Annotated in this window: 34 protein-coding genes and 5 tRNA genes (1 of these 39 running past the window's edge); 14 read left to right on the forward strand and 25 right to left on the reverse strand. The window is 38.8% G+C overall.

The features are described from left to right. Window positions 1-157 precede the first annotated feature (157 nt). The 10 genes from DKM50_10370 to DKM50_10415 all read right to left on the reverse strand — a co-directional run bounded on the left by DKM50_10370 (window position 158) and on the right by DKM50_10415 (window position 5,982). Window positions 158-1,264, reverse strand: a complete 1,107-nt coding sequence (locus DKM50_10370; GenBank protein ID PZM78724.1) for a glycerol-3-phosphate ABC transporter ATP-binding protein — start codon at window positions 1,262-1,264, stop codon at window positions 158-160. Between the two features lie 27 nt (window positions 1,265-1,291). Then, a complete protein-coding gene (locus DKM50_10375) occupies window positions 1,292-1,759 on the reverse strand; it encodes a 6,7-dimethyl-8-ribityllumazine synthase (protein ID PZM78725.1) in 468 nt (155 codons plus the stop codon). A 122-nt stretch (window positions 1,760-1,881) separates the two neighbouring features. Next, window positions 1,882-3,090 carry a bifunctional 3,4-dihydroxy-2-butanone-4-phosphate synthase/GTP cyclohydrolase II gene (locus DKM50_10380; protein PZM78726.1) on the reverse strand — a complete coding sequence of 403 codons (1,209 nt, stop codon included), beginning with the start codon at window positions 3,088-3,090 and terminating at the stop codon, window positions 1,882-1,884. Further along, window positions 3,090-3,725: a riboflavin synthase gene (locus DKM50_10385; protein ID PZM78727.1), complete on the reverse strand. Its 636-nt coding sequence runs from the start codon at window positions 3,723-3,725 to the stop codon at window positions 3,090-3,092. Before DKM50_10385 ends, DKM50_10380 begins: the two co-directional genes overlap by 1 nt. A gap of 65 nt (window positions 3,726-3,790) precedes the next feature. Next, entirely contained in the window at window positions 3,791-4,201 is a 411-nt protein-coding gene (gene nusB / locus DKM50_10390) for a transcription antitermination factor NusB (GenBank protein PZM78728.1), read from the reverse strand. 6 nt (window positions 4,202-4,207) lie between these two features. Beyond that, window positions 4,208-5,569 carry an acetyl-CoA carboxylase biotin carboxylase subunit gene (gene accC, locus DKM50_10395; GenBank protein ID PZM78729.1) on the reverse strand — a complete coding sequence of 454 codons (1,362 nt, stop codon included), beginning with the start codon at window positions 5,567-5,569 and terminating at the stop codon, window positions 4,208-4,210. 22 nt (window positions 5,570-5,591) lie between these two features. Next, window positions 5,592-5,668 (reverse strand) — tRNA-Arg (locus DKM50_10400). Between the two features lie 6 nt (window positions 5,669-5,674). Then, window positions 5,675-5,750, reverse strand: a tRNA-His gene (locus DKM50_10405). Between the two features lie 9 nt (window positions 5,751-5,759). Further along, window positions 5,760-5,836 (reverse strand) — tRNA-Arg (locus DKM50_10410). A 70-nt stretch (window positions 5,837-5,906) separates the two neighbouring features. Continuing rightward, a tRNA-Gly gene (locus DKM50_10415) sits at window positions 5,907-5,982 on the reverse strand. Between the two features lie 514 nt (window positions 5,983-6,496). On the opposite strand from DKM50_10415, the gene DKM50_10420 reads away from it, so the two are divergent. Beyond that, window positions 6,497-7,084 carry a hypothetical protein gene (locus DKM50_10420; GenBank protein ID PZM78730.1) on the forward strand — a complete coding sequence of 196 codons (588 nt, stop codon included), beginning with the start codon at window positions 6,497-6,499 and terminating at the stop codon, window positions 7,082-7,084. Next, window positions 7,077-8,321, forward strand: a complete 1,245-nt coding sequence (locus DKM50_10425; GenBank protein PZM78731.1) for a DNA polymerase IV — start codon at window positions 7,077-7,079, stop codon at window positions 8,319-8,321. The genes DKM50_10420 and DKM50_10425 overlap by 8 nt, the downstream gene beginning before the upstream one ends. Before the next feature lie 150 nt (window positions 8,322-8,471). On the opposite strand, the gene DKM50_10430 is transcribed toward DKM50_10425, so the two are convergent. The 14 genes from DKM50_10430 to DKM50_10495 all read right to left on the reverse strand — a co-directional run bounded on the left by DKM50_10430 (window position 8,472) and on the right by DKM50_10495 (window position 44,372). Next, complete coding sequence (locus DKM50_10430; protein ID PZM78732.1) at window positions 8,472-9,254, reverse strand: FkbM family methyltransferase; 783 nt, start codon at window positions 9,252-9,254, stop codon at window positions 8,472-8,474. A 101-nt stretch (window positions 9,255-9,355) separates the two neighbouring features. After that, entirely contained in the window at window positions 9,356-26,434 is a 17,079-nt protein-coding gene (locus tag DKM50_10435; GenBank protein PZM78733.1) for a hypothetical protein, read from the reverse strand. Between the two features lie 31 nt (window positions 26,435-26,465). Continuing rightward, complete coding sequence (locus DKM50_10440; protein PZM78734.1) at window positions 26,466-27,803, reverse strand: hypothetical protein; 1,338 nt, start codon at window positions 27,801-27,803, stop codon at window positions 26,466-26,468. Between the two features lie 11 nt (window positions 27,804-27,814). Next, complete coding sequence (locus DKM50_10445; GenBank protein ID PZM78735.1) at window positions 27,815-28,528, reverse strand: hypothetical protein; 714 nt, start codon at window positions 28,526-28,528, stop codon at window positions 27,815-27,817. Next, window positions 28,518-29,618, reverse strand: coding sequence for a hypothetical protein (locus DKM50_10450; GenBank protein PZM78736.1), 1,101 nt, complete (start codon window positions 29,616-29,618; stop codon window positions 28,518-28,520). Before DKM50_10450 ends, DKM50_10445 begins: the two co-directional genes overlap by 11 nt. A 20-nt stretch (window positions 29,619-29,638) precedes the next feature. Next, entirely contained in the window at window positions 29,639-32,299 is a 2,661-nt protein-coding gene (locus DKM50_10455; GenBank protein ID PZM78737.1) for a hypothetical protein, read from the reverse strand. A 24-nt stretch (window positions 32,300-32,323) separates the two neighbouring features. Further along, the gene (locus DKM50_10460; protein ID PZM78738.1) at window positions 32,324-33,565 is read right to left on the reverse strand and encodes a hypothetical protein; all 1,242 of its coding nucleotides are present in this window, start codon (window positions 33,563-33,565) and stop codon (window positions 32,324-32,326) included. Window positions 33,566-34,168: 603 nt separating this feature from the next. Next, window positions 34,169-34,245, reverse strand: a tRNA-Pro gene (locus DKM50_10465). 32 nt (window positions 34,246-34,277) lie between these two features. Next, window positions 34,278-34,874: a non-canonical purine NTP pyrophosphatase gene (locus DKM50_10470; protein PZM78739.1), complete on the reverse strand. Its 597-nt coding sequence runs from the start codon at window positions 34,872-34,874 to the stop codon at window positions 34,278-34,280. After that, a complete protein-coding gene (locus DKM50_10475) occupies window positions 34,871-36,139 on the reverse strand; it encodes a phosphoribosylamine--glycine ligase (GenBank protein ID PZM78740.1) in 1,269 nt (422 codons plus the stop codon). The genes DKM50_10470 and DKM50_10475 overlap by 4 nt, the downstream gene beginning before the upstream one ends. Window positions 36,140-36,317: 178 nt before the next feature. Then, entirely contained in the window at window positions 36,318-38,648 is a 2,331-nt protein-coding gene (locus DKM50_10480) for a hypothetical protein (protein ID PZM78741.1), read from the reverse strand. A gap of 295 nt (window positions 38,649-38,943) precedes the next feature. Next, on the reverse strand, window positions 38,944-42,750 hold the full coding sequence (locus DKM50_10485; GenBank protein PZM78742.1) for a hypothetical protein: 3,807 nt from the start codon (window positions 42,748-42,750) through the stop codon (window positions 38,944-38,946). Then, window positions 42,747-43,565 (reverse strand): hypothetical protein, encoded by an 819-nt coding sequence (locus DKM50_10490; protein PZM78743.1) that lies wholly within the window; start codon window positions 43,563-43,565, stop codon window positions 42,747-42,749. The genes DKM50_10485 and DKM50_10490 overlap by 4 nt, the downstream gene beginning before the upstream one ends. A gap of 132 nt (window positions 43,566-43,697) precedes the next feature. Further along, a complete protein-coding gene (locus DKM50_10495; protein PZM78744.1) occupies window positions 43,698-44,372 on the reverse strand; it encodes a hypothetical protein in 675 nt (224 codons plus the stop codon). Between the two features lie 620 nt (window positions 44,373-44,992). Here DKM50_10495 and DKM50_10500 point away from each other — a divergent pair. Then, window positions 44,993-45,973 carry a hypothetical protein gene (locus DKM50_10500; protein ID PZM78745.1) on the forward strand — a complete coding sequence of 327 codons (981 nt, stop codon included), beginning with the start codon at window positions 44,993-44,995 and terminating at the stop codon, window positions 45,971-45,973. After that, window positions 45,974-46,387, forward strand: coding sequence for a hypothetical protein (locus DKM50_10505; protein ID PZM78746.1), 414 nt, complete (start codon window positions 45,974-45,976; stop codon window positions 46,385-46,387). Between the two features lie 122 nt (window positions 46,388-46,509). Here DKM50_10505 and DKM50_10510 read toward each other — a convergent pair whose 3' ends face one another. Then, window positions 46,510-47,337 (reverse strand): hypothetical protein, encoded by an 828-nt coding sequence (locus DKM50_10510; protein ID PZM78747.1) that lies wholly within the window; start codon window positions 47,335-47,337, stop codon window positions 46,510-46,512. Window positions 47,338-47,554: 217 nt separating this feature from the next. Here DKM50_10510 and lipA point away from each other — a divergent pair, with 217 nt between their 5' ends. The 10 genes from lipA to DKM50_10560 form a co-directional block, all read left to right on the forward strand. Then, complete coding sequence (lipA, locus tag DKM50_10515; GenBank protein PZM78748.1) at window positions 47,555-48,418, forward strand: lipoyl synthase; 864 nt, start codon at window positions 47,555-47,557, stop codon at window positions 48,416-48,418. 145 nt (window positions 48,419-48,563) lie between these two features. Next, window positions 48,564-49,052, forward strand: a complete 489-nt coding sequence (locus tag DKM50_10520) for an Lrp/AsnC family transcriptional regulator (GenBank protein ID PZM78749.1) — start codon at window positions 48,564-48,566, stop codon at window positions 49,050-49,052. After that, entirely contained in the window at window positions 49,049-50,206 is a 1,158-nt protein-coding gene (locus DKM50_10525) for a pyridoxal phosphate-dependent aminotransferase (GenBank protein PZM78750.1), read from the forward strand. Before DKM50_10520 ends, DKM50_10525 begins: the two co-directional genes overlap by 4 nt. A gap of 3 nt (window positions 50,207-50,209) precedes the next feature. Next, on the forward strand, window positions 50,210-51,148 hold the full coding sequence (locus tag DKM50_10530) for a phospho-N-acetylmuramoyl-pentapeptide-transferase (GenBank protein PZM78751.1): 939 nt from the start codon (window positions 50,210-50,212) through the stop codon (window positions 51,146-51,148). 56 nt (window positions 51,149-51,204) lie between these two features. Continuing rightward, the gene (murD, locus tag DKM50_10535) at window positions 51,205-52,392 is read left to right on the forward strand and encodes a UDP-N-acetylmuramoyl-L-alanine--D-glutamate ligase (GenBank protein PZM78752.1); all 1,188 of its coding nucleotides are present in this window, start codon (window positions 51,205-51,207) and stop codon (window positions 52,390-52,392) included. 37 nt (window positions 52,393-52,429) lie between these two features. After that, window positions 52,430-53,593 (forward strand): putative lipid II flippase FtsW, encoded by a 1,164-nt coding sequence (ftsW, locus tag DKM50_10540; protein PZM78753.1) that lies wholly within the window; start codon window positions 52,430-52,432, stop codon window positions 53,591-53,593. 11 nt (window positions 53,594-53,604) lie between these two features. Beyond that, window positions 53,605-54,708 (forward strand): undecaprenyldiphospho-muramoylpentapeptide beta-N-acetylglucosaminyltransferase, encoded by a 1,104-nt coding sequence (gene murG / locus DKM50_10545; protein PZM78754.1) that lies wholly within the window; start codon window positions 53,605-53,607, stop codon window positions 54,706-54,708. A 71-nt stretch (window positions 54,709-54,779) separates the two neighbouring features. Beyond that, window positions 54,780-56,207 carry a UDP-N-acetylmuramate--L-alanine ligase gene (locus DKM50_10550; GenBank protein PZM78755.1) on the forward strand — a complete coding sequence of 476 codons (1,428 nt, stop codon included), beginning with the start codon at window positions 54,780-54,782 and terminating at the stop codon, window positions 56,205-56,207. Next, window positions 56,182-57,051, forward strand: coding sequence for a UDP-N-acetylenolpyruvoylglucosamine reductase (gene murB, locus DKM50_10555; protein ID PZM78756.1), 870 nt, complete (start codon window positions 56,182-56,184; stop codon window positions 57,049-57,051). Before DKM50_10550 ends, murB begins: the two co-directional genes overlap by 26 nt. Before the next feature lie 74 nt (window positions 57,052-57,125). Beyond that, window positions 57,126-57,671 carry the 5' portion of a D-alanine--D-alanine ligase gene (locus DKM50_10560; GenBank protein PZM78757.1) on the forward strand. It continues 348 nt past the right edge of the window, so 546 of the gene's 894 nt are visible here — the first part of the coding sequence; the start codon lies at window positions 57,126-57,128; its stop codon lies off the right edge, out of view.

A 57,671-nucleotide genomic window follows, 5' to 3' on the forward strand; every position in this document is an offset into this window, starting at 1 on the left:
CCACCTCACGATGGACACCCTTGTCTTGAGCTAATGGTTGGCACTATCAACCCCCATATCGGACTTTCACCGACTAGAAAGCGCCCATGCTGGGCGCACACAAAAAAACCCCGCGTTTCGCGCGGGGTTATAATCTAAAAACTCATTTCATTTATTATTATATAATTACTTCACTGCTGACTTTATCAAAAAGATGCATTTTTTTAAGGTTCATTACAACGTTTACTTTTTCACCGATTTGCGGACAGATATGGGGATCAACTTTAACAACCATCTGCTCTTTTCCCAGACAAATATGAAGATACGTTTCAGCGCCCAACAATTCAGAAAATTCTACCTCAACCTGGTGTTCACTCCCGGTAAAATTAAGGCTTTTTGCAGTATTCTCGTCATAGATATCTTCCGGACGCACGCCAAGTACGACATCTTTGCCAATAGTTTCTTGTAATTTATCATCAAGCCCAAGTCCATTTAAATTGAATCGGACGGCTCCGGTATCAAATATAAAAATATCTTTTTCTTTAACTAACATTCCATTTATAAAGTTCATTGAGGGAGACCCGATAAAACCACCAACAAAGATATTCCTAGGATTGTCATAAATAGATATAGGTTGGTCAACTTGCTGAATAACTCCGTCTTTCATAATAACAATTCGATTACCTAAGGTCATAGCTTCAACCTGATCGTGGGTAACATAAATAATCGTGCTATCCAGTCGAGCATGCATTTTTTTAAGGTCGCCTCTCGTCTGCACCCTTAACTTGGCATCAAGATTTGAGAGAGGTTCATCCATTAAAAACACTTGAGGATGACGTACGATAGCTCTTCCAAGTGCAACTCGCTGCCTCTGTCCACCGGATAATTGCTTTGGCTTTCTCTCAAGGTAATTTTCGAGGCCTAACATGCCACTTGCTTCCGCAACCCGTTCATCAATTACCTTCTTGGCTATTTTGCGCAACTTAAGGCCAAATGCCATATTTTCTCTTACTGTCATATGAGGATATAAGGCGTAGTTCTGAAATACCATGGCAATGTCCCTATCTTTAGGGTGAACATTCGTCACGTCTCTGTCTCCGATATATATTCTCCCTTCAGTTATCTCCTCAAGGCCTGCTATCATACGGAGGGTTGTCGTTTTTCCACAACCTGAAGGACCGACAAGAACAAGAAACTCCCTATCTTTTGCTTCCAAATTCGACTTATGAACCACAATATTATCATCAAATTTTTTTGTTACATTTTCGAGTAAGACTCTAGCCATTGGCCATATTCCCCTTTCAGAAGATCACTATTTAATTTGTGAAGAAAGATCTACACATTCTATTGCGGCTAGTGCTGCATCCCAGCCTTTATTACCTGATTTTGTACCAGCACGCTCTATTGCCTGCTCAATCGTATCAGTTGTAAGCACACCAAAAATCACAGGAACGTCTTCAGTTAAGGATACATGAGCTACCCCTTTTGATACTTCTGCCGCAACATAATCAAAATGAGGAGTGCTCCCTCTGATAACAGTTCCCAGACAGATTATTGCATCATATTTTTTCTTTGTAGCCAGCTTTTTAGCGAATAGAGGTATTTCAAAAGCACCAGGAACCCAGATTATTTCGATATTTTCATCCTGACCGCCATGGCGTGATAGGCAATCTACTGTTCCTTCGAGTAATTTCTGAGATATAAAAGAATTAAATCTGGCAACTATAACTGCAAATTTTTTCCCGGTTGCAGATAATTGTCCTTCAAATACCTTAGGCATCTATTTTCTCCGTCTATAATTATTAAATTGAGGAACTAAAAATTAAATTCCTTAACAAAAAATATCCCAGATTATTAACAAGGCCTGCTCAAGAAATTAATTATATAATAATTAACAATAATTTACAATAAATGTCCCATTTTCTCTGCCTTAGTCTGTAAGTACCGCTTATTGTGCTCATTCGGAGTTGTTATTATCGGGACGACTTCCGTTATTTCCAACCCATAACCTTCCAATCCAACGATTTTTCTGGGGTTATTGGTCATTAATCGAATTGACGACAACCCTAAATCAGCCAGTATCTGTGCACCGATTCCATAGTCGCGTAAATCAGGAGAGAAACCCAAGTCTTCATTAGCCTCGACAGTATCTCTTCCACATTCCTGGAGTTCATAAGCTTTCAGCTTATTGATAAGACCAATGCCCCTGCCCTCTTGACGCAAATAGACAACAACGCCGAGCCCTTCTTCTTCGATTTTATCAAGGGCATGGTGTAACTGGACTCCGCAATCACAACGATATGAACCAAATATATCTCCGGTCATACATTCTGAGTGTACCCGGACAAGAACGTTCTTTTTGTTTTTTATGTCGCCTTTAACGATTGCGACATGGTGATCGCTGCTTAAGGCACTTTCATACCCAATCATAACAAAATTCCCGAATTCTGAGGGCAAACTTGCACTCGCCATTCTCTTTATAAATATCTCAGTCCTGGTCCGATATTGTATTAAATCTTTAATAGTGATAATTTTCAGATCATGCATCCTGGCAAAATCAAACAAGGCATCCCGTCGTGCCATCGTTCCGTCTTCGTTGATGATCTCACAAATAACTCCGGCTTCAATGAGACCGGCAAAACGAGCTAAGTCGACAGCCGCCTCAGTATGTCCGGCACGTTTAAGAACGCCTCCCCGTTTTGCAAGAAGCGGGAAAATATGACCAGGACAAACAAGATCTTCCGGAAGAGAATTCTCATTAACGAGTATTTGGATAGTTTTAGCTCTATCTGCCGGAGATATTCCGGTAGTAACACCATGAACCGGCGACGCATCAACCGATACGGTGAAGGCAGTTTTCTGAGACTCGGTGTTGTTGATCACCATTTCCCGCACTTTTAACCTTTGCATTTTTTCAGGTGTTATCGGAACGCAAACCAGACCTTTGGCTTTACTTATCATAAAGTTAATTGCTTCCGGTGTTACCATCTGCGCAGCCATTACCAAATCGCCTTCGTTTTCACGATCTTCATCATCGACGACGATCAACATTTTGCCATTCGCGATATCTTTTATGGCATCAGGTATATTATTAAAAACGTTTTTCACCATTAAAATCCTACCTTTGCTATATCTTCCCAACTGATATGATTCCTATTATTATTTCCAATATAATTTACTACATACCGAGCTAACAAATCAACCTCAATATTTACTTTGTCGCCCTGTCTCTTGTCATGGAGAGTGGTATTTTTGATTGTATGGGGAATTATCGAAACAGAAAAAGAATCACCCTGCACATCAACCACGGTTAAGCTAATCCCATCAATGGCTACAGATCCTTTTGGTGCAATAAAAAGCAATAAATCTTTTGCTGTTTTTATTGTAAACTGCTGGCTGTTATCTCGAAATTCTATGACAGATATAACACCTATTCCATCGACATGCCCGGAAACAAGATGTCCGCCTAACCGGCTACGAAGAGTAAGCGACCGCTCAAGATTAACTTTTGCCCCTACATACAAATGTTGAAGTACGGACCTGTGGATAGTCTCGCTCATAACATCACAATGAAAAGACTTTTCGGTGAGAGAGGTAACCGTTAAGCAAACGCCGTTAACTGAGATACTATCGCCAACATCGGTTTCTTCGAGAACACTTACGGCATTAACCTCTAATGAAAAAAAATCACCCTTTTTACTTATTCTGTTAATACTACCAAGTTCCTCGATAATACCTGTAAACATCTTGAACAACCTGTTACATTATAATTTATTTAGGCTATGACCAAATTATTTACAATGGGACCTAACTAACGTTTCTCTCCGCCGTTTGGTTTTATGTTCCCTAATATCCCATTGATAAACTTAACAGATTCCTCTGTACTGTACTTTTTCGCCATTTCAATGGCTTCATTTATAACAACGGAAACCGGGGTATCCATATTGATCATTTCGTGAATTGCTACTCGTAGAATACTCTTATCAATCTTAGCTATTCTGTCGAAGCTCCAGTCTTTCGACTTATTCTTTATTATTTCATCTACACTGCCTAAGTTCTCGTAGGTCCCCTTAGTAAGTATCAGAGCAAAGTCTTTCGTAGCCTCGATATAATTAGCGCTAATAATGGTATCATTAAGTATTTCATCAAAATTATTTTGTTTTATCTCAAGCTGATATAAGCATTGCATAGCCAGCCTTCGAGCAGTATTTCTTTTTCCCATATATTTCTAACCTATTTTTTCTTCATCAATTAAAATTCTTCGCGGTACGAAGTCAGTGTAAACTTCACCTTTTCGATAAAAAGCGTTAGCAAGCACTTTTTGGTGAAAAGGAATAACAGTAGGAACCCCATCAATGATAAATTCATCTAAAGCACGCTCTCCCCGAGCAATAGCTTCAGCTCTTGTCCTACCCCATACAATCAGTTTTGCTAACATTGAATCGTAGTTGGACGGAACCTTATATCCCGGATAAATATGCGTATCAACGCGAACACCGGGCCCCCCTGGCGGCAAAAACAAATTAATCGTTCCAGGAACAGGAATAAATCCTTTATAAAAATCTTCACAATTAATTCTAAACTCTATCGCATGCCCATTTATCTTAACATCATCCTGTGAAATAGTAAGCTTATCTCCAGATGCGATCTTTATTTGTTCTTTTATCAGATCGATACCGGTCACCATCTCAGTTACGCAATGTTCCACCTGAATCCTCGTGTTCATTTCCATAAAATAATAATTATTATCATGGTCCAACAGGAACTCAATTGTGCCAGCACCTACATAATTTACTGCTTTTGCTGCAAGTACAGCAGATTCTCCCATTCTTCGACGAAGATCCGGGTTTAATGCCGGAGAAGGAGCTTCTTCAATAAGTTTCTGATGGCGCCTTTGTATTGAACAATCACGTTCACCAAGGTGAATCACATTCCCATAAGTATCTGCCAGGATTTGAAATTCAATATGCCGTGGTTCTACCAAATATTTCTCTACATAGACATCAGCATTTCCGAATGCTGACTTTGCTTCAGCCTGGGCAGTAACCAAGAACTTTTGAGCTTCCTCATCATTCTGGGCTACTCTCATTCCTTTTCCGCCGCCACCGGCAGAAGCCTTGATAATTATTGGATATCCGGTTTTCTGCGCTAATGCCAAAACAGGCTCTATTCCATCGACTATCCCGTCTGACCCCGGAACGACAGGAACTTTAGCCGCTATCATTGTTTCTCTCGCTGTAGCTTTTTCGCCCATAAGACGAATATTCTCTACCGTAGGTCCGATGAAATTAATCTTATGCGCGCTACAGACTTCTGCAAACTTTGCATTCTCTGCCAGAAAGCCATACCCGGGATGAATCGCGTCCGCTCCGGTAACCTCAGCAACAGAAATAATAGCCGGGATGTTGAGATAGCTTAGTTGAGGTGCCGCCGGTCCGATGCAAAAAGCTTCATCAGCCAATTCAACATGCAGCGAAGACTTGTCAACCTCCGAATAAACGGCAACAGTCTTAACACCTAGCTCACGACAAGCTCTGATAATTCTAACAGCTATCTCTCCACGATTCGCAATAAGAATTTTCTTAAACAAAGTATGGCCTCCTTTAGTGGCTTGGCGTGCCTGAGAGGAATCGAACCTCCGACACACGGATTCGAAGTCCGTTGCTCTATCCTACTGAGCTACAGGCACATTAAGTGGGGTGAAAGACGGGGCTCGAACCCGCGACAACCGGAACCACAATCCGGAGCTCTGCCAGCTGAGCTACTTTCACCAACATAATTGGTACGCTCGAGAGGAATCGAACCTCCGACCTACGGCTTAGAAGGCCGTTGCTCTATCCAACTGAGCTACGAGCGCTCAAACATCATGAACAGTTATAGTGGTTTCAGGCATATACTTGCCTGATACTGTTCATCAAGGCAAACTATGGAGCGGGAGACGAGATTCGAACTCGCGACCCTCAGCTTGGAAGGCTGATGCTCTACCGACTGAGCTACTCCCGCTCTATGGAACGCATGCCTATTATACAATAGATTCTGAGATTTATGAATACAGAATTTTTTGCAGTTATCACACTACTGAAAAACATCCAAAATGTGTTCAATTCCTGATAAATACTAAGGGATACTCAGGCTATTCTCTATTTTCAGGTAACTTAGCGTTATATTTAATCAGGAACAGGATTATCAGATTTCAGCTTAAGCTGTAAGCATATTTTTGCGCGTTATCTTTACTTCAATGTGTAAAGTATGATAATTTCTGTGTGCTAGCCTAGGTATTATAAGTGGTACATGGTTGACTCGGAAAGAAGACTTAGCAAAAAGGCAAATCATTATTCATGGTGATTTTAATGATCCTTTGCCAGCAGATATGCTATCTGAATGTTATTCTGATAATGATTAGGAGATTTACCTTCTCCCAAAAAGAGTGAAGAAGAGAAAACAGAACTACGCGGAAATGAGATCAGCGGACAAAAAATCTCATTGCATTTTGCCGTATATATAGTACAATCGTACTATGGCAAAACGATTAGACCTTAAAAATGCTTTACAGACGATAAAAGATTTCTATTATAGAAATCAGCGTATACCTAGTCTTAGCGAAACTGCCGGGATATTTAACTATTCTTCACGTAATACTGCGCTCTACCTTCTCAATAAGCTCGTAGAAACTGGCTATATGACAAGGGGCACTAAGGGCAGATTACTGACTACCCCCAAATTTCATGATAAAACCAAGCTTCTGGGATCTATCTCTGCAGGGTTTCCAGCACCAGAGGAAGAAGAGCTGCGCCAAAGCCTCAGCCTCGATGAGTTCCTTATCCGTAAGCCATCAGCTACCTATATGCTTGAAGTAAGCGGCGACTCGATGATCGGTGCGGGTATCCTGCCAAAAGATTTTGTGCTGGTGGAAAAGGGAAGAACCCCAGCTCCGGGAGATATTGTAATCGCTCAGGTGGATGGTGAGTGGACCATGAAATATTATCGGATGGAAAATGGCAAAGTCTATCTCCAGGCAGCCAATGCAAAGTATCCGGATATCTATGCAAAAGAAGAGTTAGTTATCGCGGGAGTGGTCATATCCTGTGTGAGGAATTATGCGTAACCAGCCATTAACAATATCTTCTTGGCCCACAGCGATCCTCCATGCTGATGGTGACGGTTTTTTTGCTTCTGTCGAACAAGCACTTAATCCTGCGTATAAGAACAAGCCAGTAGTAACCGGGCATGAACGCGGCATGGCAATAGCTGTCAGCTATGAAGCGAAAGCCTTGGGGATAACAAGAGGCATGCTGATGAACCAGATCAGGCGCACTTATCCGGAATGCATCATTCTGCCTGGGAACTACGAGGCGTATATGCTGTTCGCCAAGCGCATGTTTAGTATTATGCGCAGGTATACACCTGCGGTGGAAGAATACTCAATCGACGAAGCCTTTGCCGATATTACCGGCCTACGCCGAGTGCATAATCTCGGCTATGAAGAGATCGCCCGAAAAATACAGTCAGATATACGGAAAGAGCTGGATATCGGGGTTTCTATCGGGGTCAGTCTGACAAAATCACTGGCAAAGCTCTGTTCGAAATTCAGGAAACCTAACGGAATTACTTGTGTCAAAGGTAAGTACATTCATATTCTCTTGCAGAAAACCCCGATTGAGAAAGTCTGGGGTATTGGTCCCAGTACTTCGTCCTTGCTTCGCAAATACCAGTGTACGACGGCTTATGATTTTGTGATGAAGCCTGTTAGCTTTATTAATCACTACCTCACCAAACGAGAGCTGGAAATATACAAGGAACTGCGTGGAGAGATGGTGTTCTCTCTGGACCTGACAAAGAAGGACAACTACCAATCGATTAGCAAAGCCAGAACCTTTGAAGCCACGAAGGAGAAGTCCATGGTATTTGCCGAGATGGTCAAAAATATTGAGGAAGCTACCGCAAAATGCAGGAAGTATAAACTCACTGCTAAAAGGGTCTCGATCTTCTTTAAGACTCAACAATTTGTCACTTCTGGGCATGAAGCGAAACTTAGCAGGCACACGGCAAGTGCTATAGAAATACTCGAAGTGGTAAAGGTACTTTTTGATCATTGCTACAAAGAAGGTGTGGAGTATCGGCAGACTACCTGTGTATTGTCCGAGCTAACCGACAATAACAGCCAGCAGCTAACGATCTTTGATAGTGTCCTACGAATTGAACAGTTAGAAAAAGTTTCCGGCACGGTGGATGCTATTAATAAGAATATGGGGCGCGGGAAAATCCATCTGGCCGCCAGCTTGCCTGCCAGAAAACAGAGCAACGCCCGGCTGGCCATTCCCATGATGAATATTCGGGTATGAAAAATACCTTCATTGCATCCTTCTATCTATAAGGCTTTGAGCCTATATTAAATCCTAAAGATTTAAATGGGTTTATTGCTCAATCATAGTAATTATATGGGATTGAGACATGAGTTACACCTTGAAGTAAAGAGAATGCGGAGCCTTTTATTATACCTTTGCCTTACAAAAATCCATATGCACATAAAAATCGTCCAGAGGGGATTCCAGTACTCTCAAATAGTTATTGGATGTTAACAAATTATAAAGATCGCTTCTTTTTTCTTTTTCACTATTATGTTCTACTGTAATAACGCCAAACCGGTATATCTCAAAAGGGAAATCTTTGAGTATTATATATTCACTACCCTCGGTATCAATGCTGAGATAATCAATTAAATTGGGTGCATTATGCTCGATCAATACATCTAAAAATCTTGTTGTAGTTAATTTATAATTAGTTCCTTCAGGTTTATAGGTTCCCAGATATTTTACTATACCGCTCAAACCTTTAGCTACCGGATTACCGTCTTCTAAAAAATCTATTTCTTCAACTCTGTCACTTAAGCAGGCATTTACACACAGGCATTTCCTATTATTTATTAATTTTTCAAATTCGCTATTGGGTTCAATACATATGCCCTTCCAATCATATTTTTCTTCCAATATAAATGTATTACTATTTGTTATGCCATCACTGGCACCGATCTCAACAAAATACCCATTTTTCTTATTACTATAAAAAGTGGTAACAAACAAGTCTTGCCCAGCTTGTGAATACCCGATATATCCATATAATACATCGGAAAATTTTCTATAAAAATCTTTAAATTTAGCAGATTCTTCCACATCTTTCCAGGCAACTCTATATACCAGACTATCGTAGAGAATTTCCATCATCGTGTGAATTTTTGCTATGGCATTTACTTTATCCGTACAATCAATAATATCCATTGAAACTCCTAATACTTTTGTCTTAAGTTTTTACTCAACCCTATACGACGGGGCTATAAAAAAAGATCAATCAGCTCCCCTTATTATAACGATTATAGCTTCTAATGTATAACGCCGATCATTCTTCGCAGCGGGCTCGGCTGCAACCCTTCAGGAACAAAAACCCCGATATAGCCACCTTTTCCGACTTTTCTGCCATTATCATTCCTGCCGTCCCAGACAATCGTATTAGCACCTTTTTGTCCCCCGTTCGTGCCGGAAGCAAAACCGCGCTCCCAAACTTTTTGACCAAAGGGGTCATAGATTTTTATCGACATTCCTACGTCTTTGTTTAAGAAATAGGTAATAGTCGTTATTCCCTGCCGGGAATCAAATGGATTCGGATAATTACTCAGCTTCGTAATCAAGGCTCCCGGAACAGAGGTAATCTGCTGATCACTGATGATATCAAAGTTTGAGAAATTATCAGCACTGTTCATTGCCCTTATCTTATAATAATAAGCGGTTTCTGCCTCCCGATCAGTAAGCGCAATCGTTGTCTTATTGTTAGTTACCTCAGCGGCTTTTGTCCAAGCAGGAGCAATCCCTGTACATTGCCATAGCTCATATTGCTTGATGCCGGACTCCAGATCGCTGTATGCATTCCAGTTAAGTACGTGAGTATAAATATTCGCCGTAGACGTGCTTACTACGGTAGCGATCACTGACAATCTTTTATCTGCCGGAGCAACTGGCGGGGTCAAATCAACAGCAAAAGGAATAACCGTTGTTTCACTTTCAAAACTTGATAGACCTTCGTTATTAACAGCTTTAACAGAATAATAATATTTTTTATTATGCTCAAGATTTAAGCCGATAATAGTGACATTATCGTCCATGGTCTGGCTGTCAGGCAAATTGCGTAAGCGATTACTCTTCGTAGATGCTACGTGTAAGCCTTGAGTTACTTCTACCCAGGGCATAATATCCGCGAGCCCCGGAGCAGATCCTATAGCGTTGAGAATCTTCGTAATCTTTCCTTCCGGCACAGAAGAATAGATATTACGGACAAAAGTCGAAGGATTAATGACAAAATAATTTCCGGAGACCTCAGGTTTAGAAGGTTGCCTTTTGTCAATAATCGGACATATATCGCTGGTATAATTCAGGTTAGCAGGGGTGATCGACAAATCTTTGCCGGTGAACAGATTATTCGCTTTAATACTAATGCCAAACGAATGGCCGATAACTGAAGTATTGCCAACGGAAATATTAACAATCAAATTCTTTGTAGAAGGGATAAGAACAAATTCCTCATCAAAATTAATGGTTATTATAGAAGCTGAGGACACGCCGGTTTGCCCTAACAGAATATCCGGGCCATCAAACCTGTTGTTCGCGTTTGCGTCATTATACACCTGAATGAACATCTCATCCTGCGCATTATTAGTACCTGCTATAGAGAAAGAAATTGAGTTAACTGTCGCTTGCTCGTAATCTGTACATAGATGCACCAGACAAAGCGGCTTGCCGGAAGTTCCTTGATAAAGAGAGCCCGTAATTATCTGTTCCGGTAAAACTGCAACGCTGGAAACGTACCGGTTTAGAGTGTTAATATCGCTAATATAGGGAAAATTATGGTTTAATATTTCATTTTCGTCATTAACGCTAAGGGCATTTTTATTAGGGATAATTATTCCGAAGTGCCTACCTACAGATGCACCTTTAGGAAAATCTATTGCAACGTAATATTTGATTAATTCTAAAGATATCTTTTGAAGCGTATCAAAAGTAAGTAATACATTTCTAGAAATCATATCAAAATCTCCATTACTTATAAGAACGTCAACACTTGGATTGAATATATTATCTCCATCATCTTTGTATAATTTAATACCAGAAAGATCGCTATTCGTAATATTTCCTGTAATGGTAAGACATATAGATTCCAGATGCACAAAATCCTTATCAGCTTTTAATTCGAAAGATCCTGCAACGACATCTTTGCCGCCTTGGCTTGCATATGGTACGACATACTCTGAAGGAGCTAAGATGCACTTCTTCGTAGCTGCTTTCATAGTAATCTGCATTGTTCCTATTGGAAAATGACCGTATTCAACCGTATTGTCCGAAGCACATATGAATGACGAACTACTAGGAATAACTATGCTGAACTTCAGCCTGGGAGAAGCTGTTTTACTTATATCAACAGCAACAATATAACTGTTTCCTGAAGCGTTAATATTTTCGACAGCGGAATATGGGAATACAATTTTTGCCACTAATGTGTTCGGATCAAACATATTTGTTCCTTCACTGATCAGTAAAGCTCTCTCCAATGAATTAGTTGTCGTCGCACGATATATTTTTACTGCGCTAATGTCCGAATAGATGATATTTCCTGTAAGTACTATATCAATTCCAGCCCAACCATATACATTTCCACTGGAACGCAGGTCAAGCTTGAGGAGAGCAACATCTTTGCTGCCTATTTCTACCGTCTCAGAGGATAGGTCCGTCACATCATTAATGACTAAGACTTTTCCGCTCCCTACCTGGGTCCCGCCGCCACCTTCTCCTTCTCCTTCGCCAGTTCCACCACCGCCGCCATCCCCCTCGCCCTCGCCGGCCCCACCACCGCCGCCATCGCCGCTTCCACTTCCGCTTCCGCCCGAACTGATGAGCCCTCTGCCAATAATTCCTGAGGTGTTGTTTCCGGCATTATCAGTAGCAGATACATAAAAATATGCATCTTTATTATTCATCGTGGCAAGGATATTAAAGGTTGCTGTCCAGACCACGTTACTCGTACCAATCTGCAAATCAATATCAATTGGAACATCACCGGAAGGAACGAACGACAAAATAGGTTTGGTAACCACGGATTCGCTAATATTTAAGGTGATACTCACTACTCCAAAAGTTGCGTTTAATGAGATGGACCTGGAAATTGATGTCTTTGGAAAGGTAATATCATAGATAACATTCCAAGAAACTATCCCAGGATTAATATTATTCAAAGAGTCTTTTGTCCATAAATAAACTGTTTTATTACCTTCATTAAAATTCTTGAAAATATAGGCTACAGGACGATAGGTTCTCCATCTAAAATCATTAACAGCCGGTTTTCCTGACACTTGTTCCGATATAATCCAGGCTACTGAATTAGTATCATTTTCGATATTAATATCAACCACATAATCATTCGTATAGTGAGTACAGAGGCTATCAGGATCGTAGAGGGTCAAAACAGGATTGGAACTGACTATTGCGTAACCGATGGCAGTATTAGAGGTACTGCCGGCAACACTTACAGCATAAATACTCAGCGTTACCAAACTTCCAAATACATTTATACTAGAGATATCCCACTGGGCAATTTCATTATTCCATCTATCCGGCATCACATCCCGGCCTTTGCCAAAATTAGAAAGATCGGCATGGATACCTGATGTTGCTATTGCATCTACATGGTAAATGCCCGCAGTAACTAATAAAGTATCTCCCGGCCTTATATAACTATAGGTACTTCCAGTCTGATTAAATATTTTGATAGCGGTGACTTCAATATTGACACTTGTGCTGCGAAAATAGGATATACTTCTGGTTACGGCCATATCATTAATGTTTCCAGCAGAATCCTTGACCCAGAGGTACACTGTTTTGATCCCAAAATCAGTATTCCTAAAAGTATATTCATAAGGTTTTTCGTTACGCCAGTAATTGCTTGTAGGTGAAGGTCTTGTAGGTTGGACTTCACTTAGTATCCAGCTTACAACATCGGCATCACTATTTATGATAACGCGAGGAAGCAGGTCATGGGTATAGTTAGTATCCCCCGTATCATAATCGAAGATAACAAAGGAAGGAGTACTTGCTACAGTATCGAGAACAAACTGCTTGTCTCCTACCAGGGTATTCTGCACATTAGATGCATTATCTGTTACACAAAGATAAAAACTAGCCACCCCTTGAGGATCATTCTGGAAAACATTAAAGGTTGCAGTATAAATATTGGGACTCACTCCGTTAAGTAAAAAGTTTAACGTGCTGCCATCAGCATAAACCAATTTAAGTTCAGGAGTTGCAGGCGTATCCTCTTGGATTGATAGCGTTAAGCTCACCGCTCCAATTGAAACAAAATCTCTTTTTGTCATATTTATCTGAGAAACAGGTTTAATGGTATCCAAAATTATGTTTTGAGATACTATGGTTTTATTAATATTCCTCGCGGAATCCTGTATCCATAAATATACTTTTCGATGCCCTTCCGGCCCAGCGTTTAATGTGTACAAGTTAGGCTTACTTGATTGCCAGCCTGCGGCGTTCCATTCAGGCTTAACTGATTGAGTCTCATTTACCATCCATTTAACCGCGGTATTGTCATTTCCAACATCGACGGCAATGGAGTACTCATTTGTATATATCTTATCTCCACTCGTTCTATCGGTTATATTCATTGTAGGATCTGCCAGAGTGATCAAAACATTAAAAGTAACGATACCGCCAAAAATCGACGTAACATTACCAGCATAATCCGTAACTCTGATATTTATTGTACATATTCCTTCCGGATAACCATCACTAATTATAATATCGCCAGCCCAATAGTTATTTATTGATCTTGACATTAGGATGGAATGAGTCGAACTGTCGCTCATTGAAAAATAAGCTTGTGGCGGGTTAATCGTATGTTCACTAACATTTAAAGTAAGCGTATAGCTGCCAATTGCCAAATTAGGAGAATTTTTGATTGATTCCACGGTAAAATCAGCAGGAATTTTATCAATAGTATAAGGTTTGACGAACGCAAGGCTTCTATTACCTGCGTTGTCAGTAACAGTAACATCCAGAGAAGCGCTGCTATCAAATCCCAGTGAATCGGAAATATACAAAGACCCAGTCCAGACATTAAGGCCAATGCAACTCATAATCACAGGAGCATCAATGTCAGAATGGAAAATAACTGACGGGGTAGCGCTCACAGCTTCCGAGACATTAAGGGTAATATTTAAAGTTGTATTGTTTAAATAACAATCCGGAATTGAATGAACACTAAATTCCGGAAGAAGCGTATCAACCTGAAATACAATGTCGCCACTAAGTTTATTAGATCTATTTCCAGAATAATCCACTAACTGAACATTAAATAAAGCTGCTCCATTAGCAAAATCCTCAGTAACATTAATCGTTCCGGTATAAGTCAGGGCACTTACTTGATTAAGAGTTACATTACGGGCTACCTCGCCATACCCATATAAAGTATAGTTCAAAGACACTCCAACTAAAGTTGCTTCACTGACATTCAACGTAATATTAAGGATTCCAGCCTTAACATTAGGATATGTAGAGATTAGTATTGTTGCGGTCGGTTCATCATAATCGAGATAAATGCTCCGGCTGCCTGTTGAAGAAATATTACCGGCACGGTCCTGTATCCACAATTTGATATTTTTCGTGCTGATAACCATGTCGCTGAAAGTAAAGGTTGTCGGTTGTTGAGTAAGCCAGCCAACAGCGTCAAAGTCCGGGGTTACATTTGTTTGATCAGACAAATACCACATGTATACGCTACTATCAATGTTAACGCTAACGCCAATAGTACGCTGATTGGTATAAGATTGAATAAGCGTAATCGGATCATAGGCGGTAAAACCCGGGGCCGAGGGCCTGGTCTTATCAATAACAAAAGTCTGCATTCCGCTAATTATCTTGTTTTGAACGTTGCTCGCATTGTCAGTGACGCTTAAACTAAAAGTTGCAACACCTTCGGGTGCCTCAGCATTAACGTTGATAGTGCCGACCCATAAATATCGAGAACTATCCATAGGAACAATATCGATTGCCAAGGCTTCTTGCCCTGCATATTGAACTTTGAAATCCGGCGTATTATTAAGTGCTAATATTTCCTGGGTTATATTTAGAGTTATTTTGTAGTCGCCTTCTTTTATATATGGCCTGTACCCAAATTTTACTTCGGTCTGCGGAGGGGTATCATCATAAAAAATGTTAGCGCTCACTACATTTTTGTTTATATTTTTATAGGCATCCTGGACCCATAAATATAATTTTTTATTCTCATTCACTACATTCTTTAAAGTAAAATTACTTGGTTTATCAGCGTTCCATCCCGGAGAGTTCAACGTCGGTTGAGTGCTTTGCGTATAACTGACCATATACTTGACCGCATCTTTATCGTTGCCAATCTGCAAGCCGACAACCAAGTCGTTTACGTAGAGATTACTATCGGTATCAGTATCAATAATATTAAACGTCGGATCCGGGATCAGCGTATCAATACTAAACGTAACGGTACCAAATAAAGAAGTTGACAGGTTACCTGCTCTATCAATAGTCTGCCCGCTTATTGTAGCCGTATCATTTACGTCAAAAGGCCTGATCTCTACCTGGCCAATCCAGGTATGGTTTGATGATACACTATACAGTATATCGATTGAGCGTGTTAGCGCATTAGGGCTGCCGGAAGCTGGAGTCATAGTAATAAAATAACTCGGAGCAACCAGAATAGGTTCATTATAATTAAAGGTTACGGTAGAATACCCAATTCCTAAAGTCTTGCCTATCCTGATATTTACAGTTGGCTCCATGGTGTCCAGGGTAATCGTTCTGGTAATCAGCTTTGTATTGATATTAGCCTCAAAGGGATCGCTACTATCTTTTACCCAAAAGGCCAAGGTTTTTGGTCCGTCACCCGAGCTCAAGGTATAAGAATCAGTATACTCAGCCTTTGGCCTCCAAGCAGTAAAAGATCTCTCAGGACGAGTATAGTACGTCGCATTTTCTGTAATAATATAAAAATCAGCAAAATCATCACTGATAATATTCAAGCTGACTGTCAGTTCATTTGTAAACACCGGGGAACCGTTATTTGTATCAGTAATATTGAACGACGGATTCGGAACGACCGAAATATCGTAGGTAGTAGAAATATCGACCCTATTGCCAGCTTTATCGTATGTATTGAAAGATAACGTCATTTGTCCGCTTGGAGTATCACTATCGATATTGATGGTTGTCCTAAAAGTATTGTAAAAATTATTGCTATCAGGTGATCCGACAGGCGTAAAACTTAGTATCTTAGTTGCAGCATTAAAATAAGTAAATTTAGAATTCTTTATATTATTTGAAGGTATATACTCAGTAACAGATACGGTAAGAATATATTCTCCCGCATGAATTTTTTTAATGCCTTCGTTTAAGGATACTGTTACTTCAGGGGTTAGCAAGTCAACAAGGATAGACGCATTGATAGTACTTTCGTTATGGATATCGCTTGCGCCTTTTACCCAAAGATTGTAAGTCACTACCGTCTCCTGATTGTCTGGCGCCAAGCTGGGGGAGATATAATAATTGTTTAAAGAAAACTCATTAGATTCACTGTTATTCGGGCTAGTAATATCAACTAAAACGGGTTTAATCCCGATATTGCTCGTGATCATATAGTGAGTAACCAGTGCTACCTGATCGAATAGCATATTAATATACCGTTCATTCGTATATTTCGAGCTGCTGAAATTATTAAGATTATCCCTGTCCAATATCTTTAAACTGACAAAACCTATTCCAGTAGCTACAACAAAAGTATTAGGCCAATCGAGGTTCTCAAGATAATTACCCTGCGGCTTATCCGATACTCGCCTGTTGCCAACCAAATCCTCGGCGATGATCCTGAAAAACTGCCGTCCGTCCCCGAAACTACCATCAACAGAGAAACTGCCGGTTACAAGTTGAGAATTCACAACTGTATAGGTTAGTGTGTTTACCCGATTATCGGCCACACACACAATATTAATAGATAGCGAGTCAGAAGCTATTGGTTCATTGAAATTAATGGTCACAGCAACGACCCCGATTCCATAAAATGTTGCGACACCAGGAGGCCGGGCCATTTCAACTGAAACAGTTGGAGCAATAGCGTCAAAATTAGTACTGACATACCGGGGCAAGCTAATGTTGCCGGCGTGATCTTTAACCCAAATATAATAACCATACTGCCCTTGGGACTCACTATGAAAATACGTTTGAGGCCGTTCACTTAACCATGTGCCAGGAGGTATAGATGCAGGATCCGCAATTAGATTAGAGGAAATGTAATACCCTTTAATTGTAGATTCCGTAATAGCCATTGTTATATTAAAAGGGTTATCATTGGTTAGATTATAGCTGTTAGGTTTATCCATATCATAAATAGCAGCGGTAGCTATTATGGGGATTACGGTATCAACATTTAATGTGGTTGTGCCATAAGAAAAGGTATCTGACGTAACGGTCCCGGCATTATCAGTAATCGTCATATGAAACGTTAAAAAACCATTCGGAAAGGCTTCAGTAACATTAAGTGTCGCAATGAATGCATTGCGGGTTATGTCAACAGGTGTTAGCTCGACTGAATAAGTCGTTCCACCCACTTCATAAGTCAAGTCCGGTGTTACTATAATGTTTTCTCCAATATCTAATGTTACCGAAACATCGCCTGTAGATATCCATCCGCTCTTTGTCAGCAGCAACCCGATATTAGGAACAGAAGGATCATAATAGATAGAAGTTGTAACGACGACATTATTAATATTTCCTGATTTATCCATTAACCAACAATAGAGATACCTTGGACCTTCTTCAATGTTATCCGGGTCAAAATCGTAATTTGCGGGCTTAACTGCGGACCAAACTGCAGCTAATGGGTCTGGTTTCCCGAATTGTGCATTTTCAGTGATGATATAATAGTCGGTATCATTTGCTGCAAGTTCTACAATATTCGACAGCGAATTGGTGATCTGATTTGACCGGTTAGCCTGACACTTGAGTTTTAAACTACCGGTAGGGATATCGATATCATATACTATAGAGTTAAAAGCGTACTGATTGGAAATATTCCCAGCCCTATCTTTTACCCACAAATACAAATTTCTAGTTCCTTGCGTTTCATAAACAAATCTATATTGGACAGGTTCGGGCATCCAATCTTCAGCATTCTCTGATGGAACTGCGGTCAACTCACGGATCACATACCGGAAATAATCAGGATCTTTGGATATCGTTACGTTTATTGTAGGCGTATTCGTATAACCACTACTATTATCAGGCCTGTTTAGACCACTGGTATTTACGCCCAAGGTAGGATCAGGTGGAAGTACTGTATCAAAATTAATAGTTGATATCAGTCCGGCAGGTATAACATTCGTAATATTCAGCGCGTTGTCAGTAATAGTTAAATTAATCACAGCAGTGCCATTTTCATTTGGATCAACGGTAAAAAAACCCGCTAATGTCAGTCCGTCAAAATAATCAAACGTAATAGTTCGCTTACTTCCCATAAAAGTTAAATAGAAATCGGGGGTCGCACTCACTGACTCAGAGATATTTACGGTTACACGGGAAGTCCCGGCTTTAATGTACCTGCCGCGCTCAAAATTGATGGAAGTAGCTTGAGGGAAAACATTATCATAATTAATGATAGCAATTGCCGGAACGGTATTAATATTGCCGGCAGCATCCTTGGTCCATAAGTAGGACGTCCGAGTTCCATTATTTGTATTTTTCAGTACAAAATAAACCGGAGGCGTACTCTGCCATAATGGGTCCGTCAAGCTTGGATTCGTTGACTGTGTCTCACTTATTAACCAGGCGGAAGACCTTTGATCGTAGTTATAACTTACGCCTACTACAAAATCATTGGTAAACTGACTACTTTTCGAGTCAAGATCATACAGGATAAATGTAGGAGTAATTAAGGCAATATTAACGGTTAATTGATTACTAAAATAAATGCTCGAATATTTTAACCATTGAACACTTGTACCGTAATTACGAGCATTATCTGTAACCTGAGCACTAAAATAAGCAGGCCCGTTGGCAGTTTGACTATTAATCGTGATTGAACCGTAAAACTGGGTTCCAGTTCGTCCTAAAATAGTTACCGGAACAGCAGCTTTCTGATATGGATTAAAATACAAATTAGGAGTGACTGATATTCCACTGGGGATATTTAAAACATTAATAGTAACATTGAGGTTCTTTGTAGCAGTAATAGGATTTAACGGATTATGGTTAATATCGATTCCAATTTCCGGTATCAGGTTATCATACACAATGGTTGTAGTATTGGAGTTGATATTAAGCGCATAATCTTTGCCCCAGATATAGACATTATGAGTTCCCTGTACATTCGTCAGCTGATAGCTGGTTGGTTTGGCGCCCCAGTTACTATCTGCAGTATCAGGGACAAAAGCGCTATTTTCGGTTATTATCCACGAGTTGATATCACTGGAACCGCTTAAGGTCAGGTCAACTACCCGGGCATTTGTATAGAGTTCACTGCCAGTCAGCTTATCAAACAGTCTAAAGGTACTAATGTTCGGGGAAGTAGAATCAATAGAGATCTGCCCGCCAGCAAGAATCCCGGTCCCAACATTACTAGCATTGTCAGTTATCTTAATACCGAAGGTACCGAGGCCGTTCATTCCACTAGAATTGAACACCCAGGTATATTTGGTACCGGATACCTTTGCCGCTGGGCCCAAAACAACACTTATTCCATTTACCGTTAAGCTCAGAAGTGGTGTTTCCTGTAGCGCTTCGCTTAGATTAACGGTTATGGTTTTAACTCCGCCGTTTACATATGGACTGTTATCGATATCTACTGATACCGCGAAGGGAATGACATCATCATAATTAATCGTCGCAACGGTTGAAACCGGACTTATTATTTCGTTCCGGTTCTTTACCCAGACGAAGAGGCTCTTCAACTCATTTACCCTATTTTTAAAAGTATAAGTTATTGGCCTATCAATTCTCCAGTTTTGATCATTTGCTTCCGGAGCTACTCCAGTGCTGCTCTCACTTAATAACCAGCGTACCGCATCAGGATCGTTCCCGATATTCACACCGATCATCTGATTATTAGTATACTGAGAGCTTGAGGTACCACGATCGAACATTGTAACGGTGGGTACTGCTACGTTTCTATTTATTCTTATTTCACCACCGTTGATTGAGCTTATTCCGGTATTATAATAAATTTTATTTACCCGGGTTGTTGCATTACCTACAACATCGGTGACACTTACTTCAAAATTAGCAGTTCCAATAACGGTAAAAGGTACTATTCCCGAACAACTGTAACTGTTACCACCACTATTGATGATACTGCTTAAAGGCACCTCTACTTTATCCTGGCCATAGAGCTTAATCCATAAGCTAGCAGTACTTATTTGTGTTTCGTTATCCATACGTAAGGTAACGGTAACCGGGGTGCTGCTATAAACATTATGGATGTCTCCGATGCTTAATAACTGGATATCTACTGTGGGAGGAGTGTACATAGAATCATAAACAATACTGGTTGCCACATCAATCGGGCCACCCGCAAGATTATTGTTTGCGGTAGCTCGGGCAGATATATTTTGAGCAAGGTCTTTTACCCAGATGTACAATTTCTTTGCACCTTGGTCTCCGCTTAATGTGTATACCTCCGGCACTATGCCTGACCAATTACTATCATTAGCTTGAGGGGTAAAAGTATTATTCTCGGTTACCAGCCACCAGCCTATACCACTTCCACTATCACTGCTTTTTATCTCCAGATCTACTCTATTTGAATTGGTATAGAGCGTGCTCCCAGTCAATCTATCCATAACCTTAAAACTTGTAACAACCGGGTTGGACTTATCAATAACGATACTTCCGCCACTCAGTATCTGCGAGCCAACATTATTCGCGTTATCAATTATCCTTACGCCAAATACTGCCGCACCTTCAGGTGTTGCGCCATCAATAGTCAGCGTAGCCGTATAGAGGCTGGGGCTTACTTTGGTCAGATTAAGGTTTGTTTTGACACCGCCATTAAAAGTGACCCACATTTCCGGGATCACCGCATATGGCAAATAGGTTAGCTCTTCACTTAAATTAATGGTAACGGTTTTTGTTCCTGCACTAATATTAGGCATATTAGTAATATCTATAGAGACTACATATGGCAGCGTGGCGTCATAATTAATGGCAGCAGATGTACCGGCACTTATATTACCCATCGCATCCATGATCCAGGAATATATAGTCTTCAAGCCATTGGTATTATTTTTGAAAGTATACAAAGGCTGGTTCGAGTTTGACCACCGGCTATCCTGGGGAGAAACCGGAGGCGTATTTACTTCCGTCAGTAGCCAGTAGGAAGCTGCCCCTCCACCCTGTAGAGTTACTGATACTACCAGATCATTAGTCCAAACCGTGCTGTAGGTGTCCTGATCGCTGAGGATCAACGTAGGTGTACCGATAATTCCCTGAGAAAAAATAAGTGACTGAATTAACTTCTCTTTTGTTGCAGTCCCGGCATTATTGGTTGCTGACAGATAGAATTCGATAGAATTAGGAGTTATGCCCGGATTAAATAAAAAATCGCCTTTATAAATATATTCCCCTGTATAATTTCCCAGACCATAATTTAAGCCTGATCCCGATAAAACAATTGGAGTCGAACTAGAATTATCTTCATATCTATATACCATCTTTAATTCAGGTATAGACTGGAAATTGGGCAGTAACGAAATATCTTCTATCGACATATTTAAAGTAACATGTACCCAGGTCCCTCTGCTAATGATCTTCGGAGACAACTCAAGGGTACCATCCGGCGCACTCGCCATAATATATAGAGTTGTCGAACTTATGCTGACGTTACCTGCCCGATCAGCTACTTCTAAATAAAGCGTCCGCATTCCTTCCGCTAATCCAGTAAACTGGAACTGCTGCCCGGTAAACCATTCAGACCAGGCGTTATTGTCAACCTTAGCCCGGAATGGACGATCTTTTAACTGACAATTATCTGCCGCCGGAGTCCAGCTTACAACAACATTATTCTTGTCATAGTAACCGGACTGCGGCCAATTAACGGCAAACCCGGTCGGACTGACAGTGTCCACATTTACTGTAACATCTTTTGTAGCCACATGGCCGGCAGCATCAGCCACTTTGATTTGGATAGATACGATTCCCTGGACCGCCCCTACATTTATATCACCAATCGTATTCAGCGAAATACCCGATGACCAGGTTAGCCCATTATTCGTACTGAAAAAATAGGTTTTTGTATTAAGACTGACACTATCCCATGCCGGATCCCATTTTAAAGTAATCGAGCTATCATCATACCAGTTCGGTTCAGGATCAACTCCGTCTCCACCAGAATCAGAATCCTCACGAACTTCAACGAAATAAAAATTCGGAGTGGTAGTATCTACCCATTGCGAACCTACTGCTGAGGCTTTTATATTACCAGCCTTATCTGCTACTGCCACATTAAAAGTAGCAGGTTTATAGATATTCGCCGAAGTATAGACATTCATCGTATTCGTATTATATGGAGTCCAGGATACTGTACCGATAGAATTCTTTGCAAAATAAGGAGATGACGTGAACCCACCGACATCCTGCATTGCGGAAGTGGGAATTGTATATACGACAACAGTTTCTTTCCCATAATAGCCGATGTCCGGCGTTACATCACCAATAAGGACCGGAGGACAAGGCAGAAAATTGACAGGAAGAAGCAGGTCCGGGCCTAGTATTACCGGGGCGACCATATCCACATAAAACCCAGCCTGGGATTCAGTAACGTGTCCGGCCCTATCTCTTGCCTGAACATAGCCCAGGTTTTGATAACTGCCGTCATTGGAATAGGCGACAAAATTAACGGCATTGCCATTATATGCAAATCCGCTCCAAGCATTCCATTCTGTATTAGCCGGAATATCGCTCGTTGCCACTCTGTAACGGTAAGCACCACCAGATTGATATGGTCCGGAGGCATCTGACATTTCCCAGGAGAAATCTACAGTGTTGTCATCATAATAAGGAAATATGGGAGAGATTCCGTCACTATTGCTATCACTATCAGGAGCAATCGCCATATTTAAGACAGGGGCCGTCAGATCGACAATTATGTTTTTTGAAAAAGTCGACGAATTGCCGACACTATCTCGAGCTATTACGTATACGGTATGAACCCCTTCGCTTAAAGAACAGGTTAGACTTCCGTTCGCAGATTGTCCCCAAACAGGCGCAGCAGAATCAAGCTGATAAGCAACTGAGTTAATTCCTGAACCTGAATCACTAATACTCCAGCTAAAACCTACGGTTGTTTGATCAAAATACCCATTCTCCGGTTGATAAATGCTCGACCCGTCAGTATCATCGGCAATAGTTATAGAACCGACAGGGCCAGTTGTGTCGATAAGGAATGGCCCTATATGGGTTGAATTTGTACTATAGTTAGCTACCTTGTCTTTTGATCTGACATGAAACCATAGATTATTCCCATCAATCAATGAAGCCTGGTAATAAATATTAGCCGCAGCGACACCAGGCGCAGGCTCTGTATTGGAATTAGTATCCCAAGAGTATACGTATCCATCTAATCCACTGTGTGCGTCACTTGCCTGGTTCCAATCGATTCTTACTACAGGGTTATTACTCCAGGTACCGGTAGTATGTCCAGACGTACATCTAACGTTGGCTACATCAGTTGGGGGGGTTACATCCACCCAGAATGGACCACGATGAGCAGTAGAAGCAGAGATATTTATGGCTTGATCCTCCGGGCGAATATGCAGCCAATAATTCTGAGCAGATACTAGCGCAGAGGCAGGAAACGTATAATATGTCACGTTACCGAAACCATTATCGCTGCTCGTTACCAATGTACCGGAAACATTATCGAGCTTATATCTATAGGTATTAATGCCACTACCGCCTTGATCATACGATGTCGTCCAGTACGCACCGATATTTGGTAACCATGTACCAGTTGCAGGAGCGGTTATTGAAATGTCAGGAGGAATAGTCGTATCGATTTTTAGCAGAAAACTAGTAACATTCCCCCATGTTCCAGCATTGTTTTTTGCTCGTACATTGATTGAATAGGTACCTTCAGTTTTAGTTATTTGGAATGTTTGCAGAGGGTCACTGCCAGCAGGATCTACGATGATAATCCCGTTTGTATCACCAGGGGTAGTGCCATCGGTTGTATAGCTATATCTATCAATTCCAGACACACTAAACGGGGCATTAATTGAAAAGGTAAAAACTCCGCTCTTATTCGTCCATCCGTTTACTCCATCCGGCATTGATGCGCCTCCGCTGTGGACACAGCTCAAAACCGGCCCTGCAGGAATAGCCGCATCAATCTTAAATGGTCCTAAATTAGCTTCCACACCGACATTTCCGACATTATCCACAGCATGCACATGGAAATATGCGGTTGCTGAATTGGGCAGTACAATATTATTTAATTGAGTTCCCACCGTATCATAGGTGCCATCAGCCAAAGTACCGGCAGATGCATTCGCGGCATACGAGTATCCGGCTACTCCTGATTGTGTGGCGTAGGTAACATTATCATTTGAAGCATTCCACTGCATCGACAACATATTATTAGCTGTCCAGATCCCATTAGCCTGAACACCTGCTGTTCTTATTAATCCGGTAATATTTGAAGGATTGGTCACATCTACCCAGAATGGCCCGCGATGAGCAGTATTGTAAGAAAGGTTGCTGGCGGAATCTTCAGGACGGATATGCAGGTAATAATCCTGTGCAGTAACGAGTGGAGAAGGAAGAAAAGTATAGCTAGTCACATTACCTACTCCGGAATCAGTGCTGTTTAACACTGTTGCTGAGGCCCTATCAAATCTATATCGATAGGTGCTGATATTACTTCCGCCCATATCATTCGACATATTCCAGTATGCATTAACACTTTTCATCCAGGTGCTTGTATTCGGAGCTGTTATCATGATATCCGGAGGGTTAGAAATATCTATATTTAATATAAAAGTCCTCGTTTGACTCCAGACGCCCGAAATACTTTTAACTTTTGCTTTAAAAGTATAAGTCCCTTGCGTTGAATAGGTACTTGGTAATGTGTATGAACTAGCAGCCTGGTCAATGATTGTGTCTGGTTCTGATCCATCCGTTGTATAGCTGATCCCTGCCATTCCGGAAATATTGCTCGGCGCTGTTATCGTAATCTGATGTCCAGTCAGGTTAGTCCAGACATTACTTACAGTACCCCTGCTGCTCACTATTGCCGGAGCGGCAGTGGAAGCATCTATCCAGACTTGGCTAAGGCTTGCCTCTGAACTCTCATTGCCTGCATTATCAACAGTCTTTACATATAACGTATATTTTCCATCGATCGGACTGGCTTGAGAGGCACTTGTACCTGTAGTCGTACCTGAATAGGTCGTGTTAGTGCCAACCAACCTCCAACGATATTCTTTTAGTCCGCTCCCGCCAGAATCTGTAGCTGCAGTCCAGGAAAATGAAATCGGAGTTGCATTATTTGTATACCAGGTATTAAGTGTATGGGAAGTGCAGGAGAAACTTCCTGGTATCGAAGGGGCTATTGAGTCTATATAAAAAGGTCCCACATTAGTTGGAAGCGTTCCGGTATAGGTATGTCCCGCATCATCATTAACTACATTAAAATTAAGATATTGAGCGGTTGTGCTGGAAGTGTTGTAATCAAAAACATATGTTGGGCTATTTGAGGTATAATTTCCCCAATTCGTATATATATTTAATGGAGCGGCTCCACTGTCGTTTGTTTGCACTGTTACACGGACACTTTGATACCATGTTGGACCGCTGCCGGTTTTTACGGTTGATTGTGAAACAGAAGAAATAGGGTTCCAGTCAGCTTTGATTGTTATGGAATCAGAATATTGACTGCCATTAATGTAACAGGTTCCAGTATGAGTATTTGAACCCCCATTTGAGATTGCCCCATTCGGATTGTTAACATACAGAGAGTATGGGCTTGCATGACCACATCCTCCTGATGAGTAACTGATAGTGTAGCTTGAATATCCTGAGTTGGTAATATATCCGTTTGTCAAAGGAGCAGAACAGTAGAGACTGGCATAAGCTGAATAATAATCATGATAATCGTAATGTCCCGCAGAACAATATTGACAAGGATACGAGTAATATCCAGTACAATTCCCCATGCCGTCGTAGCCAGTGCAATAGCCGCAGGAGGTCCAAGCATACGAATCACACACCCACCAGTTATGGTATCCAGGCCAGGAAGCTGAAGATGCCCAGCTACCAGCGGCAGTGATTAGCAACATAATCACCCCGAAAAATAACGCATATAAAAATGTAATATTTTTAATCTTCCTCAATAGATATCCTCAATTATTCTATACGTAATACCTATTTTGCACATCTGAACCCTGTACAGCCACAAGGACTCGAAGGAGCTATTCCGGCCATAATGGAAAAAACCCCTGATTGTTCATTCATTTTGTGTTCTCCGCCTCTCAGCAAAGCGGCAGGGAAGCATTGTCCTTCCGCTTGATTAGAAGCTGATTTAACTTCACTAACACTATCGTTACCATAGGAAACTCCCGTATTAGGAAAAAATCCGGGATCATACTGACCTTTACCGATTCTTATCATTTTCAGGGTTTCTACTATCAATTTCTCTATATCCTTAAATTTTGGATCAATTTCTAATGTAAATGCTTTCATATCAGGCTGAAATCTACTCGATATCTTTCTGTTTTCATCGAGGTAATAATTCTTCTTTAATTCTTCCCAGATTTCTTCAGATTTAAACGAGGTTTTTTTTTCAATCTCATCAAAGGCATTTTTTTGTACTGGCCCCTGATAAAACATGCCATTACCCTGCATCCAGTCGCTTACCCATTCATTTACATTCCCCGCCATGCCAACACAGCCAAAGGTAGAAATTTCCTGAGCGGCTATAGTGTCCCAGGAGGCCGGAAGTTCCCCTCCCCGCCCTTTGCTTAACGCCGTGCCTGCTGCGCCGTCCTGCCATTCGCCGTTTGTCACCAGCCGCTTCCCTGCGTTAACTGCTGCCCTGCGAGCGACAAACCAGGTCATTCCGGTCGAACACTCAGCCCTTTGAGAAAAAGCCATCCAATATGGTGGCACATTCTGGCCATTACCCGCCAAAATCCCAAAATCATTATGATTATGATCATGTTGGCTGTCTTTTTTATTTTCGTTCCGCTGAATAAAATATGTCCCTTTTACGTCAGCACCTTTATAATCTGCACCCACATCAATTATCCGGCAGGAATACTTATCTATCCAAACGGTACCTACCTTCACCTGTATATCATCTTGCCCGCATCGGTATGCCGGCATATCCGGATTGTATTTGTTATTAATATGAGTTCCTGGCGGCAACTGATCCAGTTTGCCATGAAAAAAACCGACATTATTTCCTGTTACTATCCAGGAAACAGGATCTCCAGGATCAATTGTGCCCCGGCTGGCATCTATGACTTTATTATATTTCCAGGCCCTTTCTTCATCATCCCACCCTACCCATAGAGCATTAAACATTAGATAACTCTGTCCATTATTGCTAAAATCCGGCCATTGATATACCGGAACAGAGTTAGCATAATAGTTGGGTAACCGGTTATCAACCTGCTGAACCGCGGCTTCGCCGACAACTGAAAATACCATTAAAAAAAAGCATAGTGAAAGTATAATTCTGATCTTGTGATAAAATTGCATCATCGTCTCCCTTATAATAAAAATAAAATACCTAGCGCTAAAAACGTAAAAGCCATAACCAACTTAAACCAACCTATTTTTTCTGTCAAAAATCCGGAAAGCTTCCGGGAAGAAAGCCCGCTGTAAGTTAATAATCCGATTATGATTAAAGGAAAAACAAAAAATACGTTATAAACGAACAATAGCAATGTGCCCTTTATCGCAGAACCGGTTTTTATCATATACAGAATCGAAGGGAAATATATCTGTCCGGTACAGTTCAGCTCAAATATAGATACCAGGAAACCTAATACCAGTGAGGCAATCACGATATTTCCTGTCATGGTTTTCTCTCTGATTGCGTTTTTAATTCTTTTTTGTAAAAAGTCCGGTAACCGTAAGATGAACTTATTTTTTTTTGTAAATGCCAGATAAGCATCATAAAAAGAAAGGGCCGAACCAATGAATGCAAGACCTGCTATAACGCATTGAAAAAGCCTGGCAACAATAAAGTATGAACCGGTTTTATAAAGAAATTGAAATAAGCCAAACCCTATCAAAAAATAGGTAACAAACACTGCTATCGTAAATAATGCAAAAGAAAGCATCATTTCCTGTTTTCTCTGTCGTACTGACAGGTACGAGAGCAAAAAAATTACCGTACCAAATGCACACGGATTTATTCCGTCGATTAAACCTGCCATGCATATAGTAATAAAACTGAGATTAACCAAACTATTTAGCATCCTCTCTCATAATATGATCAAGCTGTCTCTCTATCTCAGTTTTACCTGCCAGTAACAGTCCATTAAAATATAGTGCCGGCAGATCAAGTTTATTTCCCATTATCTTCATATAAGTCTTATAATTATCAGGCTCTTCCAGAGGATAAAAAACAACCTCATAATGTTTATTATGAGCAGCTAATACCTGCGGGATCTTCTTTGTTCTTAGTTTGTGACAATAGGCACAATTACTGTTAGAAAATACATAAATAATATCCCTGGATAACCTTGTATCTTTTTGCTTTTCCTGACCTCTTAACTCTTTATAATATTCGAGCATCAGACCCTTAAGCTTTTTTGAGGCCATAAAACTGTCGGCAGGTATCATTTTCTGGGAGATGAGATTAACGGTCCCCTTCTCTATGCTAAAAACCATCTTTCCAAGGAATTGAGCATCTTTTCCTGCTGATACAAAATGTGTCTGCCCTACTGTAAAAGAATTCTGATACTCACTTTCACTGGAGACAATAATATCAATCCAAGGGAATTTCTTCGCGATTTCAATATTCTCTTTTTTAGAAAGCTGGGATAATAAAACTGTCAGGTCAGCTGATTTTTTTTGTACACTAAAGTGCCCTGACAAATACGTCTCGAATGCAGATTGCTTATCAGCAGCAACCCCGAGAATGATTATAGTGACTCCGGATTTCTTAACCGAAATGTATTTCTGGGTTTGTGCACCTGATTGAACAGAGGATACAAGAGGAAGTTCACGTACCTGGTTATCTGCCGGCACATCCAGGTTAATTGCATCATATTTAAATAAGTTCATAGCGGCTGCAACATACTTGTTTTTTGCACTATTATCAGGTAAAAAAGTTCCTCCGTTATCAACTATTACTAAATTAGGATTGCGTTCCCTTTCTTTTTCAACAAGAGGCAATAGCAACTCTAGTCCGCCATTCGCTTCTGTTGAACAATTACACGATTCTAATTTCCCGTTGATATTAGAGGTAAACAGCAGGGTAATAGTTTCTGCATTCAAAAAATTACAACTGCACATCGATAATACAGTAATAAGAAAAAAATAATTAATAATAATTCTACCCATCCGTACACCATGACCTCGAATTATTTACTGTTCTCGATACTAGCTATAACTTTTTCAGCATCAACAGAATCGCTTATCAATAGAGAACCTGGGACCCCTCCGGGCAGAGCATTACGAATGAACGCATCAATATCCTCCTGGCTTGCTTTACCGATATGGCCAAAACTCTTTTTGATTAACGTAACTATACCTTGCTTGCTTAGGTGTTTAGCAACTCCGACAACTTGTTCCTGTGCATCTATTACTTCAATATTAGTAATCGTTTTGCTCTTAAGCTCAATTACCTGATTGACCATATCACGCATACCTTCTGTCAGAATGCTCCTAATGTGCTCACTGTCAGTGTTATCAATATGAACAATCGCTGCTGCTGCTATATAGGGATCAACAACGGAAAAGATCTGACGGAGTGCGGTGTCGTCCAGCAGCAACAGATCTTCGAATAACAGGATCATATCTCTGATCTCTTCAAGTACATCCGGGAACCTTTCAGCCATAACCTTAGTAAGCTCAGTCTTGTCGTTGTCCCTTATCTGATTAAGAAGCCCAAGGACAACTTCTCTTCCACCAACAAGGCTTGATAGTTTCTCCCTTATACGCGTGTCCAGAAACTCTATCTCTTCTTTACTATATTGGTTACTATAAACCAAATATGAAAGTACTTCTGCTTGCTCTAAATGGCATAACTGAGACAGAATAATATTAGCCATAGACGGCGATAAATAAGATAAAATTATTGATATTTTTTCTAGATCGATTTGTCCCTGTTCATATTCTGACTTGAGCAAATTCCTTAGCTTAAAAATATTCCCTTCATTAACAAATGCAAAAAATCCGACAAATGAATTCGATGTCAAATCAATGGACGCTGCCGCTCCAATCGGTCCCGAACCAGCATCTTTCGATCCCTCGCTTGCTCCATATCCAGCCCCAAGAGTTAGCGCGCTTGACGAAGCTGCTCCAGATTTATCAGCCATTTTAGTCACACCATCGGAAACTACCGATAAAGATTTCCTGAATAAAACGCCTATCAATAAAATAACTACAATGATTGCAGCAGTATTAGCTATAGAAACATAATGGTTGATTCCTAATGCCAGCGACTTTTTAGATTGTGAATCCGAAAAATCCCCCGTTTGTGAGACACTCTTGTATTCTGCCCTAAACTTATCAACTATATTTTGTACGTCGAGAACAGTGTCCTTTCGAACTCTGTAAGCTATTTCTTCATTTTTCGATAGCCTGTCTTCCACCAACTTTAAATTTCGATTAAGTTCTTCCTGGATATTTTGATTATTATTAAAGAATTTATCTGCGACAGAAGACATAGATTCGTCACTAATTTTATCTTTAGTTATGAACAAATTTTTATTCATTTTTACCGGAAAATCAAAAAAACCATTCACAATACCAACGATTTTCTTCTCTTTATTACTATCGATATCAGTTGGCACAGTAATATATACATTTACATCTTTAATAAAATATTTGTCATATAAATTGGTCGATTGAATAGGAACACCAGGCAATAATGATTTTTCCTGAATTGGGGAAAACAGATCAATACCGATATCCAGCTTTAATAAAACAACGATATCTTTGATATTCAACTTTTTTCTGATAACATTTTGTAACCTGGTTTCCAATGTCTGTTCCAGTTCTGTTTGTTTTCCAATAAAAGCACGGTCCTGTTGTCTGCCCTCATGCTGAAGAAATTCTCTCACCAGTTTGTTATCAGGATCGATTTTCAGGACGTTATTCCAGTCTTGTCTTGCCTTATCAAAATTATCCAGCAAAAAATTAGCGGACCCTCTTCTCATTAACGCCGCTACATTTTTAGGGTCTACATCCAAAACTTCATTGCATTCTTTAACAGCATCATAAAACTTCCACTCGTTTATATATTTTAAGGCCCTTGCTAATTTCTCTTCAATTATTTCATCAAAATCATTCTGTTTGATAATATTGTGAACATCGTTTATTAAATCCTCAGATTTTTTTGTATTCAAGTATTTACTAACGCTATCATCCAATAATTTATTCTTGATAAAAACATTAGCCTCTCTCTTCGGAAATTTAAATTCGTTCTTGAATTTAGCGATTTTGTCACTAAATCTATCTGTATTTGACAGCATTTCAACCATTTTTCCCCGAGACAAATAGATCCTATCTTCTAACGGAGAAGATCCAGAGGCCAGATTGGCGCTACCGTTATAATAATTTTTTGGAAAAACCAACAATTTATTGATTATTTCAGCGGCTTCTTTTTCCTCGATGAATGACTTTGGATAAAATTTCTTATTGTCGGGAACACCAATTAATTTCAGATTAACAGCTCTGCATATAGCCGGAGCTGCACTATAGTCTTCAGGCACATCAACAAAAAAGTTGGAATACTTATAGTTATCATCTTTATCTGTTAAAGAAACGATAAATGTAATGAATTGGCTTTTATTGATTAAACGGTCTGAATTAAATAAATTACCTTTATTAGGGATGAGGAGCTTGTTTGTAACAAAATAATATATTTCTTTGGCATAAGGATCTTTTTCAGATATGTCTTTGAGAACAAACGTTTCCGATTTTTCGGCCTTCGTTACAACAACATCACCTATGGTAGCTTGAGCCATTATGAATATCAACGCTATTACAGCGATAATTGTCCGTTTTAATAACTTCAAACAATAATCCCCCTTATTTATTCTCTAATACTGATTTTCCAAAGAATTCTCTATAAATTTAAGCAATTCCATTATCGAGCGGTTTGCCGGCATATACTTTTCTGCATTTTTCGCTTCATTATAAGCATCCATGACCCTGTCAGCCTTCAACAATTCCCTGGCTTTCTGAATGTGCTCCCACGCTTGCTTTTCATCCGCCAGCGAATATGTTTTCAGTTTTAAAATATTATCCAATTTCTCTATTTGCTCTTTAATCTCGGCAGTAAGCTCTGCAATAGTTCCCGCGGAGCTATAAGATTGCCTGGATAAATTGTAAAAACCTCTTTCCTGGTACATAGAACCCTCAAGAATAAGTTTATCACACTCTTTCTTAATAACCTCTTTTTTATCGTCACCAAAGTTTAAAACCATAGAAAATTTCATCGTATCGCCTATGGTCTCTTGTTTACCTAACGCTAAATCGAACTTAAACATCAGATATTCTATACCTATGCCAAAAGTGAGTTCGTTATAATTAATCCCACTTCGAAGATAAAGCATATCCAACAGCTTGTATTCCGCCCCTAAATACCACTGATCAAAGGAATCTGTGATATCATAGGCAATTATCCAGTCATTATCAGCGTAACTAATGCCACCACGCCATACCATAGGGATAGTATCTGCAGTCATCGAAGGAGCATTATTCATCACATAAATATTATTAAGTACTGCGCCTATAGTCATTTTATCTAAAATCTTATAATTTAAGCCTAGATCAAAAACAAAAAAAGAATCAGAGCTAACATCCAACTCTCGATTAAACATTTTGAATCCAATACCGTAAGACAATTTATGATCAAATTGTTTGGCATAGCCAAGGCACAATGCACTACTCTTATCATTAAATGAACCTATATTATTGTTGTCTTTATCTGTTTTTATAAATCCGACTGAATCAGATAAATTGATTAGCCCTCCTCCATACGTTTCGTATAACCCGGGATAAACAAATGAGAGAACAGAATAAGAGTAAGCTTGGAACATTGAGGCTGACATAAAAAGGAAAGACATTTTTGGTACATCTACTAAACAAGCAGGATTGCGATAAACAGATGAAGCATCCTTACTATTTGTTACATACGTTCTCCCCATTGCAAAAGACCTTGCATCTGCTCCGTATGAGAATAAAGCTCCAGGCTGACCCGCATCAAGCGCTTGAGAACCGCCGACGAAAAAGATCAGGTTTAAAACAAAAAAAATAATTAGAAAGACACTTTTTAACATATATGTCCACTATCAGCTGCTTATCTACTTAAACCAATATGAAATTGATAATAAAATTATCGTTAAACTCATCACCTATCTTAATTTTATCAAAGATTTAACCAATCACACAAAAAAAGGCTTTATTATAACCCTTATTCTCGCCCCCAAATGAATCGATTTTTTCAAAATCCAGGGGTAAAGGCTTACATAAGCAGCTAATTATAACTGCTGTAAAAATCTATCGGGGAAATATGCCCAACGACTTGTATCGACTGATTATGGTTTATTGAGGACGGCACCTAGGAGATGTCTTTTTAAGTTTTAAGTGAGAATTAGTTTTATTGAATGTTAAAATTTTTAAAGCTAATAATTAGAAGAATAATTGAACTATTCTATAAGCTTTTGCCGAAGTAAAAATATAGTAATCATCGTCAAAACATTTTAATTTGAAAAGAATTATGTGGATTTAAGAAATAGATAATTATCGTTTTGATCTATCGAGAATCAAATGGATTTGGAGATATTCCCTACAAGCTGCCAATCATATTATATGGAAATAATAGAATTATTAAAATCTAAAGAAATAAATTTTAAGGATTAAACTTGCTTATACATTTAAAATGGTCGGGGCGACTGGATTTGAACCAGCGGCCCCCTGTTCCCAAAACAGGTGCGCTACCGAGCTGCGCCACGCCCCGAAAAAACATATTAAATGATAAGCCTAAACATTCTAGCTTATTGTCTTATATTTTTCAAGCAACATTTTTGCTTTAGTTAACGCTTGTCCTCTATGGCTTATTTTATTCTTTTCAGACAAATCTATTTGAGCTAACGTTTTGTCGAGAGGGGGATAATAAAAAATCGGATCATAGCCGAATCCGCCTTCACCATTTAGTTCATTAAGAATATAGCCTTCAACAGTTCCCTGAGCCAAGTCTAATTTATCACCACAAACAATAGCTATAACACAACGAAATCTAGCCGTACGCTTCTCCCATGGAACACCGGACATTAGGTCGATGATCTTCTTACACATCTCTTCACCTGAAGCACCCGGACCTGCAAAGCGAGCACTGAGAACCCCCGGCTTTCCTCCTAAAATATCAACTTCTAATCCGGAATCATCTGCGAGAGTTAATATCCCGGTTTGCTGCATGCACTCTCTAGCTTTTTTTATCGCATTTTCTTCAAATGTATTTCCATCTTCGATAGTTTCTGGAATTTCTGGGTAATCTAATAAAGATTCCAGCTCAAGACCGCTCCCTTCGAAAAAAGCACGGATTTCCATAGATTTATGATTATTTTTAGTAGCAATTAATAGCTTCACTTTAATCCTTTTGCACCAATATCTCGTCTATAATATGCACCAGCAAAAGAAATGTTCAAAATATCTGAATATACTTTATCAATCGCTTTATCTAATGTAGAAGCAAGAGCCACAATATTAAATACCCTTCCTCCATTAGTAACGACGTTGCCATTCTTAATTTCTGTTCCGGCATGAAAGGCAAAAGTATCCTGGATATTTTTAAATGTGTCTAGGCCATATACCTTCATTCCTTTTGCATAGTTTTCCGGATAACCTTGAGCGGCCATTACAACACCAACACTAAACTTTGTATCCCAAGATAATTTGATATCGGCAAGTTTATTCTCAATAATCGCATTAAACACTTCAGCTAAGTCGTTTTTCATTCTTGGCAAGACTACTTGTGTTTCGGGATCTCCAAATCTTACATTATACTCGATCACTTTTGGTCCATCTTTAGTAAGCATCAATCCGGCAAATAATATACCGCGAAATAAGATACCTTCTTTTCGTAACGCATCAATAGTAGGTTTAAGTATCGTTTCCTGTATTTCGGATTCAAGCTCGCTTGTCACGATAGGAACAGGGGAATACGCGCCCATTCCACCGGTATTGGGTCCTTCGTCATTGTCAAATATCCTTTTATGATCTTGAGCACTTGCCATAGGAAGAATAGTAATACCGTCACAAAAAGCCAGTATGGAGGTTTCCTCTCCCTGCAAAAATTCTTCAATAACAATATTGTTCCCAGCTTCCCCGAAAATCTTTTCTTCCATCATCTTATTCACAGCATCCAGGGCTTCTTCAACTGTCATTGCAACGGTAACACCCTTACCTGCAGCAGCTCCATCAGCCTTGACAACAATAGGGGCGCCTACTTGCTTAATATAAGATTTAGCAGAAGCAGCATCAGAAAACGATTCGAACTGAGCTGTCGGAATATTGTACTTTTTCAATATATTTTTACAGAACACTTTGCTACCTTCGAGCTGAGCTGCATCCTTATTTGGTCCAATTATATTCAAACCAGCAGCGTTAAAAGTGTCTACAATCCCGTTAATCAAAGGAATTTCAGGGCCTACAACAGTCAGATCAATGGCTTTCTCTTTAACAAAAGAAAGAAGAGCCTCAATATCATCTGCATTAATCGCTACGGCGTTCGCAATCTCTGAAGTTCCTGCGTTGCCGGGAGCACAATAAATTTCTTTTACAATAGGACTTTGAGCGAGCTTCCATACTATAGCGTGTTCTCGCCCGCCACTTCCTACAACCAGAACTCTCATCTAACATACCTCCTGCAATTTCAATTTGTATTAGATTTTCATAGAATCCAAAAATAGCTTGTTGGCTAGCTTAAAAAATCATTATTAAAGTCAACCGGCCCATAAATGAAAAAGATATAAAAAGGGGTTTGATTAATCAAACCCCATTAAAATGCTCTGATATATTGTAAATAGATTTTTATAATCCGGCAAGTGAAGAGTTTTTTGAGCTATCTTTAACTATCACTTTAAGTATCGTATTCGGATTCCCACTATTCTTAACTTTAGAGAAAAACTGCCCGGTTGGCTTTATATATAGAGACTTATTATTTACTGCCACTACAAGACCCTTATTTGCCATTCCTTGAACAATTATGTTCCCTTGAGAAAAGCTGACTATAATTTCTACTTCTTTATCATTGTTATCAATTGCAGTTATAACTATTTCTTTATCTTTTGCGTAATCTACTTTTGCAAATAACTTATAGCGTAAAGAATTTATACTGGTCTTTTTCCCATCAATAATAAGTCCCTTAATACCCTGGGCACTACCTTTAATTATTACTTTATTAGCTTTTGTCTTATATACTTCCAAAGAGATATTCTGAGTAATTATTGAGCTCTCAATGTTGACGACTTCCCTATTATTTAAATCAGCATTTGCCTCAGTATCGAATACCTTGTTTGTGCTAAGATACCTCGCCAATATAGTCGCAGCCTCTACTCTGTTAATCCTCTTATTCGGATTTAATGCGCCTTTTTCATCTCCACCAGCACCTAATGCTGAAATATATATTTTTATAAATTCATCATATTTATGAGGGATCAATACAGCATCTTTATAGGATATCTCAACATTTTCTTCGGCTTGGTAACCCTCTTTTTTCAACGCTTTCGCTATCGCAACTACCAACTCTAATTTTGTGAATGGTTTAGTCGGTTTAAATAACATAGCAGATTCACCATTAACTACACCTAAAGTTACAGCTTCCTGAATTATACCTGATGCCCAGTGACTAGAGCTTACATCGTTAAACCGGGTATTCGTCTTGTCGTTTGCTTTAATATTGATGTATTCAGTTGTTACATGAAGCTCTTTTGCTGTATTCATCTCTTCATACGGATTCTCTACCACAACTTTAACTTTATAAACTCCATCTTCTACAACTTTGTTTGATTTATCAGTGCCATCCCAAACTAATTTTTTTTCTGAAGTATTTACATCAAGTATAGTATTAATATTCTTTACTAAAACTCCATCTTTATTATAGATATCCACTCTTATTGGTATATGATTATTTTTTTCATCTTTATTCAATTTTATTGAGAACTCTGCATTTCCGGCTTTTTGTTTCAATTTTAGTGCTAGTAAAACTATTTTTGTAGCTTCAGATTTTTTAATGATTCCATTCGGATCATAGTTTCCATCAGGCCTGCCATTTACTACTCCTAAGCTAGCCATATCTTCTACAGCCTTCTTGCCCCAGTGATCTTCCATATCGGAAAACTTAACATCCAGCCCGGCAGGCTTAATTACTGTTGATGAGACGACATCCAATTTTACCATCTCGTCTTTTTGTGGAAGAGTTGCTCCAAGCCCAGTTGATTTATCAATGGATACGCTATCAAAGCTTAATCCGAAAGAGAAAGAATTATTATTCTCAAGCACTCCATCAGGAGATCCCATATATGCGTAATTAAAATTAAACACGTCATATTTGATTCCAGCTCCAAATGTTAACGCAGAATTGTTTAAGCCCCCACGAAATGACAATAAATTCTGATAATTGTATTCGACACCTAGTCCATACCCCATTTTACGATTATTGCGAAGCGTCGCATCATAAAGCAATGTAAAATCATTTATTTTCTGGGAAACTCCAATGGTAGCTTTAAAAGGGATAGTGTCAGTATTATTACTTTCGGTATCCCATCTCAGAGCCGGCTTTACTACATTTTGAAGATTAACGCCAACTTTCAGATCTTCAAACGGATTGTAAAGGAAGCCTATATCCATGCCAAAACCGGTTGCCTGTTTATTGTACATACTTTCATTGATATATTTGGTTGTTACTCCTAAGGCTAATGAAGGAAGAACGTTAACTCCATATCCGATCATAATCGCCTTAGCCCCATAATCAAAATTCTTGCCAGTTTCCGTAGCTCTAAACTGGCTGCCAATCTGGTCTAACGTTGTTTCTTTTATTCCTGCAACTCCAGCAGAAAAATACGTAATACCTAAACCTGCATTATCTCCAATTGGAATTACTCCGCCGAAATAAGTCTGGTCGACATCTCCATATAGTTTTGTGTACATTGAATCAAATTGGATGTTTTTTATTTGGGCAAGCCCTGCACTATTGTACATTGTTGCATGGGCGTCATTGCTGAGGGCTGTAAAGGCTCCTCCTAATGACTGAGGCCTTGCACCGGCACCCTTTTCGAGAAATGCGCCGGCATTTGAATAATCCTTCGCATAACCTACGTTTGCAAATGTGAGTAGTGTTAATATTAAAAGTAGCTTTTTCATTTTTTCTCCCCTATTTACAAACCTTTTTAAACATCTCTCTTACATAAATTTATCGTAAATAAAAAATGATTATTTCATATTTTTTAAATCAAAGTAACTATCCCACTATATGCGAAGGTAAAATAATAGTACATATACCATGATATTTTTCTTTTGGCAACATACCATAAACAAAACGACATATAATACTTTATCAATATTATATAGGTGGGGATAAACCAGATTTTTCATAAATAAAAACAAAAAGGCAGGTAAAACTACCTGCCTTTTTGTTTTTATTTTAAAATGTTAAATATTATTTCAAAACTGCTATCTTAACTTTTTCTTTTGTTTTATGCTTGCCGTCATCTATTATGAGATATCCGAGATAGACACCATTCGAAACAACTTCACCGAATTTATTTCTACCATTCCAAATTATCTCATTATATCCAGCTTGAGCTCCCGGTTCGTCTTTCGATGCTTCCATATTAAATAATAACTCACCACTAATTGAGTAAACCCTTAGTTCCGTATCCGCCGGCTGACTTAGGTAATAACTAATATAAGCACTTCCCTTGTTAGGATTAAAAGGATTCGGCGCAGATAAAAGTTTAGTTACCGTTTCCCCTGACACCAGGAAACTAACCTGAACTACTATGCTCGACGTCGATAAATCATTCGCCTGGACAAGAATAGAATATCTTCCCGGAGCAAGAGTTATAGCAGGATTGAAGACATATGATGCAGTAGCCACAATTGATGCTGTTGGGAATGCTACTATTCCTGATACAGTTACAATATCGTTCTTCCAATCTTGGATTAGCACATTGTAAGTTGTCAGGAAAACATCATCAACAAAACCAACCTTCACTTCTCGAACTTCATTCGAGATATAATCCCCAGTAACTACCACTTTATCGTTGACATAAAGATCTGAAGCTGATCGAGGACTGTCTACTATTGAGGTTATTACAAATGCCTGCGAATTATTAACAAGTTCATTACCGAAAATGTCTTTGATATTACGAATCTCTATCTTTGCAATACCAGTATTCATTAAATTGCCTATTTCTGTTTCTGCCACCCATACGGCATTCTTAACTCCGGAGGATTCCAATCTAACAGCAAACTGCTCGGTTACTCCTAAGATATCAACACACGTTATAATTGGAAGTGAAGTACTATCCACTCCTGTATCGTCAGAAACATTTATAGTTAGAGTCATAGTATTGCCGAAGGGGACCCTTCGATCCAATTTATCAAAACTCGTAGCAAATGCATTAATAGTCGGGGCCCTTAGCTCCGCTGCATATACTATAGATGCGAAGCTAATTACCGTCCCATTGTCACTACTAACGTACTGAGCAGTATGCCCAGCTAAATCAACTATACACGAAGTATCAAAATAAAGGTTTCCTGTACCAACTGCTAAGCTATAATCAATCGGAATAACTCCTCTTATTATATTATTAACAATATTCACGCTAGCAGCGTTAGCATATATCTTCTGATGGTCTTTTGACATCTCTAGCCAAATCTTAGGTTCAGAGTCCGCAGATATCACAACTATGCCTTTTTCGATAATAGGGATTACAAAGTGAATGCCGTTAGGACCAAGCTTCACAATGGAACCCGTTACGATTTCTTCCTCGAAAGCAGTCTTGGAAATAGATACCTTTTCTTTAGTAGATTTTGCTTTCGCAACTTTACTAAAGATGCTCCTAAATGTATCCTTCTTCGTAGCTACTGATAAGGCACTAATACCTGTGTTACTTGCAGCAATATCATCTGATGTGAAAATCAGGGTATCGGCACTGAATTGAGGTAACATCGGCGAAGTTTGATCTGTTTCAAAAGAGATATTATCAACAGTAAACCTATCTTTGCCCGCATTATAAACTTTAAATTGAAAAGCAAGTATATTTTTAATTAAATCTTCAATCGGAACTATATTTCCAAAATCCCCATTCAATCTAAAATCACTATAGGAAAGAACAACTCGATTAAACTGACCATTAATCCAAGTATCCGGGTCCATATGTTCTACAAAGAATGCTTCATAGTTGTTACCGAGCGTTAAATCATCATTTGCAAGAGCTACCGATACCTGACACATACTATCGTAATTTCCACTAACATATAAAGTTACAGTATCGTATTGGCTAAGATCAACTGCAACATTGCTGTTAGCAAATGGCCTGCTTACCATCATCCAATTCGCGTCATCAGTACTATTGTATGCGATATTTAGCCCTTTCGACCCATCAACACCATTATTGGATATCCAAGCATTTATTGTAGCTTCAGAAGAAGGAGAATCCGCTCCGGACCACCAGTATTCACCGTAAGATTCCATGTCAAATGATTGCATAAAGTTAAAGGTTGTTGGGATCGGCGGAGTGTTAGCATCATAATCAAATGACAGCTCATCGAAATATATGTTTCCAGCCCCACTACCATTAACTCGGAACTGAATTGTTTTTGCTTGAGCTAAGAGGTCTTTAACTGAAACAAGATTACCAAACAGCCCTTGAGGCATGAAGCTGCTTAGCGGGATCGATATTCTAGTAAAAGTAGAATTATTAACAGAATCCGTCACTACTTGACTTAAATCAACGAAATAGTTGTTATAACTAGTAACATCATCATTAGCGATGATCAATTTCAACCGACCGACTTCTTCTTTGTTGCCCTTTACATAGAGGTGCATCACATTATACATCGAAAGGTCGACGGTTGGAGTTACCGCAGTTCCTAGAGCTCGACCAATAATTGACCATGAACTGTCAGACGTATTGGAATAATTAATCTGGAATGACTTCATTGTCCCGTCGGCACCTTCATAGACAATATTATGATTGATAGTCGCGCCATAGGCTGCTGTATCCCACCACCAGTTGCTTCTGTCTTTCTCAAAATCGTATTTGCCAGCAAAATTCAAGTTCAGGGTCGGCACATACGGTGGATTCTGCGCAACATCGAACCCTAAGTTATCGACGATAAAGGAGCCTGAAACTTGCCCTTCTATCCTGAACTGTATTGCTTTTATATTACTTAATATTGTTCCAAAATCTATGGCGGTTTCCATACTATTCATCGGCCTAAAGTCACTGAACGGGATCACGACTTGATTATAACCATTGGCATTATAGCTGTCTTTATCGATACAATCATAAATATTTGCTCCATAGTTGTTGTATGAGGTAATCGTATCGTTCGCCAGTACCATCAAGATATTCTTGAACTGCTCGACGTCACCCTTTAGCGACACCGTTATTGATTTGTAATTATTCATTGCGACAATGTCGACATTTGGGTTACTACCATTTATGTCTGAGTTAGTAACTTGCCACCAATATTCGGTTTTATCCTCGATGTCGCTATACAAAGTAACATCTTTCAAATTAATACCAACAATTTTCCAGGCATCTTTACTTGCGAGATTGTAATCTACAGGCATCACAAAAGCAGGAATATACGGAGGATTTAGAGTTAAATTAAAATTAACTTCATCAACAGTAAAAGTACCTGAACCGGCACCTGTGTTTTTAAATTGTACTGCATTGGTATTTTTCAATAAATTAACAAAATCTGATATTCTACTTGCACCTGACGATGCTCTAAATGCATCAAAAGGTATTATTATCCTATTGAATAAGTTCGGATTGTAATTGCTCGGATTTATAAATGGATTGATTTTCGCTTCATAGTTACTACCTAGTGCATCATTTGCTAATACAAAAGATAGTTGCTGTAGACAATTAATGTCACCTTTAACATAAAAAGAAACCGACTCGTAAAGAGTCATATCGATCGTGCTACTCAGATTCTTGCCAACTATCGACCATGAATCATCAGAAGGATTCGTATACGTTATCTCCAGTGCTTTCTGAGTTGCTTCGGCACCACCAGCTACTATCGAGTGATTGATTGTTGCACCGGAGGAGGATGCATCCCACCAACTATCACGAGACTCAAAATTCAGAATACCGTTAAATACTTCGACAATACTAGCTTGAATTGCAATAAGCCCGTAATTCGCAGCAAAAACCTCGCTATTACAGGTAATAACGAGAAACAAGGCTAATAACAGTAATGACTTTATTTTTTTGCCAATCACAAATTCACCTCAAAGACTTTAGTTTCTGACTTAATTTTACTAGAAAGATACTCATATTGAGCGTTAATCTCCGCCAAATATTTTCCGTGATTAAAATCCTCGATGTTCGGTAACGTCATCTGGATTATCCTGTCGGCCTCAGGGAAAACAGGCCAATCTTTCGCAATTAAAAAAGTATCTTTTCCCTGATCATCAAGCAGGTACTTCCCGTCTGCCACACTCTTTAACCGTAAATATATTTCTGGTCTCATATGAACATTCCCATAATTTTTTAAAATAATTGTCGTACTGAGAGAAACATTGGTTGATGCTAAACCAGCTGCTTGCGTTGCCGCTATATTAAAACTAGTAACTCGTACATCCGTTTTTTTATTTTCTTCACTCATCATATATACTGGAACCCTTATCTCGCTAACATAAGGAGACCCTGGCGCCCGTTCGGTAAATGAAAGGTAGATCTTTTTCTCCCCAACAAAATCTGAAGGAGCACTTATAACAATAGTTTTTTTGACTGTCTTATTCGGAGAAACCTCAAGATCTACAAAAGAGTCGATTTGAACCCAAGATACTTCTTCTTCGGTGAATACGACCGATTGGTTTTGATCAAAGCGCCATGCAGTGATTCCATTATTCACGATAACATCGTCATCACAGTTATTTTTAATATAAAAACTAGTAGTCGTTGTCTCCCCAGGCAGGACTTCGACTTCTATCATCGAGGGATGGACACTTAATGCGTGAAGAGCAGAGGTGCTACACAAAAGAAAGATAGCACTAACTACTAAACAGGTACTTTTTGCACTAATGACTTTCATTAACTACTCCCTATATTTGCTATCAGTTTTTATTCAAACTTATTAAGTCCCCCGACAACTTAATAAGTTTGATTTTAAAGGTTTCAGGTATTCTCCGGCAAGAACCGGAGAATACCTGGCTAAAAATACCTATTATTGTGTTTGTAAACTATATTGTAAAACAGCTGTCCAGGTAGCCGGAGCTGTTGTTGCTGTAAAACCGAGTCGATACCAAGCTTTTATTGTGGTTTCTGTTAGCTGTTGTTCACCAGATGCAATTTGACGTGCAGAATCAGCAAGTGTAGCTGAACCTTTAGTCCACGTTGTCCCATCTGCCTTCCAGCATGGATCTTGTTGTGCTGCAACGCCAACTTTGTACCATGGCCAGTATTGACTATCCTTTACATTTAACCATGCAGCCGCAGCGGTGTTTGTTGGTAGAGTTGCGCTAACGGTTACACCAAGAGGTTGCTGTGATCCGGAATAATCAACTCCCATATTTCCAAGTGAGTAATCAACCAGACCATCGATTTTAACGTTTTCATCAGCATTTGTTGTAGCCGCAACGTGACTCGCATTCATAACGAATAGCTGCCATGATGATTTGTTTGTCGAATAAGCAATATTGGTTGCTGTTGTAACAATTATTGTAGTCGCATTGACTGTAAGGGCATTTAATGTAGGCGCCTGTCCCCCTGAAACAGTATTTACTTTCAATATTGTGGTATCGGCAACTGTTGCCTGAATACCAATCAAACCATAGTTTGCAGCGAAGGCTGCTGAACTCATAAGCATTAAAGCTAAAACCATAAATAGTATTTTTTTCATGTACTATTCCCACCTTTCAATATAATTATTTTAATAATTAAAATATATTTTCATACATCACAGTCGCGATTATCTAAAAACGTCAAGAATCTATTTCTCCAGCTAGCCCCTCCTTTCACATACCTTATCAAAATCAAGTAACAAAATACCATTACTATTAATATATCGTATCGTCATCAAAATGATTTCATTACATTTGCATTTTTTATTGCCAGTAATTATAGCAAAAACAAAACATTAAATCAAATACATATTTTATATTTATAATATTGCCATTGTTTACTTATATTTTTTAGCTATACTTATGATTGTTTTCTTTAACAAAAACATTTTATTACTTGTTAATTCTCAAGGATTAATAAAAGCATGAGGATACAACCATATTAATTTAGCGATACATATAATATATTTTTTTTTCAAAGGTAGCAATGACTAAATATTAATCTCTCCTTTCATTACTTACTATACCCGTGCATTATGTAGTTCAAACATAGATTTACATAACATTTTCATGTCGAATGTTGCGTTTCTGTGAAATATCCTTCATTTATAAATAATTTGACAGTTATTTCAATTTGTTTCATACTTTCTGTAAAATAATCGTAAATAGAGGTTCCACTGTGATAACGACTGTTACACTAAACCCGGCTTTAGATAAGATATATACGATATCTAATTTTACTATAAGTAAGCTCCACAGACTTGGTGATTTTTCCAGACTTTTTATGGATGGAGAAATCGACACAGTAATTTCTTCGCCGGGTGGAAAAGGTATAAATGTTGCTGTTTTCACCCAGCGAATGGGGATCAAAACCATGGCAATGGGCATTATCGGAGGACATGCCGGGAGATTACTGGAAGATCTGGTCATAAGAGAAGGCATTACGATTAATTGCATCTACGGGGCTGGAAATACAAGAACAAATCTTTCTATATTTGATACAAAAAGCAATACGCTAACCGTCATTAACGAGCCAGGAAACCCGATACTTGAAGAAGATCTTGATACTTTTCTAAAAAGATTCAGCCTGGTCGTTAGTTCTTCGCAATACATAATAATCTCAGGGAGTATTCCACCGGGGACCGACCCTGATTTCTATGCCAAACTTATCAATATTTCCAACGCAAAAAAGGTACCGGTTATCCTTAACACACTAAAAACACCGTTACTCAAAGGAATAGAAGCCGGACCAACAATTGTTTACCCTGACCTTCGAAGTGACTATACTTTTCTTGACCATAAAACTGAAACAAGAGAAGATTATTTTGATCTTGGACAGATAGTTCTTACAAAGCACAAAAACATTAAAATCGTCATCTTTTCGAAAATGACCAATGGACAGGTTTTCTACATCACGAGACAGGGCCAGTACGAAGTCACGTTCAACAATCTTAAAATAGCGAACCTTTTTGGTTTCGGCGACCAGCTTATTGGTGGTCTTACTTATGCTCTCGTCAATAACATGGAGATTGAAGATGCACTTAAATATGCCTCGGCTGCTGGCCTTACCAATGCTGAATCTCTATCGAAATTTGTTACAAATCCCAAAATTATCAATAATAATATTAACCGAGTTTCAATAATAAAAAGGGAGGGTTAAATGAAAGTTAAAAATTATATGACCAGGGATATTACCTCTGTACTTGAAGATACCTCGATGGAATACCTCATAAAAGTTCTCTTCCGACATAAGCGGTCCACAATTCCTGTAGTTAATAATGAAAATAAAGTAATTGGATCAGTCAGCACTACTAACATTTATGAAGCATTGCAACCAGGGCAAATCAATCATTCAGCTGATCTGGAAGACTTACTCCGTACTATGAAAGAAAAAAAAGTTTCTAATTATTTGCATACGGGACTTCCCATTGTTTATGAAAACGACGAAATAATCAAGGCAATCAATCTATTACTAAGAAATAATCTTGACGCAATATTTGTTGTGAATAATGAACATATTCTTACTGGGTTCATTAGCAGCATCGACTTACTTGCATCGATAATAAAACACTAGAATAAGCAAATAAGCTAAAAACACTCTTCTGCTATACTTGGAGATAATTGCGTAAATAAGGTCCCTTTTTCTCAACGACCTATTAGAAATTATTATTTTCATTAAAGCTATAAGCGAAATTCCTAAAATATTAAACTTCTACTAACAATCCATTCGGAAATATCTGAGTAGATGGTATCCCTATCAACTGGAACACTCAGGGCATGGAATTCCGGATACGAATTGATCTTTTTATCCAACACTTGCAATGATTGAAAAAAATTATTCGCAGTCTTATTATCGACCAAAAGATCATCATCGGCGAGCAAGAAAAACACTGGCGTCTTAATTTTCTTCTTCTTGAAAAGAACCTGCTTAGACATGAGAGCAAATTCCCCCCAAAATTTCGCGCTATACCAATATTCTTTCTCCCCAGTTTCATTGAGTGCGTCCAGATACCACTGATCTTTGGTAACCATAGACGTTTTGATTGGAAAACAAAAACTTTTTTGAGGACGGAGAAAATAATCCCTTATTATTGAAAGCTTCTTTATTATATTAAACGAAATATCGAAAAAGGGGGACAAGACAATCACTCCGGACAATAATGAAGGGAAAGCCTGTGCGAAGTACAAAGCGACAACTGCACCATACCCTTCTCCGCATAAAAAAATCGGGGTATCTTTGTATTTTTTTTTGTGTTCGTTAATTAAGAAATTAATTTTTTCAAAACTTGCTTCTATCTCATTGCTTCGGATAACTTCACGGTCATGACGGATATCCGGGGATAATATATCCGGCGCTACTCCATAGATACCATTATTACACAAATATTCTGCTAAGGCAGAGAACCTCGACGGTTTAGCATTAAAGTCCTGCAAAAAAATACAGGTCCCCTGGCTTTTCGTCGTAGGCCATTTTAGATAATTGATCCTGGGCTCTGAATGATCCCTATTATTTTCATTGTGCATATTATCATTTTATCAAAAAAAACACATAATTAGCACATTGATAGCCATACATTTCTCTGTTTAACTGATTATTCTACAAAATCACAAAACATGTTATTCTATATTCTCCATTTCCACTTCGTTATAAGATGAAGTGGATTGACGGTTCATTTCGAAACGTATCAGTTGATTATAGGCATACCAACACATCAATAAGCGCACCAAGGTTAAGGTAATTATGGGTAAGCTCCCGGAATGGCTTAAAACAAAAACCAGCAAAGGTCTCCACCAAAAAACAATCCGTTCCATTATTGATGACCAATCAATTCATACCGTTTGCGAAAGTGCAAAATGTCCGAACAGAGGCGAATGTTTCAGCAAGAAAACTGTTACTTTTATGATCTTGGGTGATGTTTGTACAAGAAATTGCGCCTTTTGTGCAGTAAGTAAAGGAATCCCGAAAACACCAGAAGAAGATGAGCCTCAACATCTTATTAACACGATAGTCAAACTCGGCCTTAAATACATTGTTATCACCTCGGTTACCCGCGATGACCTCCCTGATGGCGGAGCATCCCATTTCGCAAAAATAATATCTGCAATTAAAAGCTACGATTCCACCATAAAGATCGAAATACTCACTCCCGATTTTCAAGGAAATTACACACATCTTTCTATAGCCCTCGATGCCCAGCCTGATGTGTTCAATCACAATATCGAAACAGTGCCGAGACTATATCCGCTCGTTCGGTCCAAAGCTGACTACAACAGGTCCCTTCGCTTACTGAAGTATTCAAAGGAAATGTTCCCCAATATCGTCACGAAATCAGGTCTCATGGTTGGGCTTGGGGAAACTATCGAAGAGATCAAAGAAACCTTGAAGAACCTTTCAACTCATCTAGTAGATATCGTTACTATTGGTCAATATTTACAACCATCATCAAAAAATGTAATTGTTCACGAATATATCCATCCAGATATTTTTGAGGATTATAAGTCGATTGGAAAAACCCTGGGATTAAAAGTTGTCAGTGCTCCTTTTGTCAGAAGTTCCTACAACGCACTGGAAGTTTGTAATGAAGTATTGAATAGTGACTCGTAATATAACTCATGTTACAATAAAAATAAGCATAAATCTGCCACATATTTAAATGTTTGTTTTACTTCCATCAGCTTGTATTTTTAAGTTGAGACGGATATTTTTTTATTCTTTATTTTGGTCCTTTCATGGACAAGGAGGCATATAATTGATCAAAAAACAGATTATCGATATTTTAGAGCAAGATTCGAGAACAACCTCAAAAGAAATTGCCACTATGCTTAATATAAGCGTAGAAGAGGTAGAAACAAATATTAAGCAGATGGAAGCAGATAAAGTAATTGTAAAATACACTGCTATAGTTAATAAAGAAAAGGTTTCGGGAAGTGTACAAGGAGTCGAAGCTTTTATTGAAGTGCAAGTAAAACCTGAAAGAGATAAAGGGTTTGATTCAATAGCAGAAAGGCTCTACAGCTTCCCTGAGGTTAAGTCCCTTTATTTGATGAGTGGAGGTTATGATCTGCTTGTTGTAATTCAAGGCGCCAACCTCAATGATATTGCGTCTTTCGTCTACCAAAAGTTGGCAACCCTGGAAAATGTAAAAAGCACAAGGACTCACTTTCTTCTAAAAAAATACAAAGAAAATGGGATTACCTTTGAAAAAACTGAGATCGAAAGGCTAGCAATAACCTTATGAAACATAAATATTCCAGGATCGCTGAGACAATCCCCCCTTCCGGCATCAGAAAATTCTTTGATCTCGTCATGAATGCCAAAGATATAATTTCATTAGGTGTTGGAGAACCGGATTTCGTAACTCCGTGGAGAATACGGGAAGAGGTATACCACACGCTTGAACTTGGAAAAACATGCTATACCTCTAACTGGGGACTGCTCAGTCTCAGAGAAAAAATAGCACAGTATTTAGGCAAAAAGTACAACTGCGATTATAATCCTGAAAATGAAATTATTATTACTGTAGGTGTAAGTGAAGCTATCGACATTACGCTTCGGGCCCTTCTTAATCCAGGTGATGAAGTGATAATTCCTGAGCCGTCTTTCGTCGCGTATAGCCCGCTCGTGTCGCTAGCAGGAGCACAGCCTGTCACCGTTGACACTTCGTCCGTTGAATTTAAAGTTACAGCTGAGCAGATTAAAGAAAAGATTACTGCTAACACTAAGATTATCTTTCTTTCTTATCCGAACAACCCTACCGGAGCTACAATCGATCGAAACGAACTCGAAAAGATAGCACTTTTGGCAAAACAAAATGATCTATGGGTCATTTCTGATGAAGTCTATTCAGAGCTTACTTACATTGGAGACCATGTGTCGATTGCCTCACTGGAAGGCATGAAAGAACGGACAATTATGTTTAACGGTTTCTCAAAAGCATTTGCGATGACCGGTTGGAGAATGGGTTATATGTGCGGTCCTGAAGATGTTGTGGGAATAGCTTTAAAAATTCATCAGTATGCTATGATGTGCGCACCGATTATGTCCCAATACGCTGCGCTGGAAGCAATTGTCAACTGTCAAAAAGAAGTCGACCTCATGAAACGATCGTATGAACAGAGAAGAAACCTGTTTATTTCCGGAATGCGTGAAATAGGCTTTGAGATTAATACTCCAGACGGAGCATTTTATGCTTTCCCTTCGATCAAATCGACGGGATTATCCTCTGAAGAATTTGCAATGCAGCTTCTCAACCAGGAAAAAGTAGCGGTTGTCCCGGGAAACGCCTTTGGTACCTGTGGCGAAGGCTATATCAGATGCTGCTACGCTACCGATATTAACTTATTAAAAGAAGCCATAAAAAGAATTGGCAACTTTGTTAAATCATTAGGCTAAACAATGATAAAAGCAACACTGGTAACATTAGCAATTGGATATTTAATCAACTATTTTGGCATTAAAGCGCTGAAGAAATTAAATTTTCGACAGAATATACGTGAAGATGGGCCCTCCAGCCATCTCAAAAAATACGGCACCCCGACAATGGGTGGAATATTTATCATAGCGACAGTCCTGCTAAGCATGCTCATCACAATGCAGATAGTTGATACTAAAATAATTATCATCATCATATCATTCATCGGATTCGGGAGTGTCGGTCTGCTGGATGACCTTCTAAAAAAATTACGGGGCAAGAACCTTGGATTAAGAAGCTGGCAGAAAATGCTTGGTATTTTAATTATTTCTCTCTTTATTATCAGCTATATGTTAAAAAGTGGTGAGTATAACAATCTTCACCCGTTTTTCTTAATGTTTAACCTGAACAACCCGCTGTTATTCTTCTTATTTGGGTTTACTGTTTTGGCAGGAACTTCAAACGGAGTTAACCTTACAGACGGGCTTGACGGATTAGCTGCTGGAACGAGCGCAATTATATTCGTGGCCTTTGCTTTCTTAAATTTTAATATTGGCAATCACTCCATAAGTTATTTCTGTATCTTAATAGCAGCTGCACTTATGGCTTTTCTCTGGTTCAATCATCACCCTGCCCAAGTTTTTATGGGTGATGTCGGTTCTCTTGCTATTGGAGGAACTCTCGGGACCATTGCCTTATTAACACATACCGAACTCAATTTATTTTTCTGCGGATTTATTTTTGTGATTGAAACAATGAGCGTTATCATGCAAGTTATCTCCTTTAAATTAACTAAAAAAAGAATTTTTAAAATGAGCCCTATCCACCATCATTTTGAATTATCAGGCTGGGTGGAAACCAAAGTTGTAACCAGGTTCTGGCTCACTTCGATAGTGTTTTCACTTATTGGTTTGTTGGTTTAATTCATAAATTCCCCTCTGCCTATGGGGGGGAAATATTACTTTATGGAGACAAAAGCATGAATATTGCTGTTCTTGGAGAAGGTTTGACAGGTAACGCCATAAAACAAAAAATTTCCATACTCCCGGACCATATAATAACCTCAGTTGACGAAGCAGACGTAATTATTGCGAGTCCCGGAATCCCTCCCGAACAGTTCCCGAAAACAGAGAAACCGATTATTAGTGAAATAGAGCTTGCTTATAGACTATTTCAAGATTATCAAAAAAAGCCTAGGTTCATTGGGATAACCGGCACCAATGGGAAAACTACGATTACCACATTAATCGGCGATATGCTTGATTGTCCGGTAGCCGGAAATATCGGGAAACCGCTGATTTCATTTATACCCGAGAATAAAGAGCAAGAAGCTGCCATTCCTGACTATATTGCTGTCGAACTGAGCAGTTACCAGTTAGAAACAACGATATCGTTCAGACCTGACGTTTCCATAATCACCAATATTACCGAAGATCATTTGACCCGGCACAAGACTATGCAGAATTATGCTAAGGCTAAAGCCAAAATATTTGAGAGCCAGACACCAACAGACCTCTTCATTTATAATGAACTGGATCCCTTGATACTTGAAATGCTACCGACGTGCCAGGCACAAAAAAAAGGTTTTGATGTTAACCATGATTATCTCAGGATAAAAGAACACCTGAATATCCCCGGGGATCATAATCTGGAGAATGCAATGGCAGCGGTATATTGTTCTCAATTTTTTGGTTTAGCTGTTGAAACAATATTTTCAAAACTGGAAAAATTCACGGGAGTAGAACACCGGATAGAATACGTGGCTACGATAAATAATATTGACTGTTACAATGACTCGAAAGGTACTAACCCAGAATCGACGATCACAGCCTTAAAAGCACTTCATGGGCAAGGAATACTTATCTTGGGAGGAAAAGATAAATGCACATCTCTTGACCAACTTTGCAAGTGCGTCAAGGAGCATGCTTCGAAAACGATTCTTATAGGAGAAGCAAAGGAGCGTTTTTGTAATGCCTTAACCGCACACGGATATACTTCAATTTATATGGAGACTGATTTATCGTCCGCAGTCAAAAAGGGATTAGAACTCGCGACCGATGAAAAGTATTTACTTTTATCCCCTGCCTGTGCTAGCTTTGATATGTATAATAATTTCGAAGAGCGTGGAACTCATTTTAAGCTGTTAATTAAAAAATACTTCAAATAATATTCATAAAATTCACTATATAGATAATGGAGACAAAATGCCCTCCGAAGCTGCAACGATAATAAACAAAAAAAAGATCAACACCAATATTTCACAAAAATCAGCACCGGATTATATTTTTTTATTTTCTGTTTTTCTGCTATTGATCATTGGTTTCATTATGATCCTCAGCTCATCTCAGGCAGTAGGCTTAGATTTTTTTAACGATAGTTATTATTTTATTAAACGTCACGCAATATATTTATTTCTCGGCATGGGTGCTTTTTCCTTAGGGGTTTTCATTGATTACAAAAATTACAGAAAATGGGCTGCTGGAGGACTCATTCTGACCGTATTTTTGTTATTCCTCACGTATGTACCGGGAATAGGCAGGAATGAGCTAGGTGCAACCCGATGGGTAAACTTAGGAATTTTTTCTTTTCAACCATCTGAGCTTGCAAAGTTGGCAATTATTATTTTTGTGGCTACTTACCTTGAAAATAAAAAAATAGTAATACGTTCGTTCCTTCAAGGCGTAATGCCGGTATTAATGGTAGTCGGATTCATCGGTGCTATCGTCTTAATTCAACCAGATCTGGGTACAACTATTGTAATTCTCTCTATATCTTTCATTATGATATATGCCTCCGGAGCAAAAACTTGGCATATGTTTATTCTTGCACTTATTGGAGCTCGAACCGCTTTATGGGTAATCTGGAGGAGTCCTTATCAGAAAGAAAGAATTCTCGCCTTTCTGGATCCATGGAAAGATTCACTGGGCATTGGCTTTCACATTATTCAATCGTGGCTGGCAATCGGATCAGGAGGTTTTTTTGGGTTAGGCCTTGGTAACTCCAGGCAAAAGTTTTATTATCTCCCTCAACAATTTACTGACTTTATATTTGCTATCTTGTGCGAAGAAGGCGGATTTATCTTTGCAACTTTCGTGGTTGTTTTGTTCGGAATTTTCCTTTGGAAAGGTTTGCTGATATCAGTAAAAGCACCGGATTATTTTTCAAGATATCTCGTATTAGGACTAGTTTGCTGGATTTTTTTACAGGCATTTATAAATATATCGGTCGTACTAGGATTATTACCAACAACAGGCATCCCGCTTACTTTTCTTAGTTTTGGAGGAACGGCCCTTGTAGTAAACCTCTATTCAGTCGGTATTATTACACAAATCTCTACATTAAAAAAACCAGATAAAGACAACAAATAAAGGATTGATTTATGAATATTATTATCACCTGTGGCGGTACTGGAGGTCATATTTATCCAGCTTTAGCAATAGCGGACGAATTGCCGAAACAGTCTGTAACCTTCATCGGGACGAACGACAGACTAGAGAGTTCGCTTATACCGCAAGAAGGATATAAGTTCAAACATATTACTGCAAGCAGAAAAAATCCGGCAAAAATCTTTTTCAGCTTAGTAAAATCCTTATGGATAGTAATACGCCTTAATCCAATCTGTGTTATCAGTACTGGTGGTTACGTAACCTTACCGGTATGTCTAGCAGCATTATTGCTGAAAAAACCAATCATACTCCAGGAACAGAATGCAATCCCTGGGAAAGTAAACAGACTGATTGGAAAATTCGCGTATAAAGTTGCGATAGGACTACCGACCCCAAAAGAGTATTTCCTTCCGGAAAAAGTACTATTAACCGGAAACCCTATTAGAAAAATATTTCTACAAAACACCGAAAGTCCGATTAACTATAATATTAACGAAAACAACAAAAAGGTACTTGTTATCGGAGGAAGCCAAGGCGCCATGATTTTTAATCAGACCATAATTGATCTGATAAAAGATAAAAAATTATCTTCCACTACTTTTTTTCTTATTACAGGAAAAAAACACTATATCCCTACAAGGAACACATTATCCGCACTTTCGGAATCATCACTAAAAAAGGATTCCGAAGGTTACTGTCACATAGGATTCAAAAACAAAACAGAAATTGTAATTTTATCGTATACATCGAATATACATTATTTAATGAAAATTGCAGATGCGGTAATTGCCAGAGCCGGGGCATCAACCCTAACCGAAATTGCCGCATTAGGCAAACCTTCCATCTTGGTACCTTATCCCTACGCAGCAAACGATCACCAACATTGGAATGCACAGTATTATGCAGATAACGGAGCGGCTAAAGTCATTACGAATAGAGAGTTGTCACCCCAAAAGTTAGAAGCTATAATAAAGTCAATTCTTACAAATAAAACTCTTTTAGAGGATATGAGTAAAAAAGCGTATTCACTTTATCAGGATAATTCTGCGGCAAAAATAGCAAAACTGGTAACTTCTCTCAAAAGTTATGGTCACTGAAATTACTCCATTACGAAAAAAGTAAATTATAATAATTTAATAATCCAGGATTACATAGGTGGTAAAAAAACATGCAAAAAAGACATAAAGACATAAATGAAGTAAAAAATATCCACTTTATCGGTATTGGCGGCGAAGGGATGAGCCCTATTGCTAAAATTCTGCTTGAAAAGAAATTTAATGTTTCCGGCTCAGATATGAGAGAAAATCTTCATACTTTCAGATTAAAAGATAAAGGCGCGCAAATCTACTTCAAGCATGATGAAACCAATATTAGATCAGCAGATGTTGTTGTTATTTCTACCGCGATTCCAGAGGACAACCCTGAACTCCAAGCAGCCAGAGCCCATAAGATACCGGTACTAAAACGGGCTCAAATGTTATCCTGGCTGATGGAGCAGGAAGAAAAAAAAATAGCGGTAGCCGGAACACATGGAAAAACGACCACCACTTCAATGATTTCTCAGATTTTTTCGAACTGTAACCTATCTCCTACATTCATAATCGGCGGAGAAATTAATGGTATTAATGCTAATTGTGCACTAGGAGAAGGCAAATATTTTATAGCCGAGGCTGATGAGAGCGATGGTTCGTTTCTAGAGCTTAACCCTAATATTATGGTTATTACCAATATTGAACCGGAACATCTCGATTACTACCGGGACCTCGATCACATATTTGAGACTTTCAAACAATTTGTTAGTAAGCTTCCTCCTGATGGTTATCTGGTCATTAATTACGATCATCCTAATAATAAACAGTTCATCGAAAGCATTGATTGTAATATACTCACCTATGGTTTCGACAATTTTTCTGATATTCGGGCAGAAAATATTGAGTTTTTCGAAAACAATACTTCTTTTGATGTTATCTATAAGCATAAGTACCTGACACGGATTGAACTACAAATCCCAGGAAAACATAATGTACAAAATGCGTTAGCCGCGCTATTGATAGGATTAGAGCATGGACTACCTATTGAACCGATGAGGCAAGCATTGTATTCTTTCTTAGGCACAAAAAAACGATTCCAGAAAATCGGCGAGTTTAACGATATAACTTTCATTGATGATTACGCACATCATCCTACTGAAATAGCCGCAACACTGTCTGCAGCACGAGCCGGATGGCCTGATCGACGTATTATCGTAATTTTTCAACCTCACAGATACACCAGGACGAAACTTCTCGCTCATGAATTCAGTGAGTGCTTTAACAACGCGGATACAGTCATAATTACCAACATTTATGCCGCTTCTGAGAAGCCAATTCACGGTATTTCGGGAAAAATAATTTACGATCTTCTAGAAAAAAATCAACACAATGATATACACTATATCAGCAAAAAAAATGAGATACCTGAATTCTTGCTTAGTTTTGTTAAGCCGAATGATATGATAATTACTATGGGCGCCGGAGATATACATAATGTCTCAAAAGAAACACTCACACGGCTTAAACAACTTGAATTAATTGAAGAAGAAGAGACCGATAATTAATATACTGAATGACTTATCATTAAAACCATACTCTAATTTGGGAATTGGAGGAAGTGCCAGAACCATTCTAATTCCTGAATCAGAGGAAGATTTCGTACAAACAGCAATCGAGAATCCGTTGATCCCCTTAATAGCCGGTGGTTCAAACACACTCATAGCTGACAAGCTTTTCGATCAAATATTTTTGCTCAAAAATCCGTTTTATGAACCTCGTTTTTTATCTGGAAATATACTGGAAGTATCCGCTCCGCAAAAAATTCCGGCATTAACTACTTTCTTCAAACAAAATAATCTATCTGGAATTGAATTCATGGCTGGAGTCCCTCGGGTAAGTTTTGGAGGAGCTATATACCAAAACTTTGGTGCTTTTGACAAGAAAATCGAGAATATAATAATCTCTGTAAAAGCTCTTGCAAACAATAAAATTATCACACTATCAAAAGATGAATGCGGCTTTGCATATAGAAGTAGTATTTTTAAAAAAAATAATTATAAAATTATCTCCGCACAAATGCATTATACCAAGGGTGACAGTTCGAGATTCACCGAAGATATAGAAAAAATCATTAATTTCAGAAAAAAACACCAGCCGTTAAAATTTCCGAATATAGGGTCTATTTTCAAAAACCCTCAAGGGTGCTACGCCGGTAAATTAATTGAGGATTTAGGACTGCGAGGATTCTCTATTGGCGGAGCGCAAATCTGGGAACACCATGCTAACTTTATAATTAATAAAAACAATGCTACCTACAATGATGTCATAGAATTAATTGAAACTATTCAAAAAAAATCAAAAAAAAGGTATAACATACTATTAGAACCGGAAATTTCGATTTTACGTTAGCAATTATTTAAAAATAGATTCTATTTGAAGTGAATCCAACCGGATTCGGCAATAAAAAATAAAGGGTGCAGATTATGACAAGAAAATTCAATAAAGTCGCCGTACTTATGGGAGGTAATTCTCCGGAGAGAGAAATATCGCTTCGATCAGGAAAAAATGTTCTAAATTCACTTTTACGGCAAGGTTATGATGCTATCGGCATTGACCCAAGCGTTCAGTCGATTCCGACAGATATTGATGCAGCATATATAACGTTACATGGCGAAGGTGGCGAAGATGGCGTTATCCAAGGAGTTCTAACTCATATGGGAATCCCTTATACAGGCCCTAAAATACTCGCGAGCGCCATTGCTATGGACAAAATATTTACGAAAAGAATACTCTTATCTTCTGGGATTCCAACCCCTTTATTTGAGATTATTACCGGATCTAAAACAACACTTCAATTCCCTTTTGTACTAAAACCTTCCAATGCAGGTTCCAGTATCGGTGTTTTTATAATAAAAAACCAAAAAGATTTTGATGAAAAATATGCTTCAATCAGCCAGCAGTTCGACTCCATTTTTGTAGAAGAATACGTCCACGGTAAGGAAGTAACTATCGGTATTGTAGACCTAGAT

Source organism: Candidatus Margulisiibacteriota bacterium (assembly GCA_003242895.1).
Taxonomy (GTDB): domain Bacteria; phylum Margulisbacteria; class Riflemargulisbacteria; order GWF2-39-127; family GWF2-39-127; genus GWF2-39-127.

Coding starts and splice junctions, on each gene's coding strand:
- DKM50_10370 (PZM78724.1), bottom strand. CDS start 1,264: ATGGCTAGAGTCTTACTCGAAAATGTAACAAAAAAATTTGATGATAAT.
- DKM50_10375 (PZM78725.1), bottom strand. CDS start 1,759: ATGCCTAAGGTATTTGAAGGACAATTATCTGCAACCGGGAAAAAATTT.
- DKM50_10380 (PZM78726.1), bottom strand. CDS start 3,090: ATGGTGAAAAACGTTTTTAATAATATACCTGATGCCATAAAAGATATC.
- DKM50_10385 (PZM78727.1), bottom strand. CDS start 3,725: ATGTTTACAGGTATTATCGAGGAACTTGGTAGTATTAACAGAATAAGT.
- nusB (PZM78728.1), bottom strand. CDS start 4,201: ATGGGAAAAAGAAATACTGCTCGAAGGCTGGCTATGCAATGCTTATAT.
- DKM50_10420 (PZM78730.1), top strand. CDS start 6,497: ATGGCAAAACGATTAGACCTTAAAAATGCTTTACAGACGATAAAAGAT.
- DKM50_10425 (PZM78731.1), top strand. CDS start 7,077: ATGCGTAACCAGCCATTAACAATATCTTCTTGGCCCACAGCGATCCTC.
- DKM50_10430 (PZM78732.1), bottom strand. CDS start 9,254: ATGGATATTATTGATTGTACGGATAAAGTAAATGCCATAGCAAAAATT.
- DKM50_10440 (PZM78734.1), bottom strand. CDS start 27,803: ATGCAATTTTATCACAAGATCAGAATTATACTTTCACTATGCTTTTTT.
- DKM50_10445 (PZM78735.1), bottom strand. CDS start 28,528: ATGCTAAATAGTTTGGTTAATCTCAGTTTTATTACTATATGCATGGCA.
- DKM50_10450 (PZM78736.1), bottom strand. CDS start 29,618: ATGGGTAGAATTATTATTAATTATTTTTTTCTTATTACTGTATTATCG.
- DKM50_10460 (PZM78738.1), bottom strand. CDS start 33,565: ATGTTAAAAAGTGTCTTTCTAATTATTTTTTTTGTTTTAAACCTGATC.
- DKM50_10475 (PZM78740.1), bottom strand. CDS start 36,139: ATGAGAGTTCTGGTTGTAGGAAGTGGCGGGCGAGAACACGCTATAGTA.
- DKM50_10480 (PZM78741.1), bottom strand. CDS start 38,648: ATGAAAAAGCTACTTTTAATATTAACACTACTCACATTTGCAAACGTA.
- DKM50_10490 (PZM78743.1), bottom strand. CDS start 43,565: ATGAAAGTCATTAGTGCAAAAAGTACCTGTTTAGTAGTTAGTGCTATC.
- DKM50_10495 (PZM78744.1), bottom strand. CDS start 44,372: ATGAAAAAAATACTATTTATGGTTTTAGCTTTAATGCTTATGAGTTCA.
- DKM50_10505 (PZM78746.1), top strand. CDS start 45,974: ATGAAAGTTAAAAATTATATGACCAGGGATATTACCTCTGTACTTGAA.
- DKM50_10510 (PZM78747.1), bottom strand. CDS start 47,337: ATGCACAATGAAAATAATAGGGATCATTCAGAGCCCAGGATCAATTAT.
- lipA (PZM78748.1), top strand. CDS start 47,555: ATGGGTAAGCTCCCGGAATGGCTTAAAACAAAAACCAGCAAAGGTCTC.
- DKM50_10525 (PZM78750.1), top strand. CDS start 49,049: ATGAAACATAAATATTCCAGGATCGCTGAGACAATCCCCCCTTCCGGC.
- DKM50_10530 (PZM78751.1), top strand. CDS start 50,210: ATGATAAAAGCAACACTGGTAACATTAGCAATTGGATATTTAATCAAC.
- murD (PZM78752.1), top strand. CDS start 51,205: ATGAATATTGCTGTTCTTGGAGAAGGTTTGACAGGTAACGCCATAAAA.
- ftsW (PZM78753.1), top strand. CDS start 52,430: ATGCCCTCCGAAGCTGCAACGATAATAAACAAAAAAAAGATCAACACC.
- murG (PZM78754.1), top strand. CDS start 53,605: ATGAATATTATTATCACCTGTGGCGGTACTGGAGGTCATATTTATCCA.
- DKM50_10550 (PZM78755.1), top strand. CDS start 54,780: ATGCAAAAAAGACATAAAGACATAAATGAAGTAAAAAATATCCACTTT.